General features: G+C 68.1%; 57 protein-coding genes and 1 pseudogene (2 of these 58 running past the window's edge). 32 read left to right on the top strand and 26 right to left on the bottom strand.

What is annotated here, in order from left to right; translation table 11 throughout:
- The 14 genes in view from H0X91_RS01220 to H0X91_RS01155 are tightly spaced (at most 37 nt apart) and all read left to right on the top strand, a layout consistent with a single transcriptional unit that may run on beyond the window.
- A protein-coding gene (locus H0X91_RS01220) for a ferritin-like domain-containing protein (protein WP_048988596.1) crosses the window boundary here: on the top strand, positions 1–778 show its 3' portion. Its footprint begins 206 nt before the window's first position; 778 of the gene's 984 nt are visible here — the last part of the coding sequence; the start codon falls outside the window, past its left edge; its stop codon occupies positions 776–778.
- A gap of 3 nt (positions 779–781) precedes the next feature.
- Positions 782–1,765, top strand: a complete 984-nt coding sequence (locus H0X91_RS01215; protein ID WP_196432734.1) for a 3-oxoacyl-ACP synthase — start codon at positions 782–784, stop codon at positions 1,763–1,765.
- Positions 1,755–2,930 (top strand): PLP-dependent decarboxylase, encoded by a 1,176-nt coding sequence (locus H0X91_RS01210; protein ID WP_196432733.1) that lies wholly within the window; start codon positions 1,755–1,757, stop codon positions 2,928–2,930. Before H0X91_RS01215 ends, H0X91_RS01210 begins: the two co-directional genes overlap by 11 nt.
- 16 nt (positions 2,931–2,946) lie before the next feature.
- Positions 2,947–4,530: an acyl-CoA ligase (AMP-forming), exosortase A system-associated gene (locus tag H0X91_RS01205; protein ID WP_196432732.1), complete on the top strand. Its 1,584-nt coding sequence runs from the start codon at positions 2,947–2,949 to the stop codon at positions 4,528–4,530.
- Entirely contained in the window at positions 4,527–5,621 is a 1,095-nt protein-coding gene (locus H0X91_RS01200) for a hypothetical protein (RefSeq protein ID WP_196432731.1), read from the top strand. The genes H0X91_RS01205 and H0X91_RS01200 overlap by 4 nt, the downstream gene beginning before the upstream one ends.
- On the top strand, positions 5,621–7,471 hold the full coding sequence (locus tag H0X91_RS01195; protein WP_185643688.1) for an acyl-CoA dehydrogenase: 1,851 nt from the start codon (positions 5,621–5,623) through the stop codon (positions 7,469–7,471). The genes H0X91_RS01200 and H0X91_RS01195 overlap by 1 nt, the downstream gene beginning before the upstream one ends.
- Position 7,472: 1 nt before the next feature.
- Positions 7,473–8,717 (top strand): citrate/2-methylcitrate synthase, encoded by a 1,245-nt coding sequence (locus tag H0X91_RS01190; protein ID WP_196432730.1) that lies wholly within the window; start codon positions 7,473–7,475, stop codon positions 8,715–8,717.
- A gap of 29 nt (positions 8,718–8,746) precedes the next feature.
- Positions 8,747–9,409: a class I SAM-dependent methyltransferase gene (locus H0X91_RS01185; protein WP_006490905.1), complete on the top strand. Its 663-nt coding sequence runs from the start codon at positions 8,747–8,749 to the stop codon at positions 9,407–9,409.
- A 3-nt stretch (positions 9,410–9,412) separates the two neighbouring features.
- Entirely contained in the window at positions 9,413–10,486 is a 1,074-nt protein-coding gene (locus H0X91_RS01180; RefSeq protein WP_034203955.1) for a TauD/TfdA family dioxygenase, read from the top strand.
- Between the two features lie 11 nt (positions 10,487–10,497).
- The gene (locus tag H0X91_RS01175) at positions 10,498–11,511 is read left to right on the top strand and encodes an ATP-binding cassette domain-containing protein (protein ID WP_196432729.1); all 1,014 of its coding nucleotides are present in this window, start codon (positions 10,498–10,500) and stop codon (positions 11,509–11,511) included.
- Entirely contained in the window at positions 11,504–12,583 is a 1,080-nt protein-coding gene (locus H0X91_RS01170; protein WP_006497999.1) for an ABC transporter permease, read from the top strand. The genes H0X91_RS01175 and H0X91_RS01170 overlap by 8 nt, the downstream gene beginning before the upstream one ends.
- A gap of 37 nt (positions 12,584–12,620) precedes the next feature.
- Entirely contained in the window at positions 12,621–13,163 is a 543-nt protein-coding gene (locus H0X91_RS01165) for a hypothetical protein (protein ID WP_006491295.1), read from the top strand.
- Positions 13,164–13,165: 2 nt separating this feature from the next.
- Positions 13,166–14,584 carry an FAD-binding oxidoreductase gene (locus tag H0X91_RS01160; RefSeq protein ID WP_077056948.1) on the top strand — a complete coding sequence of 473 codons (1,419 nt, stop codon included), beginning with the start codon at positions 13,166–13,168 and terminating at the stop codon, positions 14,582–14,584.
- A 32-nt stretch (positions 14,585–14,616) separates the two neighbouring features.
- Complete coding sequence (locus H0X91_RS01155; protein ID WP_058903854.1) at positions 14,617–14,859, top strand: hypothetical protein; 243 nt, start codon at positions 14,617–14,619, stop codon at positions 14,857–14,859.
- A gap of 109 nt (positions 14,860–14,968) precedes the next feature.
- Here H0X91_RS01155 and H0X91_RS01150 read toward each other — a convergent pair whose 3' ends face one another.
- Genes H0X91_RS01150 through H0X91_RS01140 form a run of 3 tightly spaced genes read right to left on the bottom strand, consistent with a single transcriptional unit; the run spans position 14,969 to position 17,881 of the window.
- Positions 14,969–16,321: a TRAP transporter large permease gene (locus tag H0X91_RS01150; protein ID WP_006482542.1), complete on the bottom strand. Its 1,353-nt coding sequence runs from the start codon at positions 16,319–16,321 to the stop codon at positions 14,969–14,971.
- A gap of 4 nt (positions 16,322–16,325) precedes the next feature.
- A complete protein-coding gene (locus H0X91_RS01145; RefSeq protein ID WP_012493692.1) occupies positions 16,326–16,898 on the bottom strand; it encodes a TRAP transporter small permease in 573 nt (190 codons plus the stop codon).
- Entirely contained in the window at positions 16,895–17,881 is a 987-nt protein-coding gene (locus H0X91_RS01140; protein WP_006481984.1) for a TRAP transporter substrate-binding protein, read from the bottom strand. The genes H0X91_RS01145 and H0X91_RS01140 overlap by 4 nt, the downstream gene beginning before the upstream one ends.
- Positions 17,882–18,459: 578 nt before the next feature.
- On the opposite strand from H0X91_RS01140, the gene H0X91_RS01135 reads away from it, so the two are divergent.
- The gene (locus H0X91_RS01135; RefSeq protein WP_196432728.1) at positions 18,460–20,637 is read left to right on the top strand and encodes a glycoside hydrolase family 28 protein; all 2,178 of its coding nucleotides are present in this window, start codon (positions 18,460–18,462) and stop codon (positions 20,635–20,637) included.
- Between the two features lie 90 nt (positions 20,638–20,727).
- On the top strand, positions 20,728–20,922 hold the full coding sequence (locus tag H0X91_RS01130) for a hypothetical protein (RefSeq protein ID WP_006483370.1): 195 nt from the start codon (positions 20,728–20,730) through the stop codon (positions 20,920–20,922).
- Positions 20,923–20,957: 35 nt separating this feature from the next.
- Here the strand turns inward: H0X91_RS01130 and H0X91_RS01125 are convergent, their stop codons facing one another.
- From H0X91_RS01125 to H0X91_RS34905, 3 genes are all read right to left on the bottom strand, one after another.
- Complete coding sequence (locus H0X91_RS01125) at positions 20,958–22,043, bottom strand: helix-turn-helix transcriptional regulator (RefSeq protein ID WP_230877864.1); 1,086 nt, start codon at positions 22,041–22,043, stop codon at positions 20,958–20,960.
- Between the two features lie 343 nt (positions 22,044–22,386).
- Positions 22,387–22,638 (bottom strand): hypothetical protein, encoded by a 252-nt coding sequence (locus H0X91_RS01120; protein WP_006483379.1) that lies wholly within the window; start codon positions 22,636–22,638, stop codon positions 22,387–22,389.
- Positions 22,639–23,052: 414 nt separating this feature from the next.
- Entirely contained in the window at positions 23,053–23,250 is a 198-nt protein-coding gene (locus H0X91_RS34905; RefSeq protein WP_230877863.1) for a hypothetical protein, read from the bottom strand.
- Between the two features lie 155 nt (positions 23,251–23,405).
- On the opposite strand from H0X91_RS34905, the gene H0X91_RS01110 reads away from it, so the two are divergent.
- The gene (locus H0X91_RS01110; protein ID WP_171983982.1) at positions 23,406–24,464 is read left to right on the top strand and encodes an NAD-dependent epimerase/dehydratase family protein; all 1,059 of its coding nucleotides are present in this window, start codon (positions 23,406–23,408) and stop codon (positions 24,462–24,464) included.
- On the top strand, positions 24,461–25,450 hold the full coding sequence (locus tag H0X91_RS01105) for an AraC family transcriptional regulator (RefSeq protein WP_058903851.1): 990 nt from the start codon (positions 24,461–24,463) through the stop codon (positions 25,448–25,450). Before H0X91_RS01110 ends, H0X91_RS01105 begins: the two co-directional genes overlap by 4 nt.
- Before the next feature lie 41 nt (positions 25,451–25,491).
- On the opposite strand, the gene H0X91_RS01100 is transcribed toward H0X91_RS01105, so the two are convergent.
- Positions 25,492–25,980, bottom strand: a complete 489-nt coding sequence (locus H0X91_RS01100) for a RidA family protein (protein WP_006483369.1) — start codon at positions 25,978–25,980, stop codon at positions 25,492–25,494.
- A 228-nt stretch (positions 25,981–26,208) separates the two neighbouring features.
- Here H0X91_RS01100 and H0X91_RS01095 point away from each other — a divergent pair, with 228 nt between their 5' ends.
- On the top strand, positions 26,209–26,508 hold the full coding sequence (locus H0X91_RS01095) for an H-NS histone family protein (protein WP_006483375.1): 300 nt from the start codon (positions 26,209–26,211) through the stop codon (positions 26,506–26,508).
- Positions 26,509–26,679: 171 nt separating this feature from the next.
- Here H0X91_RS01095 and H0X91_RS01090 read toward each other — a convergent pair whose 3' ends face one another.
- Positions 26,680–27,012: a cupin domain-containing protein gene (locus H0X91_RS01090; RefSeq protein ID WP_006483368.1), complete on the bottom strand. Its 333-nt coding sequence runs from the start codon at positions 27,010–27,012 to the stop codon at positions 26,680–26,682.
- Between the two features lie 899 nt (positions 27,013–27,911).
- Positions 27,912–28,835 (bottom strand): LysR family transcriptional regulator, encoded by a 924-nt coding sequence (locus H0X91_RS01085; protein WP_060265027.1) that lies wholly within the window; start codon positions 28,833–28,835, stop codon positions 27,912–27,914.
- Between the two features lie 67 nt (positions 28,836–28,902).
- Between H0X91_RS01085 and H0X91_RS01080 the strand changes: the two genes are divergently transcribed.
- On the top strand, positions 28,903–29,520 hold the full coding sequence (locus H0X91_RS01080) for a LysE family translocator (protein ID WP_034203945.1): 618 nt from the start codon (positions 28,903–28,905) through the stop codon (positions 29,518–29,520).
- A gap of 34 nt (positions 29,521–29,554) precedes the next feature.
- On the opposite strand, the gene H0X91_RS01075 is transcribed toward H0X91_RS01080, so the two are convergent.
- A complete protein-coding gene (locus H0X91_RS01075; RefSeq protein ID WP_330165479.1) occupies positions 29,555–30,175 on the bottom strand; it encodes an FMN-dependent NADH-azoreductase in 621 nt (206 codons plus the stop codon).
- Between the two features lie 141 nt (positions 30,176–30,316).
- Between H0X91_RS01075 and H0X91_RS01070 the strand changes: the two genes are divergently transcribed.
- Positions 30,317–31,195 carry a LysR substrate-binding domain-containing protein gene (locus H0X91_RS01070; protein ID WP_080322393.1) on the top strand — a complete coding sequence of 293 codons (879 nt, stop codon included), beginning with the start codon at positions 30,317–30,319 and terminating at the stop codon, positions 31,193–31,195.
- An 82-nt stretch (positions 31,196–31,277) separates the two neighbouring features.
- Here H0X91_RS01070 and H0X91_RS01065 read toward each other — a convergent pair whose 3' ends face one another.
- On the bottom strand, positions 31,278–32,528 hold the full coding sequence (locus tag H0X91_RS01065; RefSeq protein WP_196432725.1) for a saccharopine dehydrogenase family protein: 1,251 nt from the start codon (positions 32,526–32,528) through the stop codon (positions 31,278–31,280).
- Between the two features lie 43 nt (positions 32,529–32,571).
- Positions 32,572–33,489: an acetoacetate decarboxylase family protein gene (locus tag H0X91_RS01060; RefSeq protein WP_006483364.1), complete on the bottom strand. Its 918-nt coding sequence runs from the start codon at positions 33,487–33,489 to the stop codon at positions 32,572–32,574.
- Between the two features lie 239 nt (positions 33,490–33,728).
- On the opposite strand from H0X91_RS01060, the gene H0X91_RS01055 reads away from it, so the two are divergent.
- Complete coding sequence (locus H0X91_RS01055) at positions 33,729–34,136, top strand: DUF3224 domain-containing protein (RefSeq protein WP_034203941.1); 408 nt, start codon at positions 33,729–33,731, stop codon at positions 34,134–34,136.
- Positions 34,137–34,145: 9 nt separating this feature from the next.
- On the opposite strand, the gene H0X91_RS01050 is transcribed toward H0X91_RS01055, so the two are convergent.
- From H0X91_RS01050 to H0X91_RS01030, 5 genes are all read right to left on the bottom strand, one after another.
- Positions 34,146–35,711 carry a methyl-accepting chemotaxis protein gene (locus H0X91_RS01050; protein WP_196432724.1) on the bottom strand — a complete coding sequence of 522 codons (1,566 nt, stop codon included), beginning with the start codon at positions 35,709–35,711 and terminating at the stop codon, positions 34,146–34,148.
- A 191-nt stretch (positions 35,712–35,902) separates the two neighbouring features.
- Positions 35,903–36,157 (bottom strand): glyoxalase, encoded by a 255-nt coding sequence (locus H0X91_RS01045; protein WP_227746378.1) that lies wholly within the window; start codon positions 36,155–36,157, stop codon positions 35,903–35,905.
- A 257-nt stretch (positions 36,158–36,414) separates the two neighbouring features.
- The gene (locus tag H0X91_RS01040; protein ID WP_006483377.1) at positions 36,415–37,260 is read right to left on the bottom strand and encodes an MBL fold metallo-hydrolase; all 846 of its coding nucleotides are present in this window, start codon (positions 37,258–37,260) and stop codon (positions 36,415–36,417) included.
- An 18-nt stretch (positions 37,261–37,278) separates the two neighbouring features.
- The gene (locus tag H0X91_RS01035) at positions 37,279–37,605 is read right to left on the bottom strand and encodes a hypothetical protein (protein ID WP_006483371.1); all 327 of its coding nucleotides are present in this window, start codon (positions 37,603–37,605) and stop codon (positions 37,279–37,281) included.
- On the bottom strand, positions 37,598–38,128 hold the full coding sequence (locus H0X91_RS01030; protein WP_006483378.1) for a hypothetical protein: 531 nt from the start codon (positions 38,126–38,128) through the stop codon (positions 37,598–37,600). The genes H0X91_RS01035 and H0X91_RS01030 overlap by 8 nt, the downstream gene beginning before the upstream one ends.
- A gap of 167 nt (positions 38,129–38,295) precedes the next feature.
- On the opposite strand from H0X91_RS01030, the gene H0X91_RS01025 reads away from it, so the two are divergent.
- Genes H0X91_RS01025 through H0X91_RS01015 form a run of 3 tightly spaced genes read left to right on the top strand, consistent with a single transcriptional unit; the run spans position 38,296 to position 40,548 of the window.
- The gene (locus H0X91_RS01025) at positions 38,296–39,189 is read left to right on the top strand and encodes a LysR substrate-binding domain-containing protein (protein WP_006491561.1); all 894 of its coding nucleotides are present in this window, start codon (positions 38,296–38,298) and stop codon (positions 39,187–39,189) included.
- 49 nt (positions 39,190–39,238) lie between these two features.
- Positions 39,239–40,186, top strand: a complete 948-nt coding sequence (locus H0X91_RS01020) for an alpha/beta hydrolase (protein ID WP_196432723.1) — start codon at positions 39,239–39,241, stop codon at positions 40,184–40,186.
- Positions 40,183–40,548: a hypothetical protein gene (locus H0X91_RS01015; protein ID WP_196432722.1), complete on the top strand. Its 366-nt coding sequence runs from the start codon at positions 40,183–40,185 to the stop codon at positions 40,546–40,548. The genes H0X91_RS01020 and H0X91_RS01015 overlap by 4 nt, the downstream gene beginning before the upstream one ends.
- A 41-nt stretch (positions 40,549–40,589) precedes the next feature.
- Here H0X91_RS01015 and H0X91_RS35300 read toward each other — a convergent pair.
- From H0X91_RS35300 to H0X91_RS00995, 5 genes and pseudogenes are all read right to left on the bottom strand, one after another.
- Positions 40,590–40,735: pseudogene (locus H0X91_RS35300) on the bottom strand (LysR family transcriptional regulator); the annotation flags it as partial.
- A 100-nt stretch (positions 40,736–40,835) separates the two neighbouring features.
- Positions 40,836–41,063 (bottom strand): tautomerase family protein, encoded by a 228-nt coding sequence (locus H0X91_RS01010; RefSeq protein ID WP_006483372.1) that lies wholly within the window; start codon positions 41,061–41,063, stop codon positions 40,836–40,838.
- A gap of 48 nt (positions 41,064–41,111) precedes the next feature.
- Entirely contained in the window at positions 41,112–41,849 is a 738-nt protein-coding gene (locus H0X91_RS01005; RefSeq protein ID WP_077056940.1) for an SDR family oxidoreductase, read from the bottom strand.
- Positions 41,850–41,877: 28 nt separating this feature from the next.
- Complete coding sequence (locus tag H0X91_RS01000; protein ID WP_340139763.1) at positions 41,878–42,804, bottom strand: carboxymuconolactone decarboxylase family protein; 927 nt, start codon at positions 42,802–42,804, stop codon at positions 41,878–41,880.
- Positions 42,801–43,211: a (R)-mandelonitrile lyase gene (locus H0X91_RS00995; RefSeq protein WP_006497975.1), complete on the bottom strand. Its 411-nt coding sequence runs from the start codon at positions 43,209–43,211 to the stop codon at positions 42,801–42,803. The genes H0X91_RS01000 and H0X91_RS00995 overlap by 4 nt, the downstream gene beginning before the upstream one ends.
- 130 nt (positions 43,212–43,341) lie before the next feature.
- Here H0X91_RS00995 and H0X91_RS00990 point away from each other — a divergent pair, with 130 nt between their 5' ends.
- Entirely contained in the window at positions 43,342–44,250 is a 909-nt protein-coding gene (locus H0X91_RS00990) for a LysR family transcriptional regulator (RefSeq protein WP_080331944.1), read from the top strand.
- A gap of 198 nt (positions 44,251–44,448) precedes the next feature.
- Here the strand turns inward: H0X91_RS00990 and H0X91_RS00985 are convergent, their stop codons facing one another.
- A complete protein-coding gene (locus tag H0X91_RS00985) occupies positions 44,449–45,135 on the bottom strand; it encodes a TetR/AcrR family transcriptional regulator (RefSeq protein WP_196432721.1) in 687 nt (228 codons plus the stop codon).
- Between the two features lie 52 nt (positions 45,136–45,187).
- Between H0X91_RS00985 and shc the strand changes: the two genes are divergently transcribed.
- Complete coding sequence (shc, locus tag H0X91_RS00980; RefSeq protein ID WP_196432720.1) at positions 45,188–47,227, top strand: squalene--hopene cyclase; 2,040 nt, start codon at positions 45,188–45,190, stop codon at positions 47,225–47,227.
- A gap of 67 nt (positions 47,228–47,294) precedes the next feature.
- On the opposite strand, the gene H0X91_RS00975 is transcribed toward shc, so the two are convergent.
- Positions 47,295–48,209, bottom strand: coding sequence for a LysR substrate-binding domain-containing protein (locus H0X91_RS00975; RefSeq protein WP_006497971.1), 915 nt, complete (start codon positions 48,207–48,209; stop codon positions 47,295–47,297).
- Between the two features lie 149 nt (positions 48,210–48,358).
- Between H0X91_RS00975 and H0X91_RS00970 the strand changes: the two genes are divergently transcribed.
- From H0X91_RS00970 to H0X91_RS00950, 5 genes are all read left to right on the top strand, one after another.
- Positions 48,359–49,483 carry an NAD(P)/FAD-dependent oxidoreductase gene (locus H0X91_RS00970; protein ID WP_006497970.1) on the top strand — a complete coding sequence of 375 codons (1,125 nt, stop codon included), beginning with the start codon at positions 48,359–48,361 and terminating at the stop codon, positions 49,481–49,483.
- Positions 49,476–49,775, top strand: coding sequence for a (2Fe-2S)-binding protein (locus H0X91_RS00965; RefSeq protein ID WP_077056934.1), 300 nt, complete (start codon positions 49,476–49,478; stop codon positions 49,773–49,775). Before H0X91_RS00970 ends, H0X91_RS00965 begins: the two co-directional genes overlap by 8 nt.
- Positions 49,772–51,208: an FAD/NAD(P)-dependent oxidoreductase gene (locus H0X91_RS00960; protein WP_196432719.1), complete on the top strand. Its 1,437-nt coding sequence runs from the start codon at positions 49,772–49,774 to the stop codon at positions 51,206–51,208. The genes H0X91_RS00965 and H0X91_RS00960 overlap by 4 nt, the downstream gene beginning before the upstream one ends.
- Before the next feature lie 40 nt (positions 51,209–51,248).
- Entirely contained in the window at positions 51,249–52,031 is a 783-nt protein-coding gene (locus H0X91_RS00955) for an ABC transporter substrate-binding protein (protein ID WP_006485210.1), read from the top strand.
- Positions 52,032–52,142: 111 nt separating this feature from the next.
- The gene (locus H0X91_RS00950) at positions 52,143–53,084 is read left to right on the top strand and encodes a LysR family transcriptional regulator (protein WP_006497968.1); all 942 of its coding nucleotides are present in this window, start codon (positions 52,143–52,145) and stop codon (positions 53,082–53,084) included.
- Here the strand turns inward: H0X91_RS00950 and H0X91_RS00945 are convergent.
- Positions 53,077–53,391, bottom strand: a complete 315-nt coding sequence (locus tag H0X91_RS00945) for an NIPSNAP family protein (RefSeq protein WP_006497967.1) — start codon at positions 53,389–53,391, stop codon at positions 53,077–53,079. The two genes, H0X91_RS00950 and H0X91_RS00945, sit on opposite strands and share 8 nt — an antisense overlap.
- Before the next feature lie 54 nt (positions 53,392–53,445).
- A protein-coding gene (locus H0X91_RS00940) for an iron-containing alcohol dehydrogenase (protein WP_062911515.1) crosses the window boundary here: on the bottom strand, positions 53,446–54,468 show its 3' portion. 141 nt of this gene lie beyond the right edge of the window; 1,023 of the gene's 1,164 nt are visible here — the last part of the coding sequence; the start codon falls outside the window, past its right edge; it ends in the stop codon at positions 53,446–53,448.

Here is a 54,468-nt window from a genome sequence, read left to right as displayed (position 1 = left end):
TCCGACACTCTTGATCTACGGCACCGAGCTGTGGGGCAAGCTGGCCGACGCGGACAAGCGCGAGGTGCGCCATCACGCGCAGGGCTGGCTGTTGTCGCAGATCCTGCATGGCGAGCAGGCCGCGCTGATCTGCGCGTCGAAGCTCGCGTCGGCCGAGAATGGTCTGAGCGCGCGGTTGTGCGCAGCCGCGCAGATGATGGACGAAGCGCGCCACGTCGAGGCCTACGCGAAACTCGTCAACGAGAAGCTCGACGTCAGCTACCCGATGAGCCGCTCGCTGAAGGGGCTGCTGCACGACACGATCACGAGCAGCGCGCTCGACATGACGAACCTCGGGATGCAGGTGCTGGTCGAGGGCATCGCGCTGTCGATCTTCCAGAGCGTCGTCGCGTACAGCACCGATCCGTTCATCAAGGACCTGTTCCTGCGAATCCAGCGCGACGAAGCACGCCACTTCGCGGTCGGCCGGATCACGCTGTGCCGCGTGTACGCGGAGATGAGCTCGCACGAGCTGCGCGAGCGCGAGGAGTTCATCAGCGAAGGCGCGGCCGTGCTGTACGACCACCTGTGCGCGGACGACATCTGGGAACCGATGGGTCTGTCCAGGCGCGAATGCAGCGCGATGGTGCGCGAATCGCCGGTGTCGAGCTCGATCCGCCGCTCGATCTTCCGGCGCCTGGTGCCGACGATCCGCGAGATGGGCCTGCTCACGCCGACCGTACAGGCGACCTTCGAAAAGCTCGACGTCCTCGACTACGCGGCGATGCCGCTCAACTGAACCATGACGACGACCTCCTCCCAAGCGTCACGCGATTTCTGGATCGGCATCGACGCGGTGGCCTACGAGCTGCCGGGCCCGCCCGTCGATATCGAGGCCTGGGCCGCCGAACGCGACTATCCGGCGCAGCGGGCGGCCGCGATCGCGCAATCGGGCAGCCGCTATTTCCACATGGCGCTCGACACGAGCGAGACCGATCTCGCGATCGCGGCGGTCGGCCGGCTGCTCGACACCGCGCGTGTGCAGCCGGCCGACGTCGGTGCGATCGTGCACGTGCACACGCAGCAATTCAGCGTGCCGCCCGCGCCGCGCAGCCTGCCGCACGAAGTGGCCGCGCAATTCGGCATCGAGCCGCTGTGGCTCGGCTCCGTCGCGCAACTGAACTGCGTGTCGGTCGCGGCCGGCATCGAAACCGTGCGCGCGTTGATGCGCCGCTATCCGCAGCTCGACGCGGCACTCGTCGTGTCGTCCGATCGCGTGTACGGCGAGGACTACCGGATGCGGCAGATGACGGGCGTGCAGTGCGACGGCGCGGCCGCGATGCTGATCGTGCGCAACAGCACGAAGAACCGGCTCGGCGGCATCGCGATCGAGACGCACGCGAAATGGCATCGCGGGTCGGACACCGTCGCCGCGAACGAGGCCGACCTGATCATGATGGAGTGGCCGTACACGCGCCGCGCGATCGACGCGGCCGTCGCGCTCGAGCCGCATGCGCTCGACGCGTACGACCTCGTGCTGCCGCACAATGCCGACCTGCCCGGCTGGAACGCGCTGTGCCGCGCGATGCGCGTGCCGGCCGAGCGGCTGTATGCGGACAACATCCATGCGCGCGGCCACGCGTGCTGTTCGGATTTTCCGATCAACCTGGCCGACGTCGGGCTCGACGCGGTCGCGCACGGCCAGCGCGTGCTCGGCGTGATGCAGTCGAACTGCGGCGCGTATGCGGCCGCCACGCTCCATCCGGTGGGCCGCCATGACGCCTGAGCGCCCGCTTCCATCCGCCGGCAATCACGCGTGGATCGCCGATCTGCGCACGCCGTGCTACGTGTACGAGCCGGAGGTCGCGATCGCCCGCTACCGGTCGCTGAAGGCGCGCCTCGGCACGCGGCTGATCGTGTCGCTGAAGGCGAACCCGAACCAGGACATGCTCGCGCGCTGCGCGCATGCGTACGAGGACGGCGTCGAACTCGCGAGCCGCGGCGAACTCGACGCGGTGATCGGCCGGATCAAGACGGCGCGCTACCTGAACAATCCGTCGATGGACGAGATGTTCATGCGTGCCGGGCTCGCGTCGCGCTGCCATTTCGTGCTCGACAACCCCGACGCGGTCGCCCGTTTCGTGCCGCTCGCCCGCGAAGCGGCGGCCGGCGGCAGCACGCCGGGCGCCGTCCTGCTGCGCGTGAATGCCGGCGCGCTGGCAGGCGAACTCGCCCGCGCGCAGTGGCACGACCACTTCGGGATGACGCCGAACGAGGCGCACGACGCGGTGCGCACGCTCGCCGCCGCCGGCCTGCTGGTGGCCGGGCTGCACGTGTTCTCCGGCCCGCATTCGTTCATCCGCCAGGACCCGACGCAGCCCGACACGCTCGTGCTGCCCGAGCGGCTCGCGGCGCTGGCCCGCGATCTCGCGCCCGCCAACGGCGCACCGCTCGGTTCGTTGAGCCTCGGCGGCGGGTTTGCCGACGATCACCCGGGCGATGCCGCGTTCGAACGCTATGCCGCCGCGCTCGCGCCGCTGGCCGGCCGGTATTCGCTCGCGCACGAATCGGGCCGCGCGATCTTCGCCGATGCGGGCGTGTTCGCGACGCGCGTCGTCGCGGTCAAGACGTGGCAGGACCGCACGATCGCCGTCTGCGACGGCGGGCTGTCGCATGCGTTCCTGCTCGCGCAGACCGAATCGGTGATGCGCCGCCTGGCCGCGCCGTCGCTCGTGCGCCGCGTGCCCGCGCCGCCGTCGCGCGGCGTGCCGACGCTCTACGTCGGCAGCACCTGCAGCCGCGCGGACGTGATCGGCCGCGACGACGCGGGCGCGCCGCCGCAGGTCGGCGACATCGCGGTGTTCGAACGCTGCGGCGCGTATCACCGCACGTACTCGATGGCGCATTTCCTGTCCCACGAAGCCGCGCACGTGTACGTGCGGCCGGCCTGAACCCGAGGAGCCGATCATGAACGCATTGATCAGCATCGCCGACCTGCTCGAACACGGCGCCGAGCGCTGGCCGCATCATCCGGCGTATGCCGACGGCGGCGGCACCCTGACTTACGACCAGCTCGCCCGCGCGGTCCGGCGCGCCGCCGCCGTGCTCGCGGCGCGCGGCGTGCAGCCCGGCGAACGCGTCGCGATCTACGCGCCGAAGCGCGTCGAAACCGTGGTCGCGATGCTCGCGGCCAACGCACTCGGCGCGATCTTCGTACCGGTCAATCCGCAGTTGAAGGAAGCGCAGATCGAACACATCGTCGCCGACAGCGGCGCCGCGCTGTTCGTGACCGGCGCGCAACGGCTCAAGCGCCTGCCGGCGCTCGCCGCGCTCGTCGGCGCGCGCACGCTGCTGATCGAGGAGCTGGCCGATGCGATCGATTCGCCGGCCACCGACACGCCGGCGTCGGCAGCGGCCCCCGCCGGCCGGCCGGTCGACGACGATCCGGCCGCGCTGCTCTACACGTCCGGCTCCACCGGCAAGCCGAAGGGCGTCGTCGTATCGCACCGCAACCTGGTGTCGGGCGCATTCAGCGTCGCCGCGTACCAGCGGCTCGCCGCCGACGACGTCGTGCTCGGCGTGCTGCCGCTCAGCTTCGATGCGGGCCTGAGCCAGCTCACGACCGCGCTGGCGTCCGGCGCGTGCTACACGCCGCTCGACTTCCTGCAGCCGGCCGAAGTGCCGCGCCATTGCGACGCGTTCGGCGTCACGTCGATCACCGGCGTGCCGCCGCTGTGGATGCAGCTCGCGTCGGCCGGCTGGAGCGACACCGCGCGCACGCGGGTCCGCCGCTTCGCGAACACCGGCGGCCATCTCGCGACGCCGCTGCTGCACCGCCTGCAGGCGCTGTTCAGGCAGGCTTCGCCGTACCTGATGTACGGGCTGACCGAGGCATTCCGCTCGACCTACCTGGCGCCGGCCGACGCGGCGCTGCGCCCGACGTCGATTGGCAAGGCCGTGCCGAACGCGGAGATCCTCGTGCTGCGCGCGGACGGCAGCGAATGCGCGGCCGACGAACCCGGCGAACTCGTGCATCGTGGCGCGTTCGTCACGCTCGGCTACTGGAACCGGCCCGAGCTGACCGCGCAGCGTTTCCGCCCGCTGCCGCGCCGGCACGGCGAGATTCCGCGCCCGGACGTCGCCGTGTGGTCGGGCGACATCGTGCGACGCGACGCGGACGGCTACCTGTACTTCGTCGCACGCGGCGACGACATGATCAAGACATCCGGCTATCGCGTGAGTCCGACCGAGGTCGAGGACGTGCTGTTCGCGCTGCCGCACATCCGCGAGGCCGCGGTGTTCAGCGTCCCGCATCCCGCACTCGGAGAAGCGATCGCCGCATGCGTCGTATCGACGCTCGACGCCGACGCGTGCCGCGCCGACATCGCCCGCGCGTGCCGCGACGCGTTGCCCACCTACATGAACCCGCTCGTCGTCGAGCCGCTGCCGGCGTTGCCGCGCAACCCGAACGGCAAGATCGACCGACCGGCGCTGAAAGCGCAGTATCGCGACGCGTTCGCGCGCCCGAACCTCGAGGAGACCGCCGCATGACCCTGTCGACGCTCGATGAAACCTGTATCGGCGCGCCGCGCGTCGCCGCGCCCGGTACGCTCGCGTTGTCCGGCGGCGTCGTGGTGCTGCCGCCCGCCGTCGTGTTCAGCGCGATCCAGGCGCAAGAGCGCCACCCCGGCTACCGGCACCTGCTGCTGCCGCAGGCGCGCTTTGCGCGGCCGCGCGGCATGGGCGCGCTGACGCCCGACGAAGGCACGCGCCTCGCGCCCGGCGGCCGGCCCGCGCTGCGCGTCGCGCCGCCCGGGCGCAGCCTCGCCGACCTCGCCGCCGACGCGGCGCTCGACCTGCGCGACCAGCTCGGCTCCGGCGCGCTGGCGCGCACCACGCACGTGATCGTCGCGAGTTGCGCGCTCAACGAAGGGATCGGCGACTCGGTCGTCGGCCGCATGCAGTACGAACTCGGGCTGCAGCGCGTGACGCCGTTCGCGCTCGGCCAGAACGGCACGCTCGGCTGGTATTCGGCGCTGATGCTGCTCGACGGGTTGCTGCTCGACGAGGGCGACCAGGCGCTCGTGATCCTCAGCGACAAGTGGCTCTACCCGTTCTTCCGCCAGTTCGGCGACCTGGTCGGCTACGGCGACGCGGCCGCCGCATTGCTCGTATCGCGCGCGGGCCCCGCGCCGGAGCCGGCTGCGTGGGGCGGCGTGCGCGCCGTCGCGCTCGAATTCGGGCCGTCGGTCACAGACCCGTGGGCCGATGCGCCGGCCGTGCTGCGCGACACGCTCGCGCCGGTCGCGGCCCGCGCGATCCGCCGCGCGCTCGAGCAGGCGAACCTGCGCGCGAACCAGATCGACTGGTGCGTGCCGCCCGGCTTCGATCCCGGCTTCGCGGCGCGTGTGGCCGACGCCGCGTCGATTCCGGTCGGCGCACGTATCCAGCACGACGGCTCGGGCCATCTGTCGTCGGCCGAATCGGCCGCCGCGCTGATCCGGCTCGCGGGCGCGCTCGACGAAGGCGAGCGCCGCACGGTGCTCGTGTGGGACGCGGCGCTGCATGGCGGGGCCGCCGCCGCCGTCGTCGACCTGGCCGGCGGCCTCGACGCCGCGCTCGACATCGAAGGAGACGCATGATGAGCGCATACAAGGTGAGCCTGCGCGAGCTGCGCTTCTTTCTGTGGGAACTGTTCGAGGCCGACAAGCGGTTCCTGGCGGAGCACGGCCTGTACGGCACGCACGATCGTGCATCGATCGACGCGCTGCTCGAACGCGCGCGCGACTTCGCGCTCGACCTCGGCCGCAGCTATCAGCAGGCCGACGTCGAGGGCTGCACGCTGCTCGACGACGGCCAGGTCCGGATTCCGTCGCATTTCCACGCGCTGTGGGCGCGCTTTCGTGACGAATGGTCGAACACGCTGTTCGGCACCGCGCACGGGCTGCCGCCGATCGTCACGCAGATGATCTACGAGATGTTCATGGGCGCGAATCCGTCGTTCATGACCTACGGCGGCTTCACGCGCCCCGCGATCAAGCTGCTGCAGATGCACGGCACGCCGCACCAGAAGGCGCTGATCGCACCGCTCGAAGCGTATCGCTGGGACGCGTGCTTCTGCGCGACCGAACCGCAGGCCGGCACCGACCTCACCGCCGTGGCGCTGCGCGCGACGCCGCTCGAACGCGATATCTACGCGATCGACGGCGAGAAGGTCTACATCTCGGCCGGCATGCACGAACTGACGGAAAACACGCTGTATTTCGTGCTCGGGCGCATCGATACCGCGTCGCCGGATTCGTTCTCGCTGTCGTGCCTCGTCGTGCCGCGCTTCTGGCCCGACGACGAAACCGGCGAGCTGCAGCCGAACCATGTCGACTGCATCGGCCTGCCGCGCAAGATGGGGCTGAAGGGCTGCGCGAACACGCATCTGGTATTCGGCGCGAACGGCACGACGAAAGGCTGGCTGCTCGGCGGCCGGCGCAACGTCGGCCTGCTGCAGCTGATGCCGCTGATGAACCAGGCGCGGATGAGCACCGGGATGTTCGGCGTCGGCGTCGCGTCGAGCGCGTACCTGCACGCGGTCGAGTATGCGGGCCGCCGGCTGCAGGGCCGGCCGATCGAGCGCGCGTCGAACACCAATGCCGCGCGCGTCGCGATCGTCGAGCACGCGGACGTGCAGCGCATGCTGGTCGACATGAAAAGCCGCGTCGACGGCTGCCGCGGCCTGCTCGGCAAGCTCGCGGCGACCGCGACGCGCGCGGCGATGCTCGAAGCGACGCCCGACGCCGACCCGGCGGAGATCGAACGCCATCGCAAGCTGCAACTGCTGCTGACGCCGATCTGCAAGGCGTTCATCTCCGACCAGGCGTGGCGCATCTGCGAAACGGCGATCCAGGTGCACGGCGGGCTCGGCTATACCGATGCGAGCCCCGTCGAGCAGAACGCGCGCGACGTGAAAATCCTGTCGATCTGGGAAGGCACGAACTACATCCAGGCGCAGGATCTCGTGCGCGACAAGCTCGGCTTCGGCCGTCATTCGCGGCTGATCCAGTACTACCGCGACGAACTCGACGCGTTCCTCGCGCAGCAGCATCACACCGCCACGCATGCGGAATTGCGGCCGCTGTTCGATGCGCTGCGCGCGGGCGCCGACCGCATCGCCACCGCGCTCGACGACATCGCGCGCGACGTGCAGGACGGCCACACGCATCGCAGCAGCCAGTTCTACACGCGCTTCCTGGAGATGTTCGGCGTGGTCACGTCGGCGTGGGTGCTGCTCGAATCGGCGACGATCGCCGCGCGCCGGCTCGATGCGCCGGAGACGGCCGATGCACCGGCCGAACTCGCGTTCTATCGCGGCAAGCTGAAAAGCGCGCGCTACTACTTCGCGAACGTGCTGCCCGTCGTCGACCAGCACGCGGCCGTGATCGCCGCGATGGCGCACGCGGCGATCAGCGTCAGCAGCGACGAACTCGCCGCGGTGGAATGACATGGATACGACACCTGACTCCAGCGTCCTCGCCGCGAAGACCGGCGATGCGCCGCGCAACCTGCTCGGCCGGCCGACGACGCGCCATCGCGGCACCGACATCGACGGCGCGACGCTCGACCCCGAAGCGCTGCGCGTGCGCGATCTCGACCTGAACGCGCTGATCGGCGCGACGACGTTCGAAGGCGCGCTCGCACATCTGTGGTTCGACGTCGCGCCCGGCAGCACCGACCATCGCGCGCACGAGGCGACGATCGGTGCGCGGCTCGCGGCGTTCGCCGACGCGCTCACGCCGGGCTCGGTCGCGCAGTCGATCGCAGCCGAGCTCGGCGCGGCCGGCGTCGCGCCGGTGTTCGCGGCCGCGTCCGGCCTGCTGCGCGGCCTCGACGACGTGATCGAACGCGTGCGCGGCCCGGCGCCGGACGATGCCGATCTCGACACGATGCTGCTGTGCGCGGCCGCCGCGCCGTTCCTGCTGCACGCGGCGATCGAGGGGCGGCCGTTCGCCGCCGGCCCGCACGCCCGCGGCGGCACCGCGCTCGATGCAGCGCGGACGCACGCGCAACGCATGCTCGTGCTGACCGGCGCGACACGCCACGACTCGCCGGCACAAGCGGCGATGGACATGCTGCTCGTCGCGTGGCACGCCGGCTTCGGCTACATCACGCCGACCGTGCTCGCGCCGCGCGTCGCGATCGGCACCGGCGTCACGCTGACGCAGGCGATCGCGTCCGGCTTCCTCGCGAGCGGGCCGTCGCACGTCGGGGCGGCGCTCGAAGCGATGCAGTGGCTCACGGCACTCGCGCGATCCATACCGGGCGGCGCCGGCGCGCCGGCCACCGCGCTCGACGCGGCCGGCCGCGCGGCGATCGATACGGCGCTCGACGCGAAACGCACGCTGTACGGCTTCGGCCATCCGCTGTTCGTCGCCGATCCGCGTCCGCCGCACATGCGCGGCCGGTTCGCCGCATGCGGCTTCGACGGCGGCTACGTGACGCTATTCGACGCGTGCTGCGCACAGGCCGATGCGCGCCGCGCGCTGCGGCCGAACATCGATTTCCTGACCGCCGCGACGCTGCTCGAACTCGGCGTCGCCGCGCCGTCGTGGGGCGTCGGCGTCGGACTCGGCGCGCGCATCGCGGCGATGGCCGCGCATGCGGTGGAACGGCGCCGCCGCCCGGCGTTCGGCGTCAACAGCGCGACCGCGCGGCGGCTCCTGGCCGCCGTGCCGGTCGGCTGGCTGTGAACCCTCACCCTTTTCGCACAAGGAACGTCATGCTGCTCAAGAACCTGCGCCCGGCGAACGACTACGATCGCTTCGCCACCGAAACGCTCGAACCGTGGGACCTGCTGTTCATCAGCCGCATCCGCCAGCTGGCGCGCGGGATGACGGCCGGCACGATCGCCGACATCGGCACGGCCACCGGCGTCGTGCCGGTGCGGCTCGCGACCGATCCGGCGATGCGCGGCTGGCGCTACGTCGGCATCGACCTCGATCCGGCGATGCTCGACGAAGGCCGCCCGCGCATCCACGAACTCGGGCTCGACGACACGATCGAGATGCGCGTCGGCGACGCGCTCGCGCTGCCGTTCGACGACGGCACGCTGACGATGGCGGTCGGCCGCGCGACGCTGCATCACCTGCCCGACAAGGCGCTCAGCCTGACCGAGATGTACCGCGTGCTGGCGCCGGGCGGCATCGCGCTCGTGCACGACATGCGCCGCGACGCGCCGCAGCACCTGCTCGACCGCTTCACCGCGATGCGCGCGGCCGCCGACTATCCGCCGACCCACGTCGAGGAAAAGATCACGCTCGACGAAGCACATGCGCTCGTCGCCGAGGCCGGTCTGGCCGAAGTTGCGTCGATCTACAGCCCGAGCATGGGGCTCGGCGCGCTCGGCTTCGAAATCCTGCTGAAGAAACCGGCGCTGGCCTGAGCGATGACCGATCTTGCCTTCCTCGCCGCGCATGCCGCCGCGCGCCTCGGCGCCGACGACGTGCACTGCGCGGCGGTCGCGCCCGGCGCGACGCTGCCGCTGTGCGTGACGCCGCGCAGCGCCGAACTCGCGACGTCGCCGGAGATGTTCGTCGCCTGGTACCGCTCGCGGCTCGACACGATCGACACGCTGCTCGACGCATGCGGCGCGCTGCTGTGGCGCGGCTTCGCGGTGCCCGACACCGCCGCGTTCGGCCGCCTCGGCGCGCTGTATCCGCCGCACGCGAACGGCTACACGGCCGGCGCCGCGCCGCGCCGGCAGATCGACGGCCAGGTCTACGAGTCGACCCGCATGCCGCCGCCGTTCAGGATCGGGCTGCATCAGGAAATGGCCTACATGCCCGCGTTTCCGCGCCTCGTCGCGTTCTACTGCCGGCTGCCGGCGGAAGCCGGCGGCGAGACGCCGATCTGCGACATGCGGCGCGTGACCGCGCGCGTGCCGGCCGCGCTGCGCGAACGATTCGCCGAACGCGGCGTGATGTACCTGCGCAATTTCGCGGCGCCGGGCGACCGCGTGGACAGTCTCGCCGCGAACCCGAACCTGCCGTTCGCCGCGTACCACCGGCCGTGGGACGACGCATTCGGGACGACCGAGCGCGACGAAGTCGAGCGGCTGTGCGCGGAACGCGGCGTCGGCTGCCGCTGGCTCGACGACGGCAGCGTGACCGTGTCGCACGTCGGCAGCGCGCTGCGCACGCATCCGCGTACCGGCGAGACGGTGTGGTTCAACCAGGCGAGCGCGCAGCACCCGAACCCGCGCTCGATGGGCGAGCTCAGCTATCGCTACCTGCAGCGCATGTACGGCGCGCGCGCCGCGTTCCCGTACGAGATCCGCTACGGCGACGGCGCGCCGATGCCGTTCGACGATCTGGTGGCGATCTACGACGCGCTCGACGACGAGGAATTCGCGTTCCCGTGGCAGGCCGGCGACGTGCTCGTCGTCGACAACATGCTGGTCGCGCACGGCCGCAACCCGTACCGGGGCGCGCGCGACACGCAGGTCATGCTGTTCGACTGAGGATGCCGACGATGAGCGTTTCGTTTCTTGCGTCCGTGCGCGCGATGTTCGGCCCGTCCCCCGCGTTCGATCGACCGCAGCGCGCGGGCACGCCGCCGCGGCCCGACGCGCATGCGCCGGGCGCGGCGCTCGGCGCGCGCGCGATCGACGTCGCGGCCGGCGATTTCCGCTTGTCCGCGCGCCACGTGCGCTTCCGGCTCGGCGCGATCACCGCGATCGTCGGGCCGAACGGTTCCGGCAAGACCACGCTGCTCGAAACGCTGCTCGGCTTCCGGCGCGGCGGCAGCGACGTGCGCGTGCTCGACGTGCCGGCCGAACGCTTCATGCGCGATTCGCGGTCGTTACAGCGGCTCGGCGCGCAATTGCAGAAGGTCGAGTATCCCGATCATCTGCGTGTATCCGAGATCGTCGCGCTGCACCGCGCGATGTACGCGCACACCGATGCGGCGATCGCCGACGCGCTCGGCATCGCCGAACTGCTCGACAAGCCGTGCCGCGCGCTGTCGAAGGGGCAGCGCCAGCGCGTCGACCTGTACGTCGCGCTCGCGCACCGGCCCGAGCTGGCCGTGCTCGACGAGCCGTTCACGGGCCTCGACCGCCGCTATGCGGGCGTCGTGATCGATCTGCTGCGCCACCGCGCAAGCGACACGAGCGTCGCGATGATCTGCCATTCCGAGGAAGAACTGAGCGTGGTCGACGATCTCGTCTGGGTGCGCGACGGCGGCGTGCGCTACCAGGGCGACCGGGACACGCTGCGCGCCGAGCTCGTCGGCGACGCGCGCGCGGTGCTGCATTGCCGCGACGAAGCCGATGCGCGCGCGCTGCGCAAGCGGCTCGCGGCGCTGCCCGGCGTGACCGGCGTGCGCGTGTCGGCCGCGCACGTGGTCGAGGCGTTCGGCGACGCCACGCTGCATCCGAACGTGCACCGGATCGTCGGCGAACGCGGCATCCAGCATCTGGCGCTCGCGCCGAGCACGCCGGGCGACCTGCTGCGCCTGTGCACCGAGGGCCCGACCCATGACTAAGGTGTTCCTGATCCTCGTGCGCAACGAGTTGCTCGGCTATCTGCGCAGCCGCTCGTCGCTATTCTGGACGCTCGTGTTCCCGGTGTTTCTGCTGAGCGTGATGCTGTTCGCGTTCGGCGGCTCGGGCTCGCTCGGCACGGCCGACATCGCGTTCGACGTGCCCGGCGGCGCAACGCCGTACAGCCGCGCATGCGAAGCGCAGATCGTCGCCAGCCTGTCGCACAGCGACACGGTGAAGGCGACCTTCGGCGGCCGCGGCGCGCCGGCCGATCGCGTGACCGTCGTGCTCGGCGCCGACGAGCGCACGCCGGCGACGATCCGCTACGACTTCAACGGCCCGCTCGCGGTGAAGGCCGCATCGCGGGTCGTCGAGATCGCGCTTGCGCGCTGCGCCGCGCAGCGGCTCGGGCTGCCGGCCGCACAGGCGCGCTTCGAGAATGCCGCGCCGACGCGCCGGCCGTTCGACTACGGCGCGTTCTTCGCGACCGGCATCCTCGTGATGGCGTTCATGGCGATCGGCCTCAATTCGACGACCACCGCGATCGCCGCGCTGCGCGAGCGCAATACGTTCAAGCTGTACGTGTGCTTTCCGGTGTCGCGCGGCGTGTTCCTCGCCGCGCTGATCGTCGCGCGGATGGCGATGATGGCGCTGTCGGCGCTCGTGCTGCTGACGGTCGCGCGCGTCGCGTTCGGCATCGCGCTGCCGATCGCGACGCCAGACGGGCTGCGCGCGTTGCCGATCGTGCTGCTCGGCGCGGCGATGGTGCTGAGCATCGGCGTGCTGCTGGCGAGCCGCGCCCGCTCGCTCGCCGCGGCCGAACTCGCATGCAACGTCACCTACTACCCGCTGCTGTTCTTCAGCGACCTGACGATCCCGATGCACGACGCGCCCGCGTGGCTGAAGGCCGGGCTCGCGTTCCTGCCGACCAACCAGTTCGCAGTCGCGCTGCGCGGCGCGCTGGTCGACGGCGCGCCGTACGCGCAGCTCGCGCCGCAACTGCTCGGCATGACCGCGTGCACCGCGCTGTTCCTGTTCGCCGCCGTGCGGCTGTTCCGCTGGCACGACGCTTGACGCGTCGCCCCGCTGTTTCGACGAAGGAGAATCATCGATGAAATCGAACCATCCCATAACCGGCTACCTGCTGCACGCGAGCAACTTCCTGCCGGCGATCGTGTTCCTGTTCTACGGCCGGCTCGGCCCCGAGCAGCCGGACCTGCGCTGGACCCACGCGTTCCTGATCGGCGGCGTGCTCGCGCTCGTGCACGGCGCGTGGCTGATGCGCCGCGCGGAACGCAACAGCATCGCGCTCGGCGTCGACCTGTTCCTCGTGATCGGTGCGGTGCTCGCGCTCGTCTCGCCGACAGGTAGCCGTCTGTGGGGCGAGGAGCTCGGGCCGGCCGCGATGCTCGTCTGCGTGCTGGTGGTCGGCATCGTGCATACCGCGTGGTCGGACGGCGGCTTCGTCGACGGCACGTTCGTCGACCATGCGCGCGCGCGTTCGCTGTCGCTCGTGCTGCTCGCCGTCACCGTCGTCGCGCTCGCGGTGTCGATCACGATGCGCCACAGCCCGCTGTGGGGCGGCGTCGTGCCGCTGATCGCGCTGGTCGTCGTGCGCGGCCGGCTGCGCAAGCAGCTCGCGCGGGCAAGCTGACGATGAACGCGCTGCCCGCACACGCAGCCCACGCCGCGCAGCGGCACGCGCTCGCCGCGGCACTCGGCGACGGCTGGCTCGACGGCGCGGCCTGCGAGCCGTATGCGACCGACGTCGCGCGATACGGCGGCGTGCCGCTCGGCGTCGCGCGGCCGGCGTCGACCGCCGACGTGCGCGCGCTCGTCCGCGTCGCCGTCGCGCACCGGATCGCGCTCGTCGCCCAAGGTGCGCGCACCGGGCTCGTCGGCGCCGCCGTGCCCGATCGCAGCGGCACGCAATGCGTGGTGTCGTTCGAGCGGATGCGCGCCGTTCGCGGGTTCGATCCTTCGAATCGCAGCATCACCGTCGACGCCGGCATGCGGCTGTCCGACATCAATCGCATGGCGGGCGAAGCCGGGCTCTGCGTGCCGATCGATCTCGGCAGCGATCCGGCGGCCGGCGGCCTCGTCGGCGCGAACGCGGGCGGCAGCCGCCTGATCAAGTACGGCGACGTGCGCCGTCACGTGCTCGGCATCGAAGTGGTGCTTGCGGATGAAGCCGGCACCGTGATCGACGCGCTCGCGCCGCTGCGCAAGCGCAACGCGGGCTTCGACGTCGCGCAGTGTTTCATCGGCGCGAATGGCGCGAACGGGCTCGTGACGGCCGTGTCGTTCGCGCTCGCGCCGCTCGAGCGGTCGTCGTGCGCGGCGTTCGTCGCGTTCGCGTCGTACGACGCGGCGCTCGCCGGCCTGCTCGCATTCGAACGCGCGTTCGGCGAGATGCTGTCGGCGTTCGAATTCATGTCGGCGGCGGCGGTCGGTTGCGTCGCCGCCGCGTTTCCCGCGTTGCGCGCGCCGTTCGACGCGAGCGCTGCCGCGTGCTACGCGCTCGTCGAGATCGCGACCGGCATGCCGGGGCTCGATGCGCTGCTCGAGGAACGCACGGTCGCGACGCTCGACGCGCTCGCAAGCGAACGGCGGGTGCTCGACGCGGCGTGTGCGCCGGCGGAACGGTTCTGGCGGATTCGCGACGCATTGCCGGTCGCGGTCGCGCAGGACGGCGTGCCGCTGTCGTTCGACGTGTCGTTCCCGCGCGGCGCGCTGGCCGGATTCGTCGCCGACGCCGAGCAATGGCTCGCCGCCGCGCATCCGGCGCTGCGCTGCCATGCGTTCGGGCATTTCGGCGACGGCGGCTGCCATCTCGTCGTATCGATTCCGCATACCGAAGCAGAACGCTACGGGCCGCTGCAGCAGGTGGCGTTGCGCGGCGCGCTGTACGACCGCGTCGTGCGCGCGGGCGGCTGCTTCAGCGCGGAACATGGCGTCGGGCCGGTCAATATCGCGTACTACCGCAAGCACGTGCCGGCCGCGCACCGGCAACTCGCCGGCGCCGTCCAGCATGCGATCGATCCGCTCGGGCTGGTCGGGCGGGTCCGTTACTGATGCGCCGCTTCACGGCGCCACGGAGATTTCGCATGATGTTTCGACACCCGCCCGGCCCGGGCACGCCTTCCGAACCCGACGCCGATCCTTCGTCCTCGGGCATCCCGGCCACGCTGCCCGACTCGGGCGTGGTGGTCAACGTGCGGGGCGTCGCCTGCGTGATCCCGTTGCCGCCGCGCGACCATGCGCGCCCGGCGCTGTGGCGCGAACTGGCGGACTGGCGCGACGAAGGATCGATCGCTCGCGACCTCGAACCGGATGGGCGGCAGGATTGAGCAGCCGGCTCGCGACGGCGCGGCAAGCGCGCCGCGCATGCAACCGCGGCGCCGGACCACCTCGGTCGTCCGGCGCCGCGACGGGCGAAACGCGCAACGCGCAACGCAATCAGAACACCGCGTGCCCGCTGATCAGGCTCGGCAGCCACGTCGAGAAGAACGGCATGTACGTGACGATGTTGATCGCGCTGAAGATCGCAAGGTAGTACGGCCACGCCATTTTCGTGGTCTCGCCGATCGATACGTTGCCGATCGCGCAGCCGACGAACTGCACCGACCCGATCGGCGGATGCACGAGGCCGAGCGAGCAGTTCAGCAGCAGCATGATCCCGAACTGCACCGGGCCGACGCCGCACGCCATCGCGATCGGCAGGAACAGCGGCGTCGTGATCAGGATGTGCGCGGCCATGTCGACGAACGTGCCGAGGAACACCTGGATGATGTTGATGTACAGCAGCATCAGCCACGGCGCGGCGGTCGACTGCTTCAGCAGCCCCTCGATCGCATCCGGGATCTCCAGATACGACATCTGGAAGCGCAGCATGTTGGACACCGCGATCAGCAGCAGCACGACGCCCGTCGTGCGCGCCGCATGCGACAGCGCGCGGCGCAGCTTCTCGGCCGTCAGTGTCCGGTAGACCACCGCGGTCAACACCAGCGAGTACACGACGGCGATCGCGGCCGCCTCGGTCGCGGTGGCGATGCCCTTCGCGACGCACACGAGGATGATCGCGATCACCATCAGCCCGGGCACCGCGCCGACGAAGCTGCGCAGCACCGCATACCAGCCGGGAAACCGCGGCAGCGCGGACGAGCCATCCTCGCGGCGCGGATAGCCGTGACGCACGGCCTGCCAGTACGCGGCGGCGAGCACGAAGCCCATCACCCACAACACCGGCAGGAGGCCCGAGAACAGCAGGTCGCCGATCGACACGCCGCTCACCGGCTGGCCGTGCAGCATCCCGGTGATGCCCTGCGCGGCGAACGCGTAGATGATCATGTTGGTCGACGTCGGCATCAGCGCGCCGGCGAGCGACGCGTGCGTGGTCACGTTGACCGCGTACGCGGCGCTGTAGCCTTCGCGCTTCATCAGCGGAATCACCACGCCGCCCATCGCCGACGTATCGGCGGTCGGCGAGCCCGACACGCCGCCGAACAGCGTGCATGCGACGACGTTCGCCATCCCGAGGCCGCCGCGGAAGTGGCCGACGGTCGCCTGCGCGAAGCGCAGGATCCGGTCCGCGATGCCGCCGTGCAGCATCAGTTCGCCGGAAAAGATGAAGAACGGCACCGCGAGGAACGAGAACGCGTTCATCCCCGAGATCATCGCCTGCATCGCGGTCGCGATCGGCAGGCCTTCGACCAGGTAGGTGAGCACGCACGCAATGCCGAGCGCGAACGACACGGGCACGCCGAGCACGAGGAAGATCAGAAAACTGACGGACAGGATCGCGAGTTCCATGGCGTTATTGTCCCGACGAAGTACGACGAAGCGCGAGCAGGTGCTCGAGCGAGAAGAAGATGATCGCAACCGCCGCGGGCATCGTGATCAGGTAGCGCACGCCTTCGGGCAGCCCGATGATCGGGATGCGGTCGCCCATCGTCTCGGCGGCCATGCTGCCGCAGCCGATCATGATCATGATCGCGAACGCGATCAGGCTCAGGTGCTGGATCGCGATGACGACCGTGCGCGCCTTCGGCGACAGCCGGCGCACCAGCGAATCGAGGCCGATATGGCCGCCGTCGCGCACCTTCATCGCCGCGCCGAACATCGCGATCACGATCACGAGCAACAGCGCGATCGGCTCGACGAAATCCGGCGCATTCTCGAACACGTAGCGCATCACGACCGCATAGAACACCAGCACCGTGAGTACCGCGAGGCATGCTGAAGCGATTCCCGCCAGCACGCGGAACAGCACGTCGTTCACGCAGCGCAGCAGCGGCGCGGCGTGCGGCCGCGCCGGCGCCGCGCCGTCGGGGGCGGCGGCCGACGCGCCCGCGGCCGCCGCGCTGTTCAGGGAAGTGCGACGCGTCACTTGGTGGCCTCGATCTCGTCGACGATCTGCTTCATCTGCGGCGTCTTTTCATACTTGGTCCACAGCGGCTGCATCGCCTTCACGAACGCCGCGCGATCGATCTGCGCGGCCGGCAGGATCTTCGCGCCGCCCTTCGTCACCAGCTGCTGCGCGGACGCCTCGCGCGCGGTCCACAGCTTCTGGTAGTACGGCACCGAATCGGCCGCCGCCTTGCGGATCGCCGCCTGCTCCTGCGGCGACAGCGTGTCCCAGATCTTCTTCGAGAACACCAGCACTTCCGGCGTCATCGCGTGCTGCGTCTCCGAGTAATCGGGCGCGACTTCGTAATGCTTGGTTTCCTCGTACGACGGCAGGTTGTTTTCCGCCGCATCGACGAGGCCCGTCTTCAGGCCCGTGTACACCTCGGCGAACGGCATCGGCGTCGGCGTGCCGCCCATCGCCTTGATCTCGTCGACCATCAGGTCGGACGGTTGCACGCGCACCTTCAGCCCCTTCATGTCGGCCGGCGAGCGCACCGGGCGCTTCGCGTAGATCGAGCGCGCGCCGCTCTCGTAGAACGTCAGCGCGATCATCCCCTTCGCGGTGAACGCATCGAGGATCTTCTGGCCGGCCGGCCCGTACATCGCCTTGCGGAAGTGCGCGACGTCGCGGAACAGGAACGGGAACGACGGAATCAGCGATTCCGGCACGATCTCGTTGAACGACGCGCCGTTCACGCGGGCCATGTCGATCGCGCCGATCCGCACCTGGTCGACCGTGTCCTTCTCGGAGCCGAGCGCGCTGTTGCCGAACACCTTGATCGAATCCTTGCCGCCCGTCTGCTTCGACAGTTCCTCGCCCATGAACTTCACGGCCATGTTGGTCGGGAAGGTGTCGCCGTGCACGTCCGCCGAGCGGAACACGCGCGCCTGCGCGGACATCGCGAAGCCGGCCATCAGTGCGACGGCCAGGGCGGTACGGGAGCCGGTGAATCGGTGCTTCATGGTGAGTCTCCTTGATGGTCGATCGTTGTTGTGCGGCGATCCGTCGGCAGGCGCCTGCGTCGCCGGTACGCTTCCTTGAACCGCAGAGTCATACGTCGTATGACGTGTCGAGCGAATGTACGTCGGTTAACCGTTTAACTCACTTGGTGCATACCCCTATAACCGCTGCCATCAAGGGCTTTTGACGGAAATCGAGGAATCGCATTCTCTGTTTCCGCGCTTTTTCGCGAAACGTTTTCCGGAAACGGGTCGGCATGCAAACGGGATACCGACGTGGCGGTTTCCCGACATCCGGCAGCCTTGTTTCGCTTCGCTTGTCGTCGTTATAGGATGACTGACCACGATGTTGTCACGCCGCCGCGGCGCCACGAGCGCGCGCCGGCCCGCATCCCGCACGACGCGATTCGCGTCGGTGGCGCCCGGCTCGACGACCCGCGCCGGCGGCCGCTCCCCGCCCGCTTCAGCGTTGCCCGCTGCCCGTCACCGCCCGCGCTCGCGTCGCGGCGACCCGCGCCGCCCGAACGACCCGATACCAACCCGGCATCGCGCAGCCGATGCCTCTTCAGGAGATCTCCGTCATGACACTTTCCGTTGCCCGGCCACATTCCCGGCCGAATTCCCCGCCCAGCCGACGCCCGCGTGCGCTCGGCCTGCTCGCCGCGCTGCTCGCCACCGCCGCCGCGCTCACCGCGTGCGGCGGCGGCGACGCGAGTACCGGCGGCGGCGCGGCGTCGACCGCACCGCCCGCGACCAGCGTGTTCCAGGTCGGCACGACGACCGTCGACCCGAACCTGCCGCCCGAACCGGCGTTGCCCGCCGACACGCAGGTGTGCAGCACGCTCGAAGCCGCCAATACGCTCGTGAGCCGCCCCGACGGCTCGCTGCCGCCGGAGGCCGATCCGTCGACGGCCGGCGTCGGCAAGGCCGTGTCGACCGCGACGGCCAACCCCGACCAGGCGCGCATCCAGGCCGCGCTCGACGCCTGCGGCGCGGCGGTCGACGCCGAAGTGGGCGCGACGATCGCGGCGGCGGACGCCGCGGCCACCGCCGCGCAAAAGACGGCCGCCGCGCCGAACGCGAACCTCGCCGGCGCGTCCGGCGAGGAACTCGCGAAGCCGACGTACCGCGCGAGCAAGTTCGCGGTGCGGCTCGTCGTCAATCGCGCGGGGCCCGGCAACGGCTTCATCAGCGGGCCGCTGACGCTGCCGTCCGGCGTCACGCTGTGGATCGACAAGGGCGTCACGCTGTATGCGTCGCGCGACGTGAAGGCGTATTCGCCGAACGCCGCCGGCCCGTACTGCGGCAACACGGCCGTCAGCGCGACGAAAGCCGGCAGCTCGTCGAACTGCGCCGCGCTGATCACCGGCACCAACCTCGTCAACGCGGCCGTGGTCGGCGACGGCCGGATCGACGGGCGCGGCTACGCGGAGCTCGTGACGTCCGATGCGAAATACCCGCTGATGAAGGTCGACCTGACCTGCTCGAACACCTACGCGGCGTACAAGAGCGGCACCGTGGCGCCCGACGGCACCGCATGCGACGACGGCGGCACGGTCGTCGATTCGAAATCGACGGTGCGCAACATGACGTGGTGGGATCTCGCGTATCTCGGCAACATGGTGCAGAACGGCACGACCGGCTTCGGCTCGCAGTCGAATTTCCGGCTGATGGTGTTCAACTACGCGAAGAACCTCACGCTGTACCGCATCACGCTGAACAACAGCCCGAATTTCCACGTGGTGCCGAGCGGCGTCGACGGGCTGACGATCTGGAGCGTGAAGGTGCAGACGCCGACGCTCGCCGCGTTCGCGAACCCGGCCGGCAACGGCAACCCGCTGTACAACGGGCAGACGTTCAACGCGGACAACGTGAAGAACACCGACGCGTTCGACCCGGGCTCCGCGTCGAAGCCGACGTCGGTGGCGCTGTCGACCGGCAGCACGACGACGTCCGCCGCCGCGATCTCGTTCGACGGCTACCTGAAGAACTTCGTGTTCGCGTACAACTACGTGAGCACCGGCGACGACGATATCGCGCTCAAGGGCAGCAACAATCCGGCGCCCGCCGGCTCGGGGCTGTTCGGCATCGACGGCAATCGCGACGTGCGCGCCGATCGCAAATGGGGCGTCGTGATCGCGCACAACCACATCTACTGGGGGCACGGCATCTCGATCGGCAGCGAGACCAACGGCGGCGTGACCAACGTTCAGGTGTACGACAATGCGTTCCGCGATTCGGAAGAAGGACTGCGCATCAAGTCCGACTATGCGCGCGGCGGCGAAGTGAGCAACATCCACTACGCGAATATCTGCATCCGCGATGCGAAGAACGCGCTGCTGTTCACGCCGTACTACAGCACCAAGGCCGTGCCCGCGAGCGGCCCGCTGTATCCGAACTTCCACGACATCTCGCTCGCGAACGTCGTGATCGAGGGCGCGGCCGGCGTGAAGCTGCAGGGCTTCGAGGCGAACACCGGCGGCTACGGCGAGCCGGCGTTCCCGCTCGTGATGTCGCTGACCGACGTGGTGGCCGATACGCCCGACGGTATCGCGACGATCGCGTCCGACGCGAACCTCACGCTGCGCAACGTGAACCTGCCGGTGTTCCCGTCGACCGCGAACCGGGTGGTCGTCAACGGCAGCGCGGTCCACGCGATCGATCCGGCCAGCGTGCTCGACTGCAGCAAGGCGTTCGTCGACTTCCCGGGCATCGACCAGTCGAACCCGTTCGGGTCGACGTGGGCGCCGGCGCTGTAACGCGCGGTCCTGCCGTCGCCGTCGCGCGTGCCGCCTCGCGGGCACGCGCGATGCTCGCCGTGACATCACGCAACGCGAAAGGAGCCTGTGATGTCGACCACGAAGCCATCAGCGACCCCCGACCCGGCTGCCTCGCCGAACGCCGGCGACGAAGGCCCGGCCGACGCGCCGGGCATCGGCGAGGACACGTGCCGCGTCTGCCGCGGCACCGGCCGGGTGGAGGGTCAGCCATGCACCGTCTGCGGCGGGACCGGCAAGATACTGCAGGGAATCGGCGGCGGATAGGTCAAAACGCCGCCGCGCGCGCGTGCATCGATCGTTCAGGTCTGCATGACGAGCGACGTCAGTTGCGCGGCGCGCGCGACGTCCGTCTTCGTGTAGATCGACTTGATCTGCGCACGGACCGTGCCGATCGACACGCCGCGCAGCGCCGCGCATTCCTGCGGCGAATGCCCGTCGCAGCACAGCAGCACGGCGAGATCGGCTTCGGCCGACGACAGCCCGTAGAACACCCGCAAGCGCTGCGCGCGCGCCGCCGGCGAACGCAGGTCGGCGGCCGTCATCAGCGCCGCGACGCCGGGCCGTTCGCGCGCGAGGCGCGACTGTTCCGGAACGGGAATCAGCGCGAGCGGCAGCGGTTCGCCGGTGGTACGCCGCAGCAACAGCCCGCCGCGCGCGAACGCGTGCCGCCATTGCGCATCGTCGACGCAGCCTTCCGGCGCGAACCGGCCGTTCACGATCCGCAGCACCGGTTCAGCGGCGATCAGCTGCTGGGCGGCGCGATTCATATAGCGCAGCTCGCGCTGCGCGCCGAGCAGGAATACCGGCACCGGCACCGCATCGAGCGCCGACTCCGCGGCGGCCACGCGCGCTTCGAGCTCGCCGATGCGTGCGTGGATGCGCAGCGCGCGGCTGATGTGGGCGCCCATGATTTCGATGGTGCGGCGCTGCGCGTCGGACAGCCCTTGCGCTTCCGGGCCGCCCTGTACGCTGAGGAACGCGCCGGCGCCTTCGCCGCGATCAATGTACAGGCCCGAGATGCTGCCGAGCCCGAACGGCTGCAGGAATTCCCGGTAGAACACGCCATGTGTGCGCTCGCGCACCGACAGGTGCTTGACGTCCTCGAACCAGCGCCCCGCCGGCCAGTCGGCGGCAACCGGCACGACCGGGTCGTACAGGTAGAACTCGGTGTTGTAGCTGTGGTGGCACGCGGCGACCCACGACGGATCGTCGCCGGCCGCCTGTTCGATCGCCGGCAGCCTCGCCGCATCGTCGAACGACAGCAATGTGGCCATGCGTGCGCCGACCGACAAGCGCAGCCCGTCCAGCACCGCTTCCCATCGTTGATCGCCCAGTGCCGCGGCGTAGATGTCATCGATCCATGCCGATGGAATCAACCCGTTCATCTGCATCTGGCCACCCCGCGCCGTGCGTTTTCGTCGAACGTCGTTCGGGCATCTTACTCAATCGGCCTCATTGTTCAAATTGCCGATGCGGGTTTGATCGAAATACCACGTTTGTTACCGTTTCTCGTCTGACGTAATGGTCGTTTTTGACACGGCGGCCGTGGAATCGGCGTTGACGCAGACGGCGGATGGCGGCCTGCGCGGGTGGCGCGGGTGGCGCGGGTGGCGCGGTTGGCGCGGTTGGCGCGGTTGGCGCGGAACGAAAGGTTGTCGCAAGTGGCGGCGTTCGAGGCCGATCGTGATGCGATGGCACGCGGTTCGGCGCCTGCTCCCGACGATGCACTTACTTCATCGTCGCGAATCGCGCTTCCATCTCGTCGATCTTCGCGAGCACCGCTTCGCTCAGCTTTCTGACGTGACGCGGCACGTCGGGCGTCGACAGCAGTTCCTCGATGCGTCCGCGCCAGTAACTCGGATGCCTGACGCGTCCCGCGCCCGACATCGACACGTCGTCGACGTCCGTCTCGCTGTCCAGCAGCGCCACCATGCGCTGGATATGCGAGAGCTCTCGTTCCACATAGTCTCGTGCGAGCATATTGATTGAAATTCCCCGAAATACGACATCAGGCCTTCCGTCATCAACGCGCCGTCGTTCGCGGCGCCAACGACGCACCGCCTACGTTGCACGTCAGCGTACGCGACGGCTGTGACGATCGACCGTGCGGACGTTCACGGCGATCGACACGGAACGACAGGCCTGCTCGATTGTTCTGGTGATATCCGGTCCCCGGTGCCTTGTTGATCATCGTAGGCGTACCGCGCGGCGCCGGCATCCCCAAAAGTGGGGATGCCGGTTGATATCGGTCAGGTCGCGGCTTCCGGAAATGACGGGGATGAAGACAGGAGCGGGACGCTACCGCACGACGAATCGCGCGCTTTCACATCTGACGAATCGACCGCCGGGAGCGACGTGCCGCTTCGTCGCACGCGATGCCGCGCACGTCACACGTCAGTCCGGCGGCTCCAGCGCTTCCCGCCCGTCCGGACGCCCGGATGCACCACCGGGCTTCGTGATGTTCCAGCGCGCGGTATCGTTCCAGTCGTCATCCATTCGATAGGAAAGCCGAGCATTGGCGCGAAACAGCGCGCCGCGGAATTTCCTGCCGTCGCTCGCGAGCGCGTCGTGCAGAGACGGTCCGATGCGCATGACGCCGTCGATCCGATCGCGTGAATGGCGCTCGCATGAGCCTGCGTACGTCGCGACGCTGTCGCGCCCTGCATGTCGATTGGCGCGCTTTGCGAGTGAAGTGGCGCGCAAAAGGCGGCATCATGGCGCATCATCTCTGCAACGGAATCCCGTCCATGAATATCGATACCGACCTGCCCGTCATGGTGACGGGCGCAACCGGCTACGTCGCGGGCTGGCTCGTGCAGCGGCTGCTCGAGGCCGGCCTGACGGTCCATGCGGCCGTGCGCGACCCCGACAGCCCCGACAAGCTCGAGCATCTGCAGCGCATCGCGGCCGGCAAACCCGGCACGATCCGCTATTTCCGCGCCGACCTGCTCGAACCCGGGTCATATGCCGACGCGATGGCCGGTTGCGGGACCGTGTTCCATACCGCGTCGCCGTTCACCGTCACGGTCACCGATCCGCAGAAGGAGCTGGTCGATCCGGCGCTGCTGGGCACGCGCAACGTGCTCGAGACGGCCAACCGCACGCCGTCGGTGCGGCGCGTCGTGCTGACCAGCAGTTGCGCCGCGATCTACGGCGACAACGCCGATCTCGCCGCAACACCCGGTGGTGTGTTCACCGAAGCGATCTGGAACACCAGTTCGTCGCTGACCCATCAGCCCTATTCGTATTCGAAGACGGTTGCCGAGCGCGAAGCGTGGAAGATCGCCCGCCAGCAGCAACGCTGGGATCTCGTGACCGTCAACCCGTCGCTCGTGATCGGGCCCGGCATCAACCCGTATGCGACATCGGAAAGCTTCGAGATCGTGCGGCAGATGGGCAACGGCACGATGAAGGCCGGCGTGCCGGATCTCGGACTGGGCGCCGTGGATGTCCGCGACGTGGCCGACGCGCATCTGCGTGCGGCGTTCCTGCCGAACGCCAACGGCCGCTACATCGTGTCGGCGCACGACACGAGCCTGCCGGCGATGGCCGCCACGCTGCTGGATCGGTATGGCGCCGACTACCCGATTCCGCGGCGCATCCTGCCCAAATGGCTGGTGTGGCTGGTCGGCCCGCTCGCGAACAAGAGCGTGACGCGCCGCGTGGTCGCCCGCAACATCGGGCTGCCCTGGCGCGCCGACAACAGCCGCAGCCGCAACGAACTGGGGATCCGCTATCGCCCGCTCGCCGAGTCGATGAACGATTTCTTTCAGCAACTCGTCGAAACCGGGCAATTGCGGCGATGAACCGCTTCGCGATTTCGCCGGGCTGGCAGGTCGTGATGGTCGACCTCGGCCTGCGCGCCGACGAACTGCTGCGGCACGCGCAATTGCCCGCCGATCTGTTCACGCGGCCGGAGAACGGGCTGACGACCCGCGAGTACTTCCGCATGTGGCGTGCGATGGAGGACATGGCGAACATGCCGGCCGTCGCACTGCGCATCCTCGATCTGCTCTCGGTCGAAGCCTTCGATCCGCCGCTGTTCGCCGCGTTGTGCAGCCCCAACCTGGAGATCGCGATCCGGCGGATCGGCCAGTTCAAGCCGCTGATCGGCCCGATCCGGTTGCGTGTGTCGCACGAGGCCGACGCGCTCACCCTCGCCGTCGACTTCCTGGAACGCGAGGTGCCGCCGCCCGGCATGCTGGTCGCGGCCGAACTCGGCTTCTTCGTGAAACTGGCACGGCTCGCGACCCGCACCGAGTTGCCGGCGCGCGCCGTCACGCTGCCGCGCGACGTTCGCCCGCATCCCGGCTATGCGCGCTTTTTCGGCGTGACGCCACAGTACGGCGATGCGCCTTCCGTCAGCGTGGCGCTGCAGGATGCGCGTCGTCCGTTCGTGACCGCGAACCATGCGATGTGGCAGATTTTCGAGCCCGACCTGCGCCGCCGCCTCGACGCGTTGTCGGCCGAAGCCGGCATCGTCGAGCGCGTGCGCGCGGCGCTGCTCGAATTGATTCCGGGCGGGCTCGCCACCACGGACGGCGTCGCCCGAACGCTCGCGATCAGCAAGCGGACGCTGCAGCGGCGGCTCGGCGACGAAGGCGCGAACTTCAAAACGCTGCTCGCGGAAGTTCGCGAGAAGCTCGCGTGGCATTACCTCGATCGCTCGGATCTGCCCTACAGTCAGATCGCTTTCCTGCTCGGCTACCAGGATCCGAATTCGTTCTTCCGCGCATTCAGTGAATGGACCGGAATGACGCCCGAAGCCGCCCGTTCGCGCACGGCGCGCTGATCGGCGCCAGGCGGCGCGTTCCGTCGGCCAGCCACGGCGAATCAACCAGCGGCACCGCCGCGGTTCAGCCCGAAAATGAAATCCGCTTCGACCGATGCACCCTTCGGCAATTGCAGCACGCCGACCGACGAACGCGTATGGACGCCGGCGTCGCCGAGCACCGCGTACAACACGTCGGACGCGCCGTCGGCCACTTCGCTTTGCATCGTGAAGCCGGGCGCGCTGCGCACGTACACGGTCATGCGCGGCACCGTCGCGATCGCATCGAGCGTGCCGCAATGCTTGCGGATCAGCGACAGCGCGCGCAGCGCCGAGATGCCGGCCGCGCGGCGGCCATCGTCCAGCGAAACGGATTCGCCCACGACGCCGACGAAATGCACCACTTCCCCGATACGCGGCACCTGGCCGGCAATGTAGGCCGTGCTTCCGTCGACCAGCACGGGCGTGTACTTTCCGCCGATCCTGATCGTTTCGTCCGGATCGAATCCGAATTCGGCTGCAACCTGTTTCAGCGTGTCATCCCTGTTCATCAGTGAATTCCCCAATCCCTCTGAAAAAAGATAAAGAATAATTGAGTCTCCGCAGCGTGTCTCGCCGGAGAAGATCGGACGCAAACGATTCAAGTCAAACCACTTCTCAGGTGTTCGAAGCAGTCGTGCATTGCCATATCGGCAATGGAATTCGTAGTCGGCGCAATTTTCTTTATCATTTCCGGTTGAAACCGCTATCATGTATGGACACAACCTGAAGAGTGATATATGGCAACTTACAAGGAACTGAAAGCTCAAATGGACGCTTTGGCCGAGAAAGCCGAAGCAGCGCGCGTCGCTGAATTCCAGGCGATCGTCGACGACATCCGCACCAAAGTCGCGGAATACGGCATTACCGAAAAAGACATTTTCGGTACGCGCCGCGGTCGGCCGGCCAAACAAGCGGGCGCTCCCGTGCAGGCAAAGTATCGCGATCCGAAGACCGGCGCGACCTGGTCGGGCCGCGGTCGCGCGCCCGCATGGATCAAGGATGCGAAGAATCGCAATCGATTCCTGATCCAGGAATAAGATTGCCGGCATGATCCGGCGCGCGATTCAACGCGCTGTCCGGCGATTTGGGCATTGAGTCGGGCATCGATACCGGCGGGTTTCCAAGGCCGTTCCGGTTGACGAGGTTTTGCCCGATCGGCGTGTCGCGCACGGGTCAATCGACCGATCGTGCCGCACGCCAATCTTTCTTCAGCGTTCGTAATAGATCGCAAGCCAGACGGTTTGCATTTCGTCATGCGTCCACGCGACACGATGACGGCAATGCGGCTCGATCAGCACGTAATCTCCCGCGCGCATATCGAGCCGCGTTGCATCCGCTTCGAATTCGAGCACGGCCGCGCCGGACAGCAGCACGACCCATTCGGCGCGCGAGTCGTCATACCAGAACCCGTCCGGGCTCGCATGCCCCATCGATACGATTCGCTCGACGTTCACGTGCGGGCCCGTGACCAGCATGTCGATTCGCTCGTCGCCGCCGCGCCGCCCTTCGGCGCTGAATAAATTACCGGTTTGAAGTAGCATCGCCGCGCCTCGTCGTGGATGGTCGGGTAAAGATGCGGGTTTAAAGACGACGGGAAATGTTCGCTGCGGCCCGACATCGCCCGGGGTTGCACGTGCGTCGTTAAATGTTTTGTAAAAAAGATGAAGAATGAGTGCAACTTTATCCACGCTCATTCACGGGTGCGATAAAGCACATCGCAACGATCTTTTAGCGACGCGCACGCCATCATGCGCCATTTCGGCAAAGCCGGTCGAAATCTGCCACGCCCGTGCGTCTGGACGGCTATCCGGTATTGCCCTTGCAACACTCAGGTTTGCACGCAATGGTGACGATGTCGATCTTTGCGCCAACTCTGTTCGTCGCCTGCAATGTCGATCGCGACGGCTTGTTCCCGGGAAAACCCCGCGTCGCGTGCAATTGAATTCGGCAAAGACCAGTCTGGCATCTGCGTCGATCAATGCCGACGAGCGTAGCGCGGAACCACTGCGCTGCCCATTCCGGATACAGAGACAGTCGTCGCTCCCTGCCCAAGGCGACCTTGAAGCCGCTCGACGAACTTGCCACAATCCAAAAAATCCGCGAGTGCTATATCGTCGACTGAACTTTCCTTGCGCTCGGGCAGCGCGATCCGGGACGACCCGGACATCGAAGCATTCGTTCAGTTCAACGTCGGGCTGGTTCATATCATGCACGTAGCCGATTTTCGAACTGCCGGCCCTCACGAGACTCCCGTCTCGCTGATTCCGACGATCAATCGCCATCTCGTGCGGGCGGCACGAGTCCTGGTTCAACGCGACGACCGGTCCGTGCCGGTCCGTTGACAGCGGCGAGGCATGCCACGCCTGCCATCGCCTGAATCACCCCGGCGCTTCGGGCACACGCTTCGCCGCCTGTTTGAAGGCCCGCTTGGCAACCGCCGTCAAACCCGCCCCCTCAACCAGCCCAGCAACGCCGCCTGCGCACTCCCGTCCGCCACCGGCGCCGGCGTCAACAGGTAGTAATCCGATCCATCCTCGACGAACCCCATCGGCGCAACCAGCACACCGCTTTCGATGTCGTCGCGCACCAGATGCCACGGCCCGATCGCCACCCCGAGCCCCGCGACGGCCGCCTGCAGACTGAAGTAGAAGTGATCGAACCGCTGCCCGCGCCCGTTCGCGGCCGGCTGCTTCGCCGCCGCCGCCCACGCGTGCCATGCGTCCGGCCGGGTCCGCGTATGCAGCAGCGCAGCGTCGGGCTTCAACGCGCGGCCGCCGCGACGCGATGCAAACCACGCGCCGACCTTGTCCGGCCGGCAAACCGGCCCCACCCGTTCGGCGAACAGACGTTCCGCGTGATACCCGGCCGGCCACGCGAAATCGTTGCGACGAATCGCCATGTCGATACCGTCGTCGAACGAGAACGGCCCGCCCGCGGCGGCCAGATGGATATCGACGCCCGCATGCCGCGCCTGGAAATCCGGCCAGCGCGGAATCAGCCAGCGCATCAGGAGCGTCGGCTCGCACGACAGGACCGGACGTCGCGCACGGGCGGCCTCGGTGCGCAATGCGTGGGCGGCGTGACGCATCAGCCCCAGGCCATCATGGACGGCCTGGGCGAGCGTGCGGCCGGCATCGGTCAGGAACACGCGACGACTGCGTCGCTCGAACAGCGCCACGCCCAGGTCGTCCTCGAGCAGACGTACCGCGCGGCTGACCGCGCCATGGGTCAGGCACAGCTCGTCGGCCGCGCGGCTGAAATTCTCGTGACGCGCCGCCGCCTCGAAACAACGCAGCGCCATCAGCGACGGCAGGTTCGTCCGAATCGACTGTGATCCAGACTCACCATTCTGGTCAGAAAACATCGTTTTCCCCGATGAAGCACGATGGATACGATTGTGCCATCAACCCATTCATCGCTGGAGCAACACCATGACCGAACTGATAGTCGTAGTCACCATTACGCTGCTGGCCGTCATCAGCCCGGGGCCTGACTTCGCGATGGTCACGCGCAACAGCCTGATGCTGTCGCGTCGTTCCGGCGTGTTCACCGCATGCGGGATCGGGCTCGGCGTGACGGTTCACGTGAGCTACACGCTGCTGGGCGTCGGGCTCCTGATCCGACAATCGCTGTGGCTCTTCAACGCCGTCAAGCTGATCGGCGCGATGTACCTGATCTACCTCGGCGCAAAGATGCTCATGACGAAAGCCGGCGACGCGCAAGCCGACACCCGCGTGGCGCCGCTGTCCGATCTCGCCGCGCTGCGCACGGGCTTTCTGACCAACGCGCTGAATCCCAAAACCACGGTGTTCATCGTCAGCCTGTTCATGCAGGCCGTGCGCCCCGACACGCCGCTGATCGTGCAGATCGGTTACGGCGCATTCATCGCGGCCGCACATGCCGGCTGGTTCAGCCTCGTGGCGATCTGTTTCTCCGCCACGGCCGTCCGCGATCGCCTGCTGTCGCTGCGGCACTGGATCGATCGCACGTTCGGATGCCTGCTGGTGAGCTTCGGCGTCGCGCTCGCCATCGCACGCGGCGGGCGCTGACCCTCGGCCCGCGCGGATGCAGCGCGCGGCGACATCAGAACGTGCGCGCAATCGCCCGCGCTTCGTCGATCGCGCGGCTGCGGTCGACCTTCCCGTCCGGGAACAACGTGCGCTCGACGACGATCCCGGTGACGTCCGTCACGCCCACGAACCTGAGCCACGTTTCCATGTAAGGGCGCTGCAGATCGAACTCGGCAGCCGGCGTCAACGACCCCGGCGACTGATAGGCCAGCCCGCGCGCGTAGACCACCGCCGCCTTTTTGCCGATCAGCTTGCCGGCAAAACCCGCTGCATCGAACGTGAACAACACATCCTTCTGCGAGATCACGTCGATCAGGTGCTTGAGTTTGTACGGAATGCTGAAATTCCACAGCGGCACGCCGAACAGGAACTTGTCCGCTGCGTGGAACGGCGCCGCGAGCCGCTCGATCTGCCGCCACGCTGCCGCCTGCTCCGGCGTCAATGCCGTGCCGCTCAATCCCGCATATTTCGCGGCCAGCGCGGCGGCATCGAATTCAGGCATCGGCAGATCCCAGATATCGAGCTTCCGAATCTCGTGATCGGGATGCGCTTGCCGGTATGTGTCGAGAAACGCGTCGCATACCTCGATGGACGCCGAATATACCTTGTTGGGTGAGCCTTCGATATAGAGCACGCGTGTCGTGACGCCGGTCCTTGCCAGAAGTGACGACGACGCACGGGATGCGCGCTCGCCCACTGCACTTCGCAGCCTAGCGGGTCGGCCTATAATCCGGAAACGATATTAATTGATCGAATTAACCCGGATTGGTGATGAATGAACCCTCCTCTCGACACCGCGCTGCTTCATACGTTCGTTGCAGTCGCCGACGTGCGCAGCTTCACCGGCGCCGGGCGCCGGCTGAACCTCAGCCAGTCCGCGGTCAGCGCGCAGATCGTGCGCCTCGAGCAACAGGTCGGCCAGACACTGCTCGTGCGCAATACGCGCAGCGTGACGCTCACCCCACACGGCGAAACGCTGCTCGGCTACGCGCGTGCGATGCTCAACCTGAGCGCGGAAGCGCGCGCCAGGATGGGAACGGGTAACGCGGTCGACGTCAAGCTGCGGATCGGCGTGTCGGAGGATTTCGCAGGCGGCTGGCTGCCGGACCTGATGCGCCGCCATGGCGCCGCGCGACGCGGCCTGCGGCTGGAGCTCGTCGTCGATATCGGCGACAGCCTGTTTCGACGGCATGCCGACGGCGAATTCGATCTCGTGATCGGCAGCCGGTGCTCGCACTCGGGCCATGGCGCGACGTTGTGGCAAGAGCCGCTCGTCTGGGCGTTCGCGCGGCATGAGCCGCTGCCGGAAGGCGACGTGCCGCTCGCGTGCTTCCCCGATCCGTGCCCGTATCGCGGCGCCGCCATCAAGGCGCTCGCGCTGGCCGGCATGCGTTACCGGATCGCGTGCGAAAGCCCGAGCGTGACCGGCATCCGCACCTTCGCACGGGCCGGCATCGCGATCGCACCGGTGCCGCGCAGCGCGATCGACGACACGCTTCGCGAACTCGGCTTGCCCGAAGGCTTGCCGGCACTGCCGGAGATGGAATTCGTGATGATGCACGACGCGCGGATGCCGGCGGCTGTCGAATTCGCCGCAATGATCCTGAACGAAACGGCCGCCCGCGCCGGAGCAGGCACGCGCAACCGGGCATAGCGGGCAGCGCCTGCGTGCGTCCCGCCGGCGCCGGCCCCTGCATGGCGTCCCGCCCGGCTCGAATAGCGGATGGCGACCGCCTTCAAATCACCTCGAAACGCAAGCCGGCATGGCGAACCAGGCGCTCGATATAGCGCTCGTCGAACATCGTCGCGGGCGTCCAGAAACCGCCGCCGCGGCCGGTCTTCACGCCATCGCGGCGGCAATCGAGCGCGAGGTCGAGCGCGGCCTGACCGAGCATCTTGCCGGTGGAGCCGTAGCCGGGATCGCGATCGCCGGTGACTTTCACGCGCAAGGTTCGCCCGTCGTCGGTGCGGCCGAAGAAGCGCAAATCGTAGCGGCCGGCCCGTTGGGCGTCGACGCTCGGTCCCTCGCCGGGTTTCGGCAGCAGGAAGCGCGCCATCAGGCCGCGCACCGGCCCGATGAGGACGCCCACCATGAATGCGCCGAGGCCCGCCACCATCGTCAGCGCGGTCACGCGTCCTTTCAGGCCCGTGCCCGTCATCACGGCTTCGTCATAGGTGAAGCGGCTGCCGTACGCATTGCCCGCCAGCGCATTGGAGCGGTGCACGACGCGCTCGTTGATCGCGGCCATCACGAACGGTGCGATCCACGCGCCGCAGTCGCGATCGAATTCGGCGGATCGCACCGCGTGCTGCCGCACCGTGAAACCATGCCGTTGCGGGCACAACGAATAAGGATCGAGCAGTTCGCGGCGCAATGCCGGATCCGCCGCCGCCTCGCGCACGACGTTGATCACGCTGGCCACGGTGCCGCCCGACGCACCGCCCTTCAGCGTTTTGACGCGCATCTTCACATGAGCGGCCGGCTCGCCCCATTGCTGCCGCGCCTGTTGCTGCAGGAAGAACACGCCCATGTCGGAAGGCACCGAATCGAAGCCGCAGCAATGCACGATGCGCGCGCCCGATTGCCGGGCCGCGGCTTCGTACCGGTCGATCATCCGCCTGATCCACTGCGTCTCGCCGGTGAGATCGCAATAGTCGGTGCCGGTTTGCGCGCAGACCCTGACCAGCGGCTCGCCGTACAGCGCGTAGGGGCCGACGGTGGACACGACCACCCGCGTTTGCGCGCACAGTGCCTGAAGCTGCGCTTCGTCGGCCGCGTCGGCGACGATGATCGGCACCGACCGCCCGGCCGCGCCGAGCGTATCCCGGACCTGCCTGAGCTTCGCGTCGGAGCGGCCCGCGATCGCCCAGCGCAACGTATCGCCGGCGCCCGCGTCCGACAGGTAGTCGGACAGATAGCGGGTCAGGATTTGCCCGACGAAACTGGTGGCGCCAAATACGACGAGATCGTAGGTCGGTTGAGGCATGGACGACTCCTTCCGTGCGCGCACGTCGCACGCATCCGTATCGTTAGCGTGGCTTTCCGGATTCGTCGAACGCCCTCAAAGGCGTCGGCAGATTCAGGACCAGTTGCGCATCCTTGACCACGTCGAGACGCATGATTGTGGATGCGCCGAGCCCGTCGAGCAACTGGCTCAGCGGCCCGCCGTGCCGCACCAGCTCGACGTTGCGCGGCAACAAGCGCTGCGCGAACGACAGCATGTTGGTCTGCACCGACGACTGATGCCATTCGCCGTCGATGCGATTGACCATCGTCGTCGTACCCATGTGCGATTGCGACGGGACGTGGGTCAGCGTCGGCAGCGGCACGCTCAGGCTCAGATCCGGCCGCCCGCCCGGGCCGGCGATACGCGCGCGCGCGGTGGCATCGATGTTCACGTCGATCTCGGCGAGCCACTTCGGCAACTGATAGCCGTGTACGCCACGTACCCGCGCAATGTCCGTCGTGACCGGCAGCGCCAGCACGTGCGCGAAGAAACTCCGGCGCCGCATCGAGTCGATCAGTTCCAGCGCGTGCGAACCTGTCGCGCCGGGCCGGCGAATGACCACCGCGACCGATACTTCGTCATACGGATCGTTGTCGCAGACCGAATACGAAAAGAACGTCAGCGCGACGAGCCCGTATCCGGGCAGCGCCCGCAGCGGTTCGAGCGGGATCGGCAGCATGGTCCGCAAGCGGTCGAGCGGTGCAAGGAACAGCAGTTGAATGCTGCTGGAACGGTAGTAGAAGTTCGGCGCCCAGGTCGGGCCCACGCGTGATGCCACCTGACGCTTCGGAATTCGCCGGAAAAAATCGATGTTCCCCGCCGCGGGATCGCGCGCCACCGCGTCCAGGTCCGGATTCATCCGGAACCGGTCGTAGTACCCGCCCTCGGGCACGTCGACCGTGTGCGGCCCGAATTCGACCTGTGTAAAACGTCTGTCCATGTTCGTCGCCTCTCGTCGATGCTCGACCGTGGCAGGCGAAATCCTCGGCCTGCCGATTCACTGCCGTCAGCATGGACTCTAAGCTTCAAGTCAGCTTCAAGGTCAAGGCGATGAGTAGAGGAAGATGTCGGACTGCGGTGGCGCGACGGCTCGTCCCGTACACGGCCGGCATTCGGTCACCGTCGGCGGAACCCGCTTGGCTTATAGTGCGGAGTGCCCATTCAACGAGGAGAATGCCAATGAAACTGCAGGCCAGCGGTCCATTCGAAGTGAAGCTGAATCCGGAATCCCTGAGTCGCGTCGCCGAATCCAGCGGGCTCGGCCGCATGTCGCTGGACAAGCATTTTCACGGCGATCTGGAAGCCGTCAGCCAAGGCGAAATGCTTGCGTTTCGCAGCAGCGTTCAGGGTTCGGCCGGGTACGTGGCGATGGAAACCGTCACAGGCGTGCTCGGCGGACGCAAGGGCAGTTTTGTCCTGCAGCACAGCTCCACCATGACGCGCGGGCAGCCGGCGCAGTCGATCACGGTCGTGCCCGATTCCGGCACGGACGAGTTGCTCGGGCTGTCCGGTTCGATGCACATCGACATCGACAACGGCCGGCATGCGTACCGCTTCGACTACGCGTTGCCGGACGCACCGCAATAAGCGCGCCCGTCACGCGAGCGCCGCTTCGCGCAGACGGAACTGCGCGACCGCCGCACTCAGCCGCGCGCCCTGTTCGTCGAGCGACAGCGCCGCGGCCGCCGCCTCCTCGACCAGTGCGGCATTGCGCTGCATCGTCTGCTCCATCTGAATCACCGCGGCGTTCACCTGTTCGATGCCCGACGACTGCTCGTCGAATGCCTGGCTGGTTTCGCCCATGATCGTGTTGACGCGCTCGACCGCCGCAACCAGCTCGGCCATCGCCGAGCCGGCCAGGGCGACGAGGCCGCTGCCATCTTCGACGCGTCGCGCGGAATGGCCGATCAGATCGCGGATTTCCTTCGCCGCCGCCGCGCAACGTTGCGCGAGCCCGCGCACCTCGCTCGCGACGACCGCGAAACCGCGGCCTTGCTCACCCGCGCGCGCGGCTTCGACGGCGGCGTTCAGCGCGAGGATGTTGGTCTGGAACGCGATGCTCTCGATCACGCCGACGATGCCGGAGATGCGTGTCGAGCTGTGCGAAATTTCCGACATCGTCTCGACGACGCGCTGCATCGCTTCGCCGCCGCGCGATGCAATGCCGGCCGCGCCCTCGACGTAGGTGCGCGCATCGCGCGCGTTGTCCGCGTTCTGGCGCACGGCCGCCGTCAGTTGCTCGACGCTCGCGGCCGCCTGCTGCAGCGACACGGCCTGCTGCTCGGTGCGCGCGGACAGGTCGACGTTGCCGCTCGCGATCGTGCGCACGTCGCCGACGATCGTCTCGGTGCTCGCGCGCACCTGGCTGACGGTCTCGACGAGGCCGTCCTGCATCCGCTTCAGCGCATTCAGCAGATACGCCATCTCGTTCTCGCCCGGCACGACGACGGTGCCGGTCAGGTCGCCCTTCGAGATCTTTTCGAACTGGTCGACCGCGAGATTGATCGGCCCGATGATCGCCTTCGCGAGCACGCGCTGCGCAACGAAGCCGACGACGAGCGCCAGCACCGCGACCGCCCCCATCCCCCATACGATCCGGTGGAAATTCGCACCGGCCGCATCGTAGCGCGCCTTCTGACGCGTGACCTGGAACGATTCGAGCGCGTCGATCGCCTCCTGGTAGGCGGCGAACAATGCCGGCGGCGCGGTGCGCTGGGTGTCGAGGAAGTTGAACGCGTCGTCGCCGTCGAGCTGCGACAGTGCCTTCAGGAACACGCGATCGAGCAGCGCGCGCCGGCGATTCTGCAGCGTGTCGAACAGCGCCTGCTCGCCGGCGTCGCGCGGATGCAGGCGCGTGTACGCGTCCAGCTCGTCGTCGCTCTGCTTGAGCAGCGTGTGGAGTTGCGCGACTTCCGCCTTCGCGGACTGGCCGGCGCTGATGATCTGCGCGACGTCGCTCATGCGTTCGCGCAGCACCAGCATTCGCTCGGAGCTGGTCTTCAGATGCAGCAGCGACGCGGTATCGTCGCGGTACATCGCCTCGAGCGAACCGTTGCCCATATAAAGCGCCGCGATGCCTGCGCCGACCACCAGCACGAGCAGCACGGTGTAGCCGGCGATGGTCGCGACGAGTCCACCACGGATAGTGAGTTGTTTTCGCATGACGTTCCCTTGAGCCGGCCGGGCACGGCCAGCGGCGGATGTGAATTCCGGAACACGAACGACGCGCGCCGTGACGCAAGACGAGGCGCGGGGGCTGCGAACGGGTTAACGGCGCGGGGAACGGGCGGCTTTTATCCGCACGCGACGCGAATCTTGACGATTGCGACAGAGGGAAGGAGGCAGCAGCGCGGCTACCGGCCGTCGCCGAGCCTGGAACGAATCTCGTCGATCGACAGGTCGCGCTGGTGCGTGGCGATCTGCCAGACCTTTCTCCACGCAGCCTTCACCATCGGCCGCCGGTCGCGGTACGGCATGTCGGCGGGCGCTTCCAGCGGGATCGCTTGCGCCGCGAGCGCCCGCCCACAAGTCGAATCGGTGTCCTGGACATACACGTGCAAAAACGCCGGCATCGGACCGCGCAGGCCGTCTGCGCCGCCGATCACCACGACGGCGGCCGATCCGGATCTCGGCAGGCAAACCGGTACGGAATCCGCCCTCCGCGTCGAACACCGCGCGGATGAAGACGATCAGGTTGCGCGGATCCGCAACGACGATCCGCGGCGTGACGGTATGCCGTCCATCGGGCTGGAATGGGGCCATGACGTGCGACCGCCGACGAGGGTCCAGGCTGGATTGTCCTCCTCGAGCGGCAGCCTGCAAAGCGGACACTGGGTATCGACCACGCACGTCCGCGTGCATCGCCTCATGCGTCGGTCTCGTAAAACAGCCCGTATTCGCCGTGCGTTCGCCTGATGCGCGCGAAGCCGGGTTCGCCCAGATGCATGCCGGCGATCAGCAGCCCTTCCGAGCTGACCCGATCCAGCAGCCGCGAACGCGTCGTCGCCGCTTGCGACGCATCCTGATCGAATGCGATCGCGACGTCCGGTCGTTCGATCTGGATGTGCGGAAAATGCACGATATCGCCCCACACGAGCAGGCCCCGATCGCCGGATTCGAGCAGGTAGCCGGTGTGTCCGTCGGTATGTCCCGGTAGGGATATCGCAGCGATCCCCGGGAGCACCTCGCCTTCGTCGACGGTCCGGAGCGCGTCGCCGTACGCATCGAATGCGTGACGCGCGATCCGGAAATTGCCACGGGCGCGCTCGCTTGCGCGGCTCAGGTTGCCGTCGTCGCGCCAGAATCCGACCTCGCGTCGATGCGCGACGAGTTCCGCATTCGGAAACGCAACCTGTCCGGCGGCATTCAGCAGCCCGCCGACATGGTCGGGATGGGCGTGGGTGAGCAGGACGGTGTCGATCGCGGCAGCGTCGATGCCGGCCAGCCGCAAATTGTCCATCAGGCGGCCGCCCCATTGCCTGATGCCGCCGGCCCCGGCGTCGACGAGAATCGTGCGGCCCGCACCGCGCACCACGTAGCAGTTGATATGCACGGCGGACGGCTCGTGCTGCCCGGCCGCGCGCTGCATCGCGGTAGCGTCGGACACGTCGATATTCGACAGGAAATCGAGGCTGGCCGTGAGGTAGCCGTCGCTGATCGCGGTGATCGTGAAATCCCCGACACGCCGGCCGGGAAACGTAACGTTGGACATCCTGCTTCTCCGCAGCGGCTAGTTTCGGGCGTGAAGGTTCGGCGCGGCATGACCGAAACAACGGATGCGCGCCGTCAGGCCCGTGCGGCGAACGATCGCGCGATCCAGCGCTTCCATGAACGCGCTCATGACCGCGAGCGGGCGACACGACGCCTCGCGATACTGGATTTCCGCGTAAACCGGATGCCCGCATCCGTGCCGGACCGCCACGTAAATGACGTGGACGTTCCGAACTTCTGCCTGGAGAACCGCCGTACAGAGTTCGACGCAGTCGGCGGACAGTTCGGCGAGGCGCGCATCGGGCGGCATGCGGTCCGCATCGATATGGAACGTCACGTTAGGCATCGCGGGCCTGCTTCGTCAGTTGCGGCGTCATCGGCGCATACAGGTCGAGGCCGGCCGGCAGGTTCCCGGCAAGCGCGGCGTCGCGGCGCGGCAGGACCGCGAGCCAGCGACGCGCCGGGCACTGCGCCAGCGCCACGGCTTGCATGGCCAGCGGCTTCAGGCCCAGCCCGATCAGCGGATCGGGCCCGCCGGCACTCAGCGCGAGCAATTCGCCGGCATCGACCGCCGGTGCCCGACCGATATCGCCGTAGAGATTGCGGTGCCAGTCGGTGATGTGTTGCTGCCAGCGCGCGAAATTGCCGCCGCCCTTCTGCCGATATTCGTCTCCGGTCAGCACGTCGAGGCCGTCGATCGTGTGAATGGCCAGGTAGACGGGGCAGCCGTCGCTTACCGCCCTGAAACGCTGCGACGTGTGGAAGCCGGTCACCGAGATGAGGGCCGGCAGCTTGTCGGCACTGTAGAAGTCATTCCATTCGGCTTCGCTGGCAGGGTCGGCGAAGCTGCATTCCACGGTGTAGATCATCGGATTGTCCTTCGTGACGGATGTGCATCCTGGGCTTCGAATGCGGGATATTCAGTGCAGTGACGTAATGCTAATCTGCTGTTTTCCGCGCAGATATCGACTTAAAATCAGCCTTCAGTGATATTTGATCAAGCAGGCCGTCGAGCGCACTCACCAACTCGATCCCGATGCGACGCAAGATTCCGAGCAATTCCGCGCTCCTGGCCTTCGAGGCGGCGGCCCGACACGGCAGTTTCGCCCGCGCCGCCGACGAACTGGCCCGCACCGAGGGCGCCGTCAGTCGCCAGATCGGCCGGCTGGAGGCGTTTCTGGGCGTGACGCTGTTCGAGCGCGTCGGCAACCGCGTGCGGCTGGCGCCCAACGGCACGCGATACGCGGTGCAGGTGCGCGAGATTCTCGATCGGCTGGAACGGGACAGCCTGTATCTGATGGGCCAGCCCGTGGAAGGCGCGAGTCTCGATATCGCCGCGATTCCGACCTTCGCGACCCGCTGGCTGATCCCCCGGCTGAAGCGCTTTCAGGATCGGCATCCGACCATCACCGTGCACATCGCCGAACGGATGGAGCCGTTCCTCCTGGCCGGCAGCGGATTCGACGCAGCCATTCATTTCGCGCATCCGGCGTGGGCCGGCATGCATCTGCATCCGCTGCTGGAAGAGGTGCTGGTGCCCGTCTGCAGCCCGTCGCTCCTCGAAGACGCTGGCGCGAACCCGTCGCTGGATGCGCTCCCGCGCCTTCACCGGCGGCAGAATCCGGATGCGTGGCAGATCTATGCGCAGGAGGCCGGCATCGTGCTGACCAATTCGGCGGTCGGCCCGCGATACGATCTCCATTCGATGCTGATCGAGGCCGCGCTGGCCGGCCTCGGTGTCGCACTGGTGCCGCGCCTTTACATCGGGGCCGAGCTTGAGCAAGGGCGTCTGGTCGCGCCCTGGCCGGACGGCAAAGCGGTGACGAAAAACTTCTGCCTCGTGCTGCCCGAGCCGATCGAATTGAGCGCGGCGCCGGTACAGGCGTTTGCGGAATGGGTGCTTGGCGAGGCGCGGGATTCGGTGCGTTGATGCCGTGCCCGAAGTTCATCACCACACGGATCAGGAACGTCATTCACACATGATGCAGACGGAAATCGAAATACCGGGGCCTGTCGGCCCGCTGAGCGGCACGCTGTCGTCTCCAGCGGCGGGCGTTGCTCCGGTGGTGCTGATCGTGCCGGGATCGGGTCCGACCGACCGGAACGGCAACGGACCAAACGGCCTTCAGGCATCGACTTACCGGTTGCTTGCCGAAGGATTGCTCGGCCAAGGTATCGCGTCGGTTCGCATCGACAAGCGCGGCATGTACGGTAGCGCTTGGGCGATCGCGGAAGCGGACGACGTCACGATCGACGACTACGCGGCAGACGTCCGCGCGTGGGTGGCGGCCATCCGTGCGCGGACCGGTGCGCGCCGCGTATGGGTGCTGGGGCATAGCGAGGGAGGATGGGTCGCGTTGTCGGCGGCGCGGCAAACCGCCGACATCCACGGCCTGATCCTCGTGTCCACGCCGGGGCGGCCGCTCGCACAGGTGTTGACGCAGCAACTGCGGTCGAACCCCGCGAATGCCGCCGTTCTGGGCAACGCGATGTCGATACTCGAATCGCTCGAAGCCGGGAAGACGGTCGACGCAGCCACGATCGATCCTGCACTGATGCCGTTGTTCAGGCCGCAGGTTCAGCGGTTCCTGATGAGCGAACTGGCCATCGATCCGGCGGCCCTTCTGGCCGGGTATGCGAAACCGGTGCTGATCGTGCAGGGCGCGCGCGATATTCAGGTGGGCGTGCAGGACGCGCAACGGTTGAAGGACGCGAGTCCAGGCGCCCGGCTGACGATCGTCGCGAATGCCAATCACGTGCTCAAGGCCGTTCACACGGATACGCTCGACGACAATCTTGCCGCGTATTCGAACCCGGATCTCCCTGTGGCAAGCGGTGTGGTGGAAGCCATTGCGGCGTTCGTTCAGGCATCGCCAGACGATCGGTGCGCGCGCCACGCGTTTCCGCAACAAAAAACCGAGCGATGATCCACACGATTCGATTCCGGGTTCGACCGGTTTATCACGGTAGCGATCTGCTGGTCGAAATACTCGACGACCATCGTGCGGCCGACTTTCCCGACGTCGCCGCCATGCTCCGGGATGCGCTGCATTCCGTCCGGCTCGCGCATCCGGACGGCCTCGACGACCCGCAGATCGCCGGGTCGCAGGACCGCTATTTCAGCTATTGGTCGTATGCCCGCGGCCACTATGAAATCGACGACGATCTCTGGGGATGGTGCGTGACCGCGCCGGTCAACAATCGGGCCATCGTCGCTGACATCGAACAGGCGCTGCTGGCGACCAGACGATTCGTCAAGGAAGCCGCGGATGTCGGCAAGTTTGCATAACGCCAACGGACCACATCCCCCGACACGTCGCCCCTACCCCGCTAATCCAGATACGGCGCCAATACGCCCCCGATCCAGTCCATGAAAGCCCGCACGCACGGCGAAAGGTTGCGCCGATGAGCGACGGCGAGCGATGCGGCGAGCGGCTCGGGCCGCCAGTCCCCGGCAACACCTCGACGAGCGCGCCGCGTCGACATAGGCGCAGCCGCACTTCATCGTGGCTTCGGCACGGGGACTTGCACTTGCAGAGCGATCTGTGTCAAAGCCGGCGTGCCTGCGATGCGCGCTTACATCCGGTAGCCCGGTTTTTTGTACAGCGTTGCGGCACGCGCCTCGATATCCGGACGATAGACTTCTTCCTTCCACCTATCCGAGGGAATTTCCTCGAAGCCGACTGACACGGACTCCTGACCATAACCGAGTATCGTCATCACGTCGCGTGTGATGGCGTCCGCCAGACGTTGCTTCTGCTCCTCGGTTTTCCCGGGCCACGCTTTGACGATGATGTGGGGCATAGCGTTCTTCTCCGACATTCGACAACGGCCGCATGCGCGCGGCCGTACTCAATAGGCCTGATTCGTGGGCCGGAACAGCACTTCGTTGATGTCCACGTCGTCGGGCTGGCTCATCGCGTATTCCACCGCGCGCGCGAACGCCGATGCCGGGATGGCCTGCTGATACACCTGGCTCATGCCCTTCGCGACGTCCGGGTCGGTAACGGTCCGGGTCAGCTCGGTCGCCACCGCCCCCGGCGACAGGATGGTCGTGCGGATGTTGTGCGGCTTGACCTCCTGCCGCAAGCCTTCGGTCAGCGCGCGCACCGCATGCTTGGTCGCCGCGTACACGGCGCCGCCCGGGCCGACCTTGTGCCCGGCCACGGACGACACGTTGATGATGTGCCCGCCCTTCTGCCGGATCATGTGCGGCAGCGCGGCGGCGATGCCATACAGCACGCCCTTGATGTTGACGTCGATCATCCGGTCCCATTCGTCGACGTGCAGGCGTTCGAGCATCGAGCTCGGCATCAGCCCCGCGTTGTTCAGCATCACGTCGATGCGGCCGTGCAGGTTGACCGCGCGGTCGACCAGGCGCTGGACTGCGTCGCGTTCGGTGACGTCCGTTTCGAGCATCGCTTGCCGTCCCGCGCCGATTTCGTCGGCGAGCCGCTCCAGCCGGTCCACGCGACGCGCGCCGAGCACCAGCTTCGCACCACGTTGCGCCAGATGCCGCGCGGTTTCTTCGCCGAGGCCGCTGCTCGCGCCCGTAATAACGACGACCTTGCCGTCGATGTTGTCGGTCATGATGTTCCTCTCTTCAGTTGCGCGCAGGTCACGCCGCGCGCCGTGAAAACACGTCCTTGAACACGGGCATCGCCGAAAAGACGTTCGGCCATCCCGCGTAGAACGCCAGTTGCGTCAACGCCTCGGATGCCTCGGCCTGCGTGAGCCCGTTGTCCATCGCGCGGTTCAGGTGATACGGGATCTGCGCCACCTGGCCGTTGGCGACGAGCGCACTCACCGTCACCAGGCTGCGGTCGCGCGGCGCGAGCCCCGGGCGAAGCCACAGGTCGCGAAACAGCGCATCGGTCGTGTACTCGACCACGCCCGGCGCGACGGCGCCGAAGTTTTCCGCGACCGTCCGTGCGCGCTGCGCCTCGGCCGCCTCGTTCAGCGGCAGCGGCGTGGCGTCCGCCGGCGCAAGCTGATCGGGCCCGATGCCGCGTTCGTCATAGACGTGCTTGACGACGATCGACGCGGCGCTCGCGTGGGCCCATCCCGCGTAAAAGGCCAGGTGCGCGATCATTTCCGATATTTCCGCGGGCTTCACGCCGTGATCCAGCGCGAGGCGGACATGCAACGGCATCTCGACGGTCTGGCCGCGGGCGATCAGCACCGACAGCGTCACAATGCTGCGATCGCGCGGCGACAGGTGCGGCCGCTTCCACAAGCCGTCGAACACGGTGTGCGTCGTGTATCGCTCGAAGGCCGGGGCGACCGCTTTCAAATCGGGGGAAGACAAGGGTTCCTGCATGGTGTCGGTCCTTTGCATGTGAGTGCACGCGGCGGCGAGCAGCGCCAGGCCCGTCGCGGCGACGAACCGCAACGGGCGACGCGTGCGATCGTCACCGTGCGCCGTATTGCACATCGGTGACGGGTTCGGGCCAGTTGACGTTGCGTCCATCGCTTTTCGCCCCGTCAACCGACGCGGCCAACGACCTCCAGCCGGCATCGGAGTCAGGGCAGCGGGCGCGTTCATTGCGGTTCGCCGCTACCGAGGTATTGCTCGTCCGTCACCTTGTCCAGCCAGTCGACGTTCTTGCCGTCGAGCGCTTCCTGAATCGCGATATGGGTCATCGCGGTGGTCGACGTCGCGCCGTGCCAGTGCTTGTGACCGGGCGGGCACCAGATCACGTCGCCCGCGCGGATCTCGACGCGCGGCTCGCCGTCGCATTGCGTCCAGCCGCAGCCGGCGGTCACGAGCAGCGTCTGGCCGAGCGGATGCGTGTGCCATGCGGTGCGTGCGCCCGGCTCGAACGTCACGCTGGCGCACGACACGCGCGCCGGCGGCGGCGGTGCGTTCAGCGGGTCGATCCGGACCGTGCCGGTGAACCATTCGTCGGGGCCCTTGATCGAGGGCTGCGAGCCCGCGCGCTTCAGTTCCATGATGTCGTCCTCTACCGAAAAAGGTGCCGCATGGATCGCTCCGGCGGCCAGCCATCCCACTTTAATGACTCGCGATTCATGCGACTAGATGGTAAAATCGGCATAGGCCTATGCTGTGGTGCATGAATCAATGGAAGACTTCAACGATCTGGCGGCGTTCATGACCGTCGCGCGCGAGCGCAATTTCACGCGGGCGGCCGCGCAACTCGGCGTGTCTCAATCGGCGTTGAGCCGAACGGTGCGCGCGCTGGAGGGGCGCATGGGCATTCCGCTGCTGACGCGCACGACACGCAGCGTGTCGCCGACCGAGGCCGGCCAGCGGTTGCTGGAATCGATCGCCCCACGCTTTCAGGAAATCGAGGTGGAACTGGAATCGCTGCGCGCGATGACGGACCAGCCGGCCGGCAACGTCCGGATCACCGCGACCGACTATGCGGCGAACGAGTACGTGTGGCCACGGCTGCAACCGCTGCTGCGCCGGTATCCGGCGCTCAAGGTCGAGCTGGTGAACGACTATGGTCTGACCGACCTCATCGCGGGCCGCTACGACATCGGCATACGGCTCGGCGACCAGGTCGCCAAGGACATGATCGCGCAGCGTATCGCGCCGGACATGACGATGTCGATCATCGGTTCTCCCGATTACCTCGCGTCCCGGCCCGCGACGAAAACGCCGCAGGACCTGACACAACACAACTGCATCAATCTGCGGTTGCCGACCAGAAACGCGCTGCTATCGTGGGAGTTGAGCAAGGGACGCCGCGAGTTGCAGGTTCGCGTCGAAGGGCAGTTGACGTTCAACAACGTCTATCAGATGGTCGACGCGGCGCTCGCCGGCTTCGGGCTCGCATATGTGCCGAAGGATCTGGTCGCGCATCACGTCGAAGCCGGCCGGCTCGGCTGGGTGCTGGAGGACTGGTTTCCGACGTTCGTCGGGCATCACGTCTATTACCCGAGCCGGCGCAAATCGTCGCGGGCGGTGGAGCTCGTGGTCGACGCGCTCAGGGCCGGGTATCAGCGCAACCCGCGGCAAGGATGAGCGGTCACGCCCGTGGTTCAGTAGCCGGCAGCTTCCGAAAGGCCATGCCCCATGCACGCGCTGCCGCAGGATCGAACGTAACGGGGTGGAGTCCCGGGCAAACGTGATCGGCCATCACGACCTCGATACGCGTGGCACGTCGAACCCCGCCGTCGCGCGACAGAATCTCGCCTGACGACATCGATCCCGTGCCGCGCATCACTTCGGAAACACGCCCCGGCTCATCGTATCGAGCTGCCGGACGATTTCCGCGCGCAATTCGGCCGATATCTCGATGCTGTCGAGCAGTTCGGAAATCCACAACCCGTCGGCCGCGAGCCGGCAGATCATCAGCGTCGCGGCCTGCTCGAGCGGCACCGGGTCGGGCCGCGTCCATTCGCGCATCGGCACCGACCAGCGCGCGCGCGTGTCCTGCTCGGTGATCATCGACGCGACGAGCACGCGCAGCACGTCGGTACTCGCGGCCGGATTGGCGGCATCGAGCACCGCATGCAGATACGCGCGCGCCGCCGCGCCGTCGCCGCCGGAATCCACCGCCATCCGCGCGGCCATCTGCGCGCCGAACCGCTCGGTCGCCTGCCCGAACAGAGCATCCAGCAGCCCCTGCTTGTTCGCGAAGTGATATTGCAGCGCGCCTTTCGTCACGCCGGCACGCTCGGCCACCGCATCGAGCGTCAATGCGGCCACGCCGTGATGCGTCGCGATCTCCGATGCAGCCGCCAGCAATTGCGCGCGCACCTGGTCCGGCGCTTTTTTTCGCCGCACGCCGGCCACGGCGGCAGCCGGCGGCGCCGATGATCCTTCAGGGGCCCGTGCGTCGGGCGCTCCGGCCGGTTCGACGGGCGCGGACACGTCGCGCGGCGCGGGTTCGAGGCGTTTTTTCATGGTGCGGATGGTAGCACTGCACGTCTCGAGATAAACATTCCGGCTGGATGGTATGATCCGCAGCATGAACAAATCGGCCCCCTCTCCCTGGTCCACGCTCGACACTGCCATCGCCCGTGGACGCGACGCACTCGTGCGCCTTCAGCAGCCCGACGGCAGCTGGTGTTTCGAACTCGAATCCGACGCGACGATCACCGCGGAATACATCCTGATGATGCATTTCATGGACCGGATCGACGACGTGCGCCAGGAGAAGATGGCGCGCTACCTGCGTGCGAACCAGCGGCTCGACACGCACGGCGCCTGGGATCTGTACGTCGACGGCGCGCCGGACGTGTCGTGCAGCGTGAAGGCGTACTTCGCGCTGAAGGCGGCCGGCGACAGCGAACAGGCGCCGCACATGATCCGCGCGCGCGACGCGATCCTGAAGCTCGGCGGCGCGGCGCGCTCGAACGTGTTCACCCGCATCCTGCTCGCGACGTTCGGCCAGGTGCCGTGGCGCGCGGCGCCGTTCATGCCGATCGAATTCGTGCTGTTCCCGAAGTGGGTGCCGATCTCGATGTACAAGGTCGCGTACTGGGCGCGCACGACGATGGTGCCGCTGCTGGTGCTGTGCTCGCTGAAGGCGCGTGCGCGCAATCCGCGCAACGTCTCGATCCGCGAGCTGTTCGTCACGCCCCCGGAACAGGAACGCCGGTACTTCCCGCCCGCGCGCGGCATGCGCCGGCTGTTCCTCGCGCTCGACCGCGCGGTGCGGCATATCGAGCCGCTGATGCCGAAGCGCCTGCGGCAGCGCGCGATCCGGCATGCGCAAGCGTGGTGCGCGGAACGGATGAACGGCGAGGACGGGCTCGGCGGCATCTTCCCGCCGATCGTCTACAGCTACCAGATGATGCAGGTGCTCGGCTACCCGGACGACCATCCGCTACGCCGCGATTGCGAAAACGCGCTGGAAAAGCTGCTGGTCACGCGGCCGGACGGCAGCGTGTATTGCCAGCCGTGCCTGTCGCCGGTCTGGGATACCGCCTGGAGCACGATGGCGCTCGAGCAGGCGCGCGGTGTCGCGGCGCCGGAAACCGGCGAGACGGCTGCCGGCACGTTGCGCGAACTCGACGAGCGCATCGCACGCGCGTACGACTGGCTGGCCGCGCGGCAGGTGAACGACCTGCGCGGCGACTGGATCGAGAACGTCCCGGCCGACGTCGAACCGGGCGGCTGGGCGTTCCAGTACGCGAACCCGTACTACCCGGACATCGACGACAGCGCGCTCGTCACCGCGATGCTCGATCGCCGCGGCCGCACGCATCGCCACGCGGACGGCACGAATCCGTACGCGCCGCGCGTCGCACGCGCGCTCGACTGGATGCGCGGGCTGCAATCGCGCAACGGCGGCTTCGCGGCGTTCGACGCCGACTGCGACCGCATGTATCTGAACGCGATCCCGTTCGCCGATCACGGCGCGCTGCTCGACCCGCCCACCGAGGACGTATCGGGCCGCGTACTGCTGTGCTTCGGCGTGACGAAGCGCGCGGAAGACCGCGCGTCGCTCGCGCGCTGCATCGACTACGTGAAGCGCACGCAGCAGCCCGACGGCAGTTGGTGGGGGCGCTGGGGCACGAACTACCTCTATGGCACGTGGAGCGTGCTGGCCGGTCTCGCGCTCGCGGGCGAGGACAAGTCGCAGCCCTATATCGCCCGCGCGCTCGACTGGCTGCGCGCGCGGCAGCACGCGGACGGCGGCTGGGGCGAGACGAACGACAGCTACCTCGACCCGACGCTGGCCGGCACGAACGGCGGCGAGAGCACGTCGAACTGCACCGCGTGGGCGCTGCTCGCGCAGATGGCGTTCGGCGACTGCGAATCCGATTCGGTGAAGCGCGGCATCGCGTATTTGCAGTCGGTGCAGCAGGAAGACGGCTTCTGGTGGCACCGCTCGCACAATGCGCCGGGCTTCCCGCGCATCTTCTACCTGAAGTATCACGGCTATACCGCGTACTTCCCGCTGTGGGCGCTCGCGCGTTATCGGCGGCTGGCGGGTGCTGCCGCGGCGCCCCCGGCCGCGGTGGCGGCCGCCGACACGGCGCTCGCCTGAGCGGTCGCTCGCCGCGGTGCGCCGACGCCCCCGGCGCGACCGCCGCGGCCATTCCTTCCCGGCCGGATCACCCGGCCCCCTGCTCCCGCATCCTGGCGAACGCGTCGCGCAAATCCGCGCAGAACGCGTCGCCGATCATCGACAGCGGCTGCGACGCGGACGTCACCAGATAGAAGTGATCGGGCACGGCCGGCTCGAACGGCTTGACGGCCACGCGCTGGCCCGCATACGCGGCCGTCACCGGATCGATCAGCGCGACGCCCGCGCCGTTCGCGACGAACGCGACGATCGTCTGCGACAGTTGCGCCTCGATCGACAGCACGCGCGACACGCCGGCTTCCACGAATACGCGATCGATCGCGCTGCGCGCCTCGAAGCTCGGCGGAAACGAGATGAACGCTTCGTCGCGCAGGTCGGCCGGCTGCACGACGCGCTTGCGCGCGAGCCGGTGCCCGCGCGGCACGATGCAGCACATCGCGGCTTCCGCGAGCCGCTCGCCACGCACCGCCGGGTGCGGGACGGGTTCCGCGATCAGCCCCACATCGCATTGCCCGGACGCGACCTTGTCGACGACGGTGGACGCGCTGTGCGCGAGCAGCGTGATGTCGACCCCCGGATGCGCGTGCGAGAAACGCGTGACGAGTTCGGGCAGCAGATCGAGCGCGACGGCGGGCGAGCCGGCCACGCGCAGCGTGCCGCGCCGCATCGCGCGGATCTGCTCGGCGGCCTGCGCGACGCGGTCGAGCCCGACGAACGCGCGTTCGACCTCCTCGTACAGCACGCGCGCCTGCGCGGTCGGCGTGAAACGCCCCTGCTGCCGCTCGAACAGCACGAAGCCGATCCGGTCCTCGAGATCGGCGATCAGCCGGCTCACGGCCGGCTGCGAGATATGGAGATCGCGTGCCGCGCGTGTGACGGTATGGCGCTGCATCACCGCGCGAAACGCTTCGATCTGACGAATCCTGAGCGAGGGCGTGGTCATAACACTGGATTATGGAGCGTTGATCAAGCTGTATTGGACAGCACATTTTGCCTGTCCGAACATCGGTTCCGCAACGTACTGAAAGCAAGGAGCCGCGCCGCCATGGGATATAACACGCAACCGCCTCACCCGCGACACCGGAGCCGCGCATGACCGTGCGCCGCTTCGACGTCGTCGTGGCCGGCGGCGGTCTCGTCGGCATGGCCATCGCGTGGGGCATCGCGCGTCTCGGCCAGCGAGTCGCGGTGTGCGACGGCGACGACATCGCGTTTCGCGCGGCGCGCGGCAATTTCGGGCTCGTGTGGGTGCAGGGCAAAGGCGGCCGCTGCGTGCCGTATGCGCGCTGGTCGCGCGAATCGTCCGAGCGCTGGCATGCGTTCGCCGCGCAGTTGCAGCGCGAAACCGGCGTGGATTGCGCGTTCGAACGCCCGGGCGGCATCGAGCTGTTCGAACACCGCGCGGAACTCGACGGCGCGACCGACCTGCTCGAATCGCTGCGCCGGCAGGAAGCCGCGCTGTCGTACGAGGTCCTCGATCCGGCGGCGCTGCGCCGGCGCATTCCGTCGGCGTCGCCGTCGCTGGCCGGCGCGCTGTGGTCGCCGAACGACGGTCACGCGAATCCGCTCTATACGCTGCGCGCGATGCTGCAGGCGTTTCAGCGGTGCGGCGGTGTCTATCTGCCGCGCAGCGAGGTCAGCGAAATCCGCCCGCACGCCGGGCGCTTCGAGATCGACACGCGCCACGCGCGGCTCGAAGCCGGGCGCGTGGTGCTCGCGGCCGGCCTCGACAACGCGCGGCTCGCGCCGATGGTCGACCTGCGCGCACCGATCTCGCCGTTGCGCGGCCAGATCATGGTCACCGAACGGCTCGCGCCGTTTCTCGACTATCCGACGCTCGTCGTCCGGCAGACGCCGGAAGGCTCGGTGCTGCTCGGCGACTCGGCCGAAGACGTCGGCTTCGACGACGGCCAGACGCGCCCGGCGATGGTCGACATCGCGCGTCGCGCACGCACCGCCTTCCCCGCGCTCGCGCATGCACGCATCGTGCGCGCGTGGGGCGCGCTGCGCATCATGACGCCCGACGGCCTGCCCGTCTACGAGGCGTCGACCACGCATCCCGGCGCGTTCATCGCGATCTGCCACAGCGGCGTGACGCTCGCGGCAACCCACGCCGATCTCGTCGCGCCGTGGATCGCCGGCGGCGCCGCGCCGGCCGACCTGTCCGCCTTTACCACCGCGCGCTTCGACGCGCCCACGGAAGCCCGGCATGTTTGAATCCCTCGTTCCCGCCGCCGCGACGCTCGAACGCGTGCGCATCCATATCGACGGCACGCCGCACGACGTGCCCGCGCAATACAGCGTCGCGGCCGCGATGCTCGCCGCCGGTTCGGCCGCGTGCCGCACGAGCGCCGTGAGCGGCGCGCCGCGCGGCCCGTTCTGCATGATGGGCGTGTGCTTCGACTGCCTCGTCGAAATCGACGGCGTCCCGAACGTGCAAGGCTGCATGACGCCCGTCGCCGAGGGCATGCAGGTGCGCGCGATGCACGGCAAGGCGAGGCTCGCATGACGCGCCGCCAGTGCGACCTGCTGATCGTCGGCGCCGGGCCGGCCGGGATGGCGGCAGCCATCGCCGCGCGCACGGCCGGCTTGTCGGTCGTCGTCGCGGACGAAGGCCGCGCGCCCGGCGGCCAGATCTACCGCAACGTGGCCGATGCGCCGGCGCCGCTCGCGCAATGGCTCGGCGCCGACTATACGGCCGGCCGGCCGCTCGTCGACGGCCTGCTCGCCAGCGGCGCGCATTACCTGCCGCGCAGCGTCGTGTGGCAGGTCGCATTCGAACCGACACCCGTCGCGATGCTCACGCAGAGCGGCCCGTCGCGCGGCACGCTCGAAATCGGCCCGCGCGCGGTGCTGATCGCGACCGGCGCGCAGGAGCGGCCGTGGCCGGTGCCCGGCTGGACGTTGCCCGGCGTGATGGGCGTCGGCGCCGCGCAAACGCTGCTGAAAGCGTCGGGCCTCGCGCCGTCGGCCGACGCCGTGCTGGCGGGCAGCGGCCCGCTGCTGTGGCTGTTCGCCGCGCAATTGCTGAATGCGGGCCGGCGCGTGCGCGCGCTGGTCGATACGACACCGCGCGACGCGTGGCGCCGCGCGCTTCCCCATGCGCTGCCGGCACTGCGCGGCGTCAACTATCTGCTCAAGGGCTGGCGCATGCTGCGTGCGGTGCGCGACGCCGGGATTCCCGTCCATCGCGGCGCGACCGACATCCGCATCGACGGCGACGATCGCGCCGAACGCATCCGCTTTCGCGACGCGGAAGGCGTCGTACAAGCGCTCGACACGTCCCTCGTGCTGCTGCATCAGGGCGTCATTCCGTCGACGCAGCTCGCGCGCGCGCTCGGCTGCGCGCATGAATGGGACGAAGCGTCGGCATGCTGGCGCCCGCAGCGCGACGCGCGCGGCCGCAGCAGCGTGCCGCACGTCTGGATCGCGGGCGACGGCGCAGGGATCGGCGGCGCACAGGCGGCGGCACTCGCCGGCGAAGTGGCGGCGCTCGACATCGCCCGGCAACTCGGTGCGCTCGACGCGCAACGGCAGGCCGCACGCGAACGCCCGGTGCTGCGTGCATGGCGCCGCCATCTCGCGGTGCGCCCGCTGCTCGACGCGCTGTATACGCCGCCCGCCGCGCTGCGCCGCCCCGACGACGACACGATCGTGTGCCGCTGCGAGGAAGTCACGGCCGGCGAGATTCGCCAGCTCGCGGCGCTCGGCTGCCAAGGGCCGAACCAGATGAAGGCGTTTACGCGCTGCGGAATGGGTCCGTGCCAGGGGCGCTGGTGCGGCACGACGGTCGGCGAACTGATCGCCGACGTGCAGCAGCGCGGCGTCGGCGACGTCGGTCACTACCGGATCCGCGCGCCGATCAAGCCGGTCACCGTCGGCGAGATGGCCGACGCCCTCGAACTGTCGAACGATTTTCAGCGCGGCGAATTCCCGAGCTGACGCGCACGCCCACTCTTCCCCACACGAACGGAGCCAGACCATGAAGACGCGCCTCACGATTCTCCTTTCCGCCGCCGCGATGGCTGTCGCGTCGCTGGCGTCGGCGAAGGAATGGACGACCATCCGCATCGGTGTCGACCCGACCTACCCGCCGTTCGAGTCGACCGCGACCGACGGCAGCGTGAAGGGCTTCGACATCGACCTCGGCAACGCGCTGTGCGCGAAGCTGAATGCGAAATGCGTGTGGGTGTCGAGCAGCTTCGACGGGCTGATTCCGGGGCTGCAGGCGCGCAAGTTCGACGTGATCCTGTCGTCGATGGCCGCGACCGAACAGCGGCGCCAGCAGATCGACTTCACCGACCGCCTGTACCGCAACCAGACGCGGCTGATCGCGCGTACCGGGTCGGGGCTGCTGCCGGACGCGGCGAAGCTCGCCGGCAAGCGCGTCGCGGTCGAACAGGGCACGGTCCAGGAAACCTATGCGCGCGAGAAGTGGGCGGCCGCGAAGGTCGAGGTCGTGCCGTATCCGAGCTACGACCAGGCGTATGCGGATCTCGTCACCGGGCGCGTCGACGGCGTGCTGATGGATGCCGTGCAGGGCCAGCTCGGGTTCCTGGCGACGCCGCGCGGCAAGGGCTTCTCGTTCGCGGGCGGCGTGGTGTACGACGCGAAGATCATGGGTAACGGCGATGCGGCCGGCGTGCGCAAGGCCGACACCGACCTGCGTGACGCACTGAATCGCGCCATCGCGCAGATTCGCGGCGACGGCACGTACAACGCGATCCAGTCGAAGTATTTCGACTTCGACATGTACGGAAATTGACCGCATGCGCGGGTGATCCGAAGGCCGGAAAACCCGCGATTTCTTGGCGATCCTCAGGATCGTTTATGGGCCGGACGGGCTATAATGCGCGCTTTCGGTTTGGTCGTTGCCATGAAGCCGCTGGCCGTTCCCTCCCTCGCCAATATCGCGTCGCGCCTTCGCCTCAAGCAGCTCAAACTGCTGATCGCGCTCGAAAACCACGGTTCGCTGCACAAGGCCGCCGAAGAGATCGCGATCTCGCAGCCCGGCGCCACCAAGGTGCTGCGCGAGATCGAGGACATCCTCGGCATGCCGCTGTTCGAGCGGCAACCGAAGGGCCTCGTCGCGAACGACCTCGGCCGCTGCGTCACGCGCTACGCGCGCCTCATCTACAGCGACCTCGAACACCTGCACACCGAAGTCCTCGCGCTCACGCAGGGGCATGGCGGCCATCTCGCGGTCGGCGTCATCATGGGCGCGGTGCCGCTGCTCACGCGCGCGCTGACCGACCTGCGCCGCCGCCAGCCGAACCTGTCGGTCGAGATCGTCGAAGGCACCAGCGCGAGCCTGCTCGCGCTGATCGACGACGGCCGCATCGACCTCGCGATCTGCCGCAACGGCAACAGCCGCCGCCCGGAAGCGTATGACTACCTGCCGCTGAAATCCGAACCGCTCGCGGTCGTGACCGCGCGCACGCATGCGCTCGCCGGGCGCGACACGCTGACGCTGCGCGATCTCACCGATGCGGAATGGGTCGCGTATCCGGTCAACACGCCGATGCGGCTCGCGCTCGAACGCGCACTGGCCGACGCCGGCATCGAGGTGCCGCGCTATCCGATCGAAACCGCGTCGACGTTCGCGACGCTCACGCTGCTGCAGGCGGACCCCGAGCTGGTGGCCGTGATCCCGCGCGAAGTCGCCGAGTTCGGCGAGCGCTTCGGCCTGATTGCGTGCCTGCCCGTCGCGATCCCGGCGCTCGACGAGCCGTACGGCGTCGTCGCCCGTACCTTCGCGCACCTGTCGCCGGGTGCGCGCCTGCTCGTCGAAACGCTGCAAGGTCCCCTGCTTACCTGATCGGCGAGAACGCGGCCGGGCGCAGCAGCTTCGACTCCATCTTCTCGAGCATCGGGAACGCCTTCGGCACGAACTTCTCGAGCCAGTCCGGATCCTCGTACAGCGCGGTACGGCGCTTGATGCGATCGTCGAGGCTTTCGTATGCCCAGATGTGGACGACCTGGTTCAGTTCGCCGATTTCCGTGTACCACCAGCCGACCAGCGTCGCATAGCGGGAGATCACCGGCAGCCCTTCCTTCTCGAAGTGCCGCAGGTATTCGTTCATCTTGCCGATCTGGACCGTGTAGGTCCGCATTTCGTAATACATGACTGCTCCTGGTTGAATCGATTCGGGTAATCGCACTTCGCGCGGGTCGCGCGATCAGAGTTCGCCGCCGTACGCGGCGCGGATGATGCCTTCGACGTCGCGCGCGGTCGTCAGCCGCGGGTTGACCAGCACGTTGCCGCTGCGCATCGAGTCGGCCACCATCTGCGGCAGGTGCGCGAGATCGACGCCGAGCTCGCGGATGTTCGACGGAATCGCGAGCGCGCGATTGAGTTCGACGATCTGCTCGACCAGTGCGCGCGCGGCCGTTTCCGCATCGACGCCGGTCACGTCGCCGCCGAGCGCTGCCGCGATGTCGCGATACAGCGCCGGGCAGGCCGGCCGGTTGAATTCGATCACGTACGGCAGCAGCGCCGCGTTCGCGATGCCGTGCGCGATGTTGAACACGCCGCCCATCGTGTGCGAGATCGCGTGCACGTTGCCGAGCTTCGACTGCGAAAACGCGACGCCGGCCAGGAACGAGCCGAGCAGCATGTCCTCGCGCGCCGCGAGATCGGAGCCGACGTAGAACGCGTTGCGCAGGCTGCGCCCGATCAGGCGGATCGCGCCCAGCGCGAGCGACTGGCTCACCGGGTTCGCCTGCTTCGACACATACGATTCGATCGCATGCGTCAGCGCGTCCATGCCGGTGGCCGCGGTGATCGCGGCCGGCAGCTTCAGCGTGAGCTCCGCGTCGAGGATCGCGAGCTTCGGGAACAGCTTGTGGCTGACGATCACGGTCTTGAACAGCGTTTCCTGGTTCGTGAACACCGTCGACGCCGTGCATTCGCTGCCGGTGCCCGACGTGGTCGGGATCGCGAAGATCGGCAGCGGTTCGTCCGGGATCTTGTTGTAGCCCTCGTAGTCGAGAATCGTGCCGCCGTTGGTGGCCATCGCGGCCACGCCCTTCGCCGTGTCGATGCTGCTGCCACCGCCGACGCCGATCACGGCGGTGCAGCGATGCTCCTTCAGGAACATCAGCGCGCTGTCGAGCACGGCCGTGCTCGGGTTCGCCTCGACGCCCGAGAAGATTTCGTAGGCGACGTCCGCGTCGCGCAGCGATGCGAAGAATCCTTCGAG

The sequence above is a fragment of the Burkholderia sp. 9777_1386 genome (assembly GCF_015712265.1).
GTDB lineage: Bacteria > Pseudomonadota > Gammaproteobacteria > Burkholderiales > Burkholderiaceae > Burkholderia > Burkholderia cenocepacia.
The sequence above is the reverse complement of the archived record's forward strand: the minus strand, read 5'-3'. Positions and strand labels throughout refer to the sequence as shown.

Excerpts from the sequence above, each read along its gene's own strand:
- H0X91_RS01215 (WP_196432734.1), top strand. The coding sequence starts at position 782 with ATGACGACGACCTCCTCCCAAGCGTCACGCGATTTCTGGATCGGCATC.
- H0X91_RS01210 (WP_196432733.1), top strand. The coding sequence starts at position 1,755 with ATGACGCCTGAGCGCCCGCTTCCATCCGCCGGCAATCACGCGTGGATC.
- H0X91_RS01205 (WP_196432732.1), top strand. The coding sequence starts at position 2,947 with ATGAACGCATTGATCAGCATCGCCGACCTGCTCGAACACGGCGCCGAG.
- H0X91_RS01200 (WP_196432731.1), top strand. The coding sequence starts at position 4,527 with ATGACCCTGTCGACGCTCGATGAAACCTGTATCGGCGCGCCGCGCGTC.
- H0X91_RS01195 (WP_185643688.1), top strand. The coding sequence starts at position 5,621 with ATGAGCGCATACAAGGTGAGCCTGCGCGAGCTGCGCTTCTTTCTGTGG.
- H0X91_RS01190 (WP_196432730.1), top strand. The coding sequence starts at position 7,473 with ATGGATACGACACCTGACTCCAGCGTCCTCGCCGCGAAGACCGGCGAT.
- H0X91_RS01185 (WP_006490905.1), top strand. The coding sequence starts at position 8,747 with ATGCTGCTCAAGAACCTGCGCCCGGCGAACGACTACGATCGCTTCGCC.
- H0X91_RS01180 (WP_034203955.1), top strand. The coding sequence starts at position 9,413 with ATGACCGATCTTGCCTTCCTCGCCGCGCATGCCGCCGCGCGCCTCGGC.
- H0X91_RS01175 (WP_196432729.1), top strand. The coding sequence starts at position 10,498 with ATGAGCGTTTCGTTTCTTGCGTCCGTGCGCGCGATGTTCGGCCCGTCC.
- H0X91_RS01170 (WP_006497999.1), top strand. The coding sequence starts at position 11,504 with ATGACTAAGGTGTTCCTGATCCTCGTGCGCAACGAGTTGCTCGGCTAT.
- H0X91_RS01165 (WP_006491295.1), top strand. The coding sequence starts at position 12,621 with ATGAAATCGAACCATCCCATAACCGGCTACCTGCTGCACGCGAGCAAC.
- H0X91_RS01160 (WP_077056948.1), top strand. The coding sequence starts at position 13,166 with ATGAACGCGCTGCCCGCACACGCAGCCCACGCCGCGCAGCGGCACGCG.
- H0X91_RS01155 (WP_058903854.1), top strand. The coding sequence starts at position 14,617 with ATGATGTTTCGACACCCGCCCGGCCCGGGCACGCCTTCCGAACCCGAC.
- H0X91_RS01150 (WP_006482542.1), bottom strand. The coding sequence starts at position 16,321 with ATGGAACTCGCGATCCTGTCCGTCAGTTTTCTGATCTTCCTCGTGCTC.
- H0X91_RS01140 (WP_006481984.1), bottom strand. The coding sequence starts at position 17,881 with ATGAAGCACCGATTCACCGGCTCCCGTACCGCCCTGGCCGTCGCACTG.
- H0X91_RS01135 (WP_196432728.1), top strand. The coding sequence starts at position 18,460 with ATGACACTTTCCGTTGCCCGGCCACATTCCCGGCCGAATTCCCCGCCC.
- H0X91_RS01130 (WP_006483370.1), top strand. The coding sequence starts at position 20,728 with ATGTCGACCACGAAGCCATCAGCGACCCCCGACCCGGCTGCCTCGCCG.
- H0X91_RS01125 (WP_230877864.1), bottom strand. The coding sequence starts at position 22,043 with ATGAACGGGTTGATTCCATCGGCATGGATCGATGACATCTACGCCGCG.
- H0X91_RS01120 (WP_006483379.1), bottom strand. The coding sequence starts at position 22,638 with ATGCTCGCACGAGACTATGTGGAACGAGAGCTCTCGCATATCCAGCGC.
- H0X91_RS34905 (WP_230877863.1), bottom strand. The coding sequence starts at position 23,250 with ATGCGCATCGGACCGTCTCTGCACGACGCGCTCGCGAGCGACGGCAGG.
- H0X91_RS01110 (WP_171983982.1), top strand. The coding sequence starts at position 23,406 with ATGAATATCGATACCGACCTGCCCGTCATGGTGACGGGCGCAACCGGC.
- H0X91_RS01105 (WP_058903851.1), top strand. The coding sequence starts at position 24,461 with ATGAACCGCTTCGCGATTTCGCCGGGCTGGCAGGTCGTGATGGTCGAC.
- H0X91_RS01100 (WP_006483369.1), bottom strand. The coding sequence starts at position 25,980 with ATGAACAGGGATGACACGCTGAAACAGGTTGCAGCCGAATTCGGATTC.
- H0X91_RS01095 (WP_006483375.1), top strand. The coding sequence starts at position 26,209 with ATGGCAACTTACAAGGAACTGAAAGCTCAAATGGACGCTTTGGCCGAG.
- H0X91_RS01090 (WP_006483368.1), bottom strand. The coding sequence starts at position 27,012 with ATGCTACTTCAAACCGGTAATTTATTCAGCGCCGAAGGGCGGCGCGGC.
- H0X91_RS01085 (WP_060265027.1), bottom strand. The coding sequence starts at position 28,835 with ATGTTTTCTGACCAGAATGGTGAGTCTGGATCACAGTCGATTCGGACG.
- H0X91_RS01080 (WP_034203945.1), top strand. The coding sequence starts at position 28,903 with ATGACCGAACTGATAGTCGTAGTCACCATTACGCTGCTGGCCGTCATC.
- H0X91_RS01070 (WP_080322393.1), top strand. The coding sequence starts at position 30,317 with ATGAACCCTCCTCTCGACACCGCGCTGCTTCATACGTTCGTTGCAGTC.
- H0X91_RS01065 (WP_196432725.1), bottom strand. The coding sequence starts at position 32,528 with ATGCCTCAACCGACCTACGATCTCGTCGTATTTGGCGCCACCAGTTTC.
- H0X91_RS01060 (WP_006483364.1), bottom strand. The coding sequence starts at position 33,489 with ATGGACAGACGTTTTACACAGGTCGAATTCGGGCCGCACACGGTCGAC.
- H0X91_RS01055 (WP_034203941.1), top strand. The coding sequence starts at position 33,729 with ATGAAACTGCAGGCCAGCGGTCCATTCGAAGTGAAGCTGAATCCGGAA.
- H0X91_RS01050 (WP_196432724.1), bottom strand. The coding sequence starts at position 35,711 with ATGCGAAAACAACTCACTATCCGTGGTGGACTCGTCGCGACCATCGCC.
- H0X91_RS01040 (WP_006483377.1), bottom strand. The coding sequence starts at position 37,260 with ATGTCCAACGTTACGTTTCCCGGCCGGCGTGTCGGGGATTTCACGATC.
- H0X91_RS01035 (WP_006483371.1), bottom strand. The coding sequence starts at position 37,605 with ATGCCTAACGTGACGTTCCATATCGATGCGGACCGCATGCCGCCCGAT.
- H0X91_RS01030 (WP_006483378.1), bottom strand. The coding sequence starts at position 38,128 with ATGATCTACACCGTGGAATGCAGCTTCGCCGACCCTGCCAGCGAAGCC.
- H0X91_RS01025 (WP_006491561.1), top strand. The coding sequence starts at position 38,296 with ATGCGACGCAAGATTCCGAGCAATTCCGCGCTCCTGGCCTTCGAGGCG.
- H0X91_RS01020 (WP_196432723.1), top strand. The coding sequence starts at position 39,239 with ATGATGCAGACGGAAATCGAAATACCGGGGCCTGTCGGCCCGCTGAGC.
- H0X91_RS01015 (WP_196432722.1), top strand. The coding sequence starts at position 40,183 with ATGATCCACACGATTCGATTCCGGGTTCGACCGGTTTATCACGGTAGC.
- H0X91_RS01010 (WP_006483372.1), bottom strand. The coding sequence starts at position 41,063 with ATGCCCCACATCATCGTCAAAGCGTGGCCCGGGAAAACCGAGGAGCAG.
- H0X91_RS01005 (WP_077056940.1), bottom strand. The coding sequence starts at position 41,849 with ATGACCGACAACATCGACGGCAAGGTCGTCGTTATTACGGGCGCGAGC.
- H0X91_RS01000 (WP_340139763.1), bottom strand. The coding sequence starts at position 42,804 with ATGAACGCGCCCGCTGCCCTGACTCCGATGCCGGCTGGAGGTCGTTGG.
- H0X91_RS00995 (WP_006497975.1), bottom strand. The coding sequence starts at position 43,211 with ATGGAACTGAAGCGCGCGGGCTCGCAGCCCTCGATCAAGGGCCCCGAC.
- H0X91_RS00990 (WP_080331944.1), top strand. The coding sequence starts at position 43,342 with ATGGAAGACTTCAACGATCTGGCGGCGTTCATGACCGTCGCGCGCGAG.
- H0X91_RS00985 (WP_196432721.1), bottom strand. The coding sequence starts at position 45,135 with ATGAAAAAACGCCTCGAACCCGCGCCGCGCGACGTGTCCGCGCCCGTC.
- shc (WP_196432720.1), top strand. The coding sequence starts at position 45,188 with ATGATCCGCAGCATGAACAAATCGGCCCCCTCTCCCTGGTCCACGCTC.
- H0X91_RS00975 (WP_006497971.1), bottom strand. The coding sequence starts at position 48,209 with ATGACCACGCCCTCGCTCAGGATTCGTCAGATCGAAGCGTTTCGCGCG.
- H0X91_RS00970 (WP_006497970.1), top strand. The coding sequence starts at position 48,359 with ATGACCGTGCGCCGCTTCGACGTCGTCGTGGCCGGCGGCGGTCTCGTC.
- H0X91_RS00965 (WP_077056934.1), top strand. The coding sequence starts at position 49,476 with ATGTTTGAATCCCTCGTTCCCGCCGCCGCGACGCTCGAACGCGTGCGC.
- H0X91_RS00960 (WP_196432719.1), top strand. The coding sequence starts at position 49,772 with ATGACGCGCCGCCAGTGCGACCTGCTGATCGTCGGCGCCGGGCCGGCC.
- H0X91_RS00955 (WP_006485210.1), top strand. The coding sequence starts at position 51,249 with ATGAAGACGCGCCTCACGATTCTCCTTTCCGCCGCCGCGATGGCTGTC.
- H0X91_RS00950 (WP_006497968.1), top strand. The coding sequence starts at position 52,143 with ATGAAGCCGCTGGCCGTTCCCTCCCTCGCCAATATCGCGTCGCGCCTT.
- H0X91_RS00945 (WP_006497967.1), bottom strand. The coding sequence starts at position 53,391 with ATGTATTACGAAATGCGGACCTACACGGTCCAGATCGGCAAGATGAAC.